Origin of the sequence: Methylocystis rosea SV97 (assembly GCF_000372845.1) — a bacterium.
GTDB classification, from domain to species: domain Bacteria; phylum Pseudomonadota; class Alphaproteobacteria; order Rhizobiales; family Beijerinckiaceae; genus Methylocystis; species Methylocystis rosea.
Genome location: NZ_KB889963.1, coordinates 3,501,958 through 3,545,962, shown reverse-complemented (window position 1 = coordinate 3,545,962; position 44,005 = coordinate 3,501,958). Strand labels below are relative to the sequence as shown.

The window sequence follows — 44,005 nt, the reverse complement described above, 5'->3', positions numbered from 1 at the left end:
CATGGCGCCACCTTTAGAATTAGTCGGCTCTGGAGCGTGCCGCTCTCGCCCTGCACCTTTGCAGCGAGCGATATCCGCCACGTTCCCGCATCGGTTAGATCGACCTTGAAGCGATAAAATCCGGGATCGGGGCTTGGCGCCGGTTCGATCATGCTGGTCATCGACTCCATGCCATCTGGAGCCATGTCGAGACGCATCGCGAAGATCACCGCGTTTGGCGCCGGCTTGTCGTCGGGCTTATGGACGAGACTCACCGATACGATCGCTTGCCCCGTCTTGAATTGCGCTTCGACGAGTCGGAATTCGTAGTCGTTGATGTTGGCGCGGGCGAACGGCGCTGGGCCCAGGATGGCAAGCGCGACCAGCGCGAATAAGCGCGCCTTGCCCGAGGTCACGAGCATCATCAGATTCTCTCCGTATCCCATTAATGCGCATGATCGTCGGGCGGATTGCAGCCGCGCTCAATCCCGACGAGGGACGTCATCGCGCCTCACGCGTCGATGCGACAACGGCGCTGGTTCTTGCGGGAAGGGGAGCCTGGAAACGATCCCCCGTCGGGCTAGCCGGCGACCGCTTGAAGTCGCGCAAATCTGCTCCCGGCGCTACCGTGAGCGAGATTGGTCTTTCGGCTTTAGACGATTGGAGGTCGGAGAGCTGGCGGGCTTCGTAATCCGCCGCGCTCAATGTCGTCGGAGGGAATTAGCGACGGCGCACACACCCAAAGCACGGCATCAACGAATGGTTGAAACTGCGGAAGCGCTGCTTGACTTGGTCCGCACAGGATCTCAGCGCACATGGGGAGTGCTGTGCCGTCATCGCCGCTGTGGCCGGGACAATCGTCCATGCCCATTTCAATGCAGGCATGGTTCATCTTCGCGGCAAAAGCTCCGCCCCCAGCTAAAGCTGTAGTGAGAACAACCGCAGAGATCAAAAGGCGAAGGCAGCGGAGCATTTCGCTACTCTGTCAGCCGCAAACTACCATGGCAAGCCCCAACTCATTATATGATCGCGGCCAAGGTTACCCGGCCGTAGAGTAATTGCCGCGCCGCGCGGCCGGATCAGTAATAACGAGTTCCTCGCTGGTGACGGCGCGGCGTAAGCCCTCCCCCACCAGCTTTTTACCTTCGCCGCTTGTCTGAGCAGGGCGGCCACGAATGTTGCCCTAAATCGTGTTTCGTAAATTGTAACGGAAAGTACTAAATTGAAATTTCTGCACTGCCTGCCATGGGGTTATGTGCTCATGGCGGCGGCTATCAATCAGATCAAAGTCAGGCGCTAAGAGCGCGCTAAGGCTTTCAGCGCTGTGCCGCGCAACCGGAAGGCTGCTGCATTTCTCAGGGCCGTCGAGCGCAAACGTCCCGATAATCAAGTGACCGCCGCGCTTGAGCGCCTGCTTGAGCCGTTGGATGTAGGCCTGCTGTTCCTTCTCGCTGGTCAGGAAGTGGAAGGCGGCGCGATCATGCCAGACGTCATATGTATCTGTCGGTGCCAACATCTATGATGGCCGATGACGGCTGCGCGCCGACAAGTTGGAGCAATCGGAGGGATTCAGTGGGGGTTTCCTCGAACCAGCTAACTTCGGCCTCGCCCTTAGTCGTGTAAATGCTTTCCCAGTGCTTGCCGGTGACTCGTTGTCATCGCGATTCCCCGACGACGCTGTGCGTCTTCATGGGCGCGATGTCCGCGCGGAAGTTGATACGAGCTTGTGCGCTCGTAAGCAAATAAGCGTGGGCCGTCGATCGCGACTGTTTTTGGACTGCCTTCAGCCGCCCCAAAAGTAAGTTTTTACTTGAGGGGACAATTGCTGGAGCGCGAGGGTGATGAAGCGTCTGGGTCTTGTGGACAGGAGGAGCGATCGCTTTGGCGGCGACGCGTCGGCCGCCGGACTGCATGCGCAAACATGGACCAAGATCGCCGCTCACGACGATATTGCGAATTTGGCCCTTCAGCGGCTCGTCTCCTGGACCAGAGCCTAGGCGAGATGTCTGTGGAGTCATCATCACCCAATTCGCTGCTGATCGAGATTCGGCTATCTGGTGTTCGACTGCACCTGCGACGACAGATTGCCGCCGATCCTTGCCGAGCCAGAGGACCAGGAAGAAGCGCTCTGCTCGGTGCTGACAGCTTTTTTATATCGGCTTCGTCCGCCGCGCCCATTGACGCTCGAGCTCGGGGAGCCAGATGACGCCTATCCACAACTCTGGTGAGCGAGAAGCGCCTCGCAGGAGAGGTTAGGCGCAACTCGCCGAAATGAGGAGGAGCGACCATGAGCAATGAAAGGCCATCTCGCGAAAAGGAACCAGCTAGCGAAAAGGAATGGGAGATCACCCAGAACACTTATATTTTCGCAGGCGCAGGCGCAGTCGTCTTGGGCGTTCTGGCATATTACAGCCTTGGCGGGGTTCCAAACACGATCGCTGCAGCCGTCGTGGGAGGGTTGGCGGGCGGCGCCTTGGGTCTTTTCTTCTAGTCGATGATCGGGTCGATGCGGGACAAGTTCGACTTCCGCATCGGCGAGATCAACGGTTGAGAAGAGCTTTGAATGGCCTACGCACCTTCTCCCGAGGTCAGCGTATGGGACTGCGTATGCGCTCGATCAAAAGTGGGTCAAGGCAAGAACGATTTCTTTCTTTTGACGGTAACCGGGTTCGGGGAGATATAGAAATGTTAACCGGACCTAACGGCGAGAAGCGGTGCCGACGATGCCATAGCCCGCGTGGTGCGCTCGACGACACAGCGGCGCGGCAGGACTTCGAAGCCTCAAGGCGGCGCCGGATCGATCGAACGTGTTCTGTGATGGCTTTAAGCGGAAGCTGAAGCTCGAAGACTAAACCCGCTGGGTCGAAATCGATCGTAGCTTGTCCACCGAACGGCTTGCCGGCCTCGAATAGCACGGAGCTGCCGAATCCCTTATTAGATGTCGGAGGCGATGGGATCGGCGGCCCATTCTCCGCTGACTTTGCATCAGCTTTTTGTCCCGCTCAACGCAACCCCCTGGACGACATCCGTCCGCTGATAAAAAAGTGTTTGTTCAACACGGATCAACCCCTTGGTTTCCTATCACGATAAACTGAAAGCCGTCGCTTCGGCTTGCCTCCACGTCAATCCGGAGCTCGTCAAAAGGATTGAAACGCGGTCACATTGTAATAAAAGCGCGAGCGACCTAATCCGTGCTGTCGACGTTAAGCTGTTATTTATGAAAGATGTCTCGGATCGTAGATGCATGTCAAATATTGCTGCGCTGTCTTGTTGGTGGAACCTAAAAAGTGACGCGCTGAGCGCTCAGTCGGACGAATGCATCGGCTTTTTATATGATGCGCTATCTGACCTGAGACGCTAAGATCAAACCCATCATTTTTGACCGTTCCAGCGACGTGAACGATGTCCGAGCGCGCCATACGGGGATCGCCTGCTTAGAGCAGGCCTGCGATTCTGTCGAAGGGCTTCTAAAGGACTGTAGCGCACTTTTGCTGGTCTGAGCGGAGCATGCGCCCGGCTCACTCAAGTGGCTCGATGCTATGCGCTCTCCGCGAGCATTGCACCACCCGCCGGCGAGTCTAAGACGTAGTTGCGCTTCGAAAACGCCTAGCCGTAGAGGAGTATGGCCTTTCCCTCAAGTGGTTGTTACATTCGGCTGTAATGCGCGCGTTCGTTCTGCGCTGGCGTCAATGTCGCTTGAAGCCGTGACGGACAAACAATGCAACGATCCAATTCAGAGTGGCTGAAGGCTCTTCAGGACGGCGGCAGAGACCAACTGTCGGCGCTGGCGGACCTTCGAGCGCGACTACTGGGAGCAATTCGAGGCTATTTGGCAAGAAATCATGTCTCGCAAGATTTCTTAGCCTCGGACGAAGCGCGGCATTTGGCCGAAGATTGCACGCAGGAGTCCATTCTCGTCATTCAATCAAAACTCGAAGGCTTTCGCGGCGAAAGTCAGTTTATGACCTGGGCCTATTCGATCGCCATTAGGGTCGTGCTCGGCGAGTTGCGGCGTCGACGCTGGCGGCAGAAGACCATCGAGCGCGCTCAGCTCGGGCAGGCGGTGCCGATTTGGCCGATTGAAGAACGGGGGCCAGAAAACAGTCTGCAACAGCAGGAAGCGTGGACTCTACTAACGCGCCTCATCAATACCAAGCTCACGCCCTTGCAGCGAACCGCGCTCATCGCTCACGCTTTTCAGGGAATGCCCTTGGACGAGGTCGCTGAATGGCTGGGCTCCAATCGCAACAGTCTTTACAAACTCATCCACGATGCGCGCAAACGGCTGAAGCAGGCTCTCCTCGAAGAAGGCATCACACACAAAGATCTTATTGCCGTGTTTGACCAGCAAAAATCAGCGTCCCATCTTCAAGCAGAGGGTAAGACATCCTCCGTTCAACGCATCCTATAATTGGGCGCGCCGAGAACCGACATGAAACAAAAAGACTTTACTCGTCTGATCGACACCATCTTCGCCGCAAAGAGCGGAGAGGAGCTGCTGTGCACGCAATATTTTGATGAACTGCCCCGTTACGTCGACATCGAGATCTCCGGCCAGGACGCGGGGGCCATGTTGCCTGAGGTTAAGCATCATATGCATCAGTGCCCCGAGTGCGAGGAGGTTTATTTGGCCCTTCTGAGCCTCCTGGACAAAGAAAAATCTTCTGATCCCTCGAGGTAAGACCTCGGTTTCCCATCGCATCTAAGTCGTGTCGGATTGAATCCGCTGGCGCGCGACCGCAGGGATCGCAGCGATTTCGTGCGGTTTTCGGCCCGAAAGGAGGATGTGCGATGAGAAGAACCCGCCCGCAGTGTGGGCTTTCACTTTTTTTGGCCTTATCGCTCACGTGGCCGGGCGCGCTTCTGGCGGCGAGCGCAGCTTCTGCCGGCGACCAGCATTTGATCACTCTGAAGGCAAGCGCAATGCCGTCGGGTCAGCTGGCCTATGAAATGGTTAGTCACAAGGTCAAATCCTCTACCGGAAAAGAAAGCGACCTTACCGAGAGATACGCGAGCGGCCCCACTATCCCTGGACCCACTCTGGTTATGAAAGAGGGAGACGCCGCCGAAGTGACGCTTCAACATGGCATTGATGATGCGCAGCTGCCCGTCAGCATTCATGTCCACGGCGTGCACTACAAGATCGACAGCGACGGCACGATGAAGCTCTTGAATGGCGTCGCCGACGAAGCCGCGTTCCCTGGCAGGCCTTACACATACAAATGGACAGCCGCGCCCGGAACGGCGGGCACCTGGGCTTATCACGATCACGCCTTCGGCAATCCGATGCTCGGCGCCGAGGACAAAGGTCTCTTTGGGACGCTCATCGTTAACCCGGCGAGCGGCAAGGTTCCCGCCCTGATCGATGGCAAGGTCGTTGACGTCGATCTCGCCGACATCAAGCGTGAGTTCATCCTGTGGATGCACGAAACCACCTTCTGGGGACAGGAGCTCAATCACATCATCGAAGGTGGCAAGGAAATCCCGCTGTGGACCAACCCAACCGTAGGAGCAAGGCTCGGGGAGAAGGTCCGCTTTCACGTCATCGGCATCGGCACCGCCTTCCATACCTTTCACCTCCATGCACACCGCTGGATAGAGGCTGGAACGGTCGGGGGAGCGGTCGATACGGTCAACGTCGGGCCCATCAGCCGCACCTCCTTCGTCGTGAAGGCCGGAGAGGGCGTTGGCCCTGGCGATTGGCACTACCACTGCCATGTCATTCAGCACATGCAGTCCGGAATGATGGGCGACTTCAAGGTCGTCGAATAAGAAGAACAGGGAGAAACAGACATGAACCACACATCTTTTCTTGCGCTCGCTCTCGTCGCCTTCCCGCTGACGAACGCTGCGAACGCCGTCGAGCGCGCCAAGTCGGAAGACGTGATTATTAGCCGTCCTGGCGTTCTCCCATCGGCCGTCCTCGAAATGACGGACGAGCCGGGCAAATGGTTCAAGGACCCGAAGTCAGGTGGTTCTCTCGTGGTTATAAAGCCCGGTCAAGCGGTGCTCATCAAGATGACCGACACCAACACCGATCACACGATTACAAGCCTCCTATGGCAGCCAGGCGCCGCAAATTTCCCTGTCGATCAAGAGAAGCCCTCGAACGCGAGCGTGACGCAGACATTCGACAAACCCGGGCTCTATGTTTTCACCTGCAAGGTGCATCCTTACATGCTCGGCGCCGTTGTCGTCGACGATCCCAAGACAGAAGGGCTGGACATCGGCTCGGAAATTCAGCTGGTCACGGGAGCCAAGGTGCCGACCACCAGCGACATCGCCAAGAAACTGCTCCGAACCTTCTTTGTCGGAACGACCCCGGCGTTGTGGCGCGATTACCGCACGCCGAATTGGGAGGTCAAACTTCCCGATCTGCCGATCAATCTCGCCGGATCCGTTCTCAAGCTGAGCGTCCTCAATTTTTCTGAGCCAAACGCGCTCCTGCAGCCTCAGACTCCGGGCGTCGGCGAGGTCTGGGTCGACACCCAGTTCGAAGGGGTGAGCGGAAAGACGAAGCACGGGACGGCGACGCAGATAGACGCCTCCAATTGGACGATCAAGCAAAAGGTGAAGGGCGTCGAGCAGAATATGAACAACCCCCACAACATGTGGACCGACGCCACATACAAATACATCTACCAGACCGAATGGTTCGATAAGCGGCTCACCACCTTCGACCGCACGAGTGGCAAGGTCTACAACACGCAGGTCGTCGGGCAGAACCCATCCCACGCGATGTCTAATCCACTCAACGGCATGCTCTATGTGGCGATCAACGGCGAGGATCGGGTGCTCAAACTTTCGCCTGGCGAGTTTCCGACGGCTCTCGGAAATATCAACACGGGGCCGCATACGGGACCGCATGGTCATCATATAACTGATGACGGGAAGTATATGATTACGCCCAACGCATTGGCGTCTAGCGTTACAATCGTCGATCTGGCGAGTGAGCAGGCGACCGAAATTCCTACCGGAGGCGTCATTCCGATCGCGGCATGGAGCGATATGGATCATAAGGCCTATGTCGCGAATTTACTCGGCACGCCGCCAAAGATGCTGTCCTCGCTCACGGTCATCGACATCGACGGCAAGAAGAAGATCAAAGACATCGATCTTGCTGAGAACTATGACCCTATCAGCGGCGAACATAAAGGTGAGGCCTACGGGCTTGGGCCAATTCAGACCCCGGTGAGTCCAGACGGCAAATATGTGGTCAGCGCGAACTTTCTCAGCACGACCATCACAATCCTCGACACCAAGACCGACAAGGTCGTGAAGAGCCTGCCCTGCGAACCTGGCTGTCACGGGGTCAACTTCGGACTGAAGAAAGGCGGCGGCTACTATGCCTATGTCGCAAGCAAATTCGCAAACGACCTCCTCGTGTTCGACATGGACAAGCTCGACATAGCCGGCCGTATTCTTCTGGTCGATCCAAAGGATGGACAGATCACGGGCAATTATGGCATGGGCGGCCAGGGCGTTCTGCCGCTGCCTCTGGCCGACGCTGGCATGTTGGCCCCGACTCTCAAACTCGTTGGTACGGGCAAGTTGAGCCCTGAAGTTGAAGGTTGGCTTACGCTCGTCACCCAGCAACAGCGCGGTAACTGAAGCATAGCAATTCGGCTCCGATGGACAGTCCGAGCAGGGCTTCCATCGGGGTGATCAGTTGTCACCGCAACAGACGCAGCCCTCGCCGAATAATGCTAGGAGAAGCGCCCGATGATCGAGCGTCCGGCCAAGAAGACAGCACATCTGACTTCGCCCCATGCAGATCGATTCGGTTGCGCGTCGGGCCGTTTAATGGGCTTGGCGAAAGCCTCCGCAGGAATCCCAAGGTCGAAACCTACCCAGGCTGAAGCTGAAGCAGCCGTGCGGGTTCTCATCGAATGGGCGGGAGACGATCCTAATCGCGAGGGGCTGATCGACACGCCGGAGCGGGTGGCGCGTTCGTACCGCGAACTCTTCTCCGGCTATGACGTCGATCCGCGCGACTATCTCAAGCGCACCTTCGAAGAGATCGGCGGCTATGACGAACTCGTGGTCCTCAAGGACATTCGCGTCGTCAGCTTCTGCGAACATCACATGCTGCCGGTGACCGGCCGCGCGCATGTCGGCTATCTGCCGAGCAACTGCGTGGTCGGCATTTCAAAGCTCGCGCGCGTCGTGCACGCCTTCGCCCGCCGTCTGCAGATTCAGGAAAGGCTCACCGCCGAGATCGCCGAAGCCATCCAGGATATTCTGGAGCCGCAGGGCGTCGGCGTCGTCATCGAGGCGGAGCACAGCTGCATGACGCTGCGCGGGGTCAATACGACAGGCTCGCTGCTGACGACGAGCCGCCTGCTCGGCGTCATCCGCGACGACCCGCGCACTCGCGAGGAGTTCCTCGGCATGGTGCGGGCGAGGTGAGCACTGCCCTCCTGGAATGTGGAGGTCAGCGCCGCGCTCGGGCAGCGCTGCGAGACGCCCCAAGATGATTGTCATGGTTTGATGGCAAGGCCGCACGGCGTAGTCATCGTTCACCGATTGGATTGTGGCGCCGAAGAACAGGCGCGTTTTGCCAGGATGGGGTCTTCGTGGATCGCGCCGTCCCGATCCAGGACGAAGCGCCAGAGCAACATTCCGCGCCGGAAGGTGAGGCGGGTCTTGCCATGATCCTCGCCATCTCCTTGTTCGCAGATTACCACGATGGCTCCCCGCTGCAGTTCCGTGCGAAAGGCTTCGACGGGGAGTCCGAATTTGGGCGCGACGAAAGTCGCGTCGACAATGAAGTCTTCGCCCTCGCGGACAATTTGCGCACAGCTGGTGTTGCTCATCCTGTCCTCCCCTCACCGGGTCAAGGCCGGCGCGCCCAAAATTGGTGGCCGTTACTTATAGCCGAAGAGGCAGGGTCGTGTCGCGGTCCGCTGCTCAGGCTGATTCTGAGCCGGTGATGCAGTTCGTCTCGACGCTCACCTGCCCGTCCTGCGGCCATAGGTCGACCGAAACTATGCCGGCGGACGCCTGTCAATTTTATTATGAGTGCAAGGCTTGCGGCGCGTTGCTCAGGCCCAAGGCCGGGGCCCCTGCCGCCGATACAGGAGGCGAGACCACGGGACCGAACGAACCATTCGATAAATTGAAATTGAGAGATGTTCGCGTTCGACTAAATATAGCGCCGTTGGCATATTTGCGGCAATTGCAGTCTTGCCTTCCCGACCCCGGATCGCGACGTCGAACCGCTCGGGATCATGACGCCATGCTCCTGGCGCCGCCGGAAGCGCAAAAGGCGCTGCGCTCCGCGACCATGCCATTGGCTGCGCTATGTTGGGAGGTTGAGTTCGTCACAGATCGAGCAACTGTGCGAGGGAAGGAAAGCCCCATTCTTGAAGTGGGTTGGGCGACCTCTTGAAGGAACAAGAAAAGCAGCTTTGGGTTGGCGAGGCAGCGAATGTGGTCTGAACTACGCGGGCTGAAAGACGAGATCGATTTTGGCACCCCGCCACGAGATGGATCGCCCGTAACGCTTGATATCGACGACGTGACCGTCACGGTTCCCGCCGGCAGTTCGGTCATGCTTGCCGCCGCGAAAGCGGGCCGCGCAATCCCAAAGCTCTGCGCCACCGATATGCTCGAGTCCTTTGGCAGCTGTCGCATCTGTCTCGTAGAGATCGAAGGCCGCGGCGGGTTCCCGGCTAGCTGCACGACGCCGGTCGTCGAGGGCATGAAGGTCAAGACCCAGACCGAGACGCTGCAGCGCCTGCGTAAGGGCGTTCTGGAGCTTTACCTCTCCGACTTCCCCGAAAGCGAGATGGCCGACGGGTGGAGCGAGTTCCACGAAACGCTGAAGGCCGAAGGGATCACATCCCATCCGTACGGCAAGGGCGGCGCCAATCACTTCGACGCGCCCGTCGACGCCTCCAACCCCTACTTCCTGTTCGATCCGGCGAAATGCATCGTCTGCAGTCGCTGCGTGCGCGCCTGCGCCGAGGTGCAGGGGACCTTCGCGATCACCATCGCCGGCAGAAGCTTCGAATCCAAAGTCGTCGCAAGCCAGGAGCAGTCGTTCTTCGAATCGGAATGCGTGAGTTGCGGCGCCTGCGTGCAGGCCTGCCCGAGCCATGCGCTGGTCGAGAAGAGCCTCTTCGAGGGAGAGTACAAACATGCCGAACCCGCTGAAGCCTGAGAAATCGGTCGTCACGACATGCGCCTATTGCGGCGTCGGCTGCGGCTTCAAGGCCGAGACGCGCGCGGGCAAGATCGTGCGCATGACGCCATGGAAAGAAGGCAAGGCGAACCATGGCCACAGCTGCATCAAGGGCCGATTCGCCTACGACTATTACATTGCGCCGGACCGCGTCCGCACGCCGCTGATCCGCGCCTCGATCGACGACCCGTGGAAGCCCGTGAGCTGGCAGGAGGCGTTTGACTACGCGGCGAGCGCGTTCAAGCGCATCCAAGCCAAATACGGCATTAAGTCGGTCGGCGCCGTCTCCAGCTCGCGCTGCACGAATGAGGAAATCTTTCTCGTTCAGAAATTCGCGCGCGCTGTGCTCGGCAACAACAATATCGACAACTGCGCCCGCATCTGCCACTCGCCGACGCAGTTCGGCCTGACCAACACGATCGGCGCGGGCGCGGCGAGCCAGCACTTCGATTCTATCCTTCAGGCCGACGTCATCATGGTTGTCGGCGCCAATCCGACTGAGGGCCATCCAGTCTTCGGCTCGTTGATGAAGCGGCGCATTCGCCAGGGCGCGAAGCTCATCGTCATCGACCCGCGCAAGACCGAGACCGTGGAATCCGCCCATTGCAAGGCCGACGTCCATCTTGCCATCCGTCCCGGCACGAATGTCGCGATCCTCGACAGCATCGCGCATGTCGTCGTGCGCGAGAGACTCTACAACGAAGAATTCGTGCGCGCCCGCTGCGAGGTGAACGAGTTCGAGAACTGGACGGCGCTTGTCGGCTCCGACAAATATGCGCCGGAAGTCATCGGGCCGCTCGCCGGCGTCGATCCGGCGGACATCCGCAAGGCGGCGCGGATGTATGCCGGCGGTCCCAACAGCGCCATCTATTACGGCCTCGGCGTCACCGAACATTCGCAGGGCTCGACCGGCGTGATGTGCCTTGGCAATCTCGGCCTCTCCTGCGGCATGCTGGGGCGCGAGGGCGTTGGCGTTAATCCACTGCGTGGTCAGGGCAATGTGCAGGGCGGTAGTTGCCTTGGCAGCTGGCCGCATGTCTTCAGCGGTTACCGCTTCGTCACGGACGATGAGACCCGTTTGAGCTTCGAGGCCGAATGGGGCGTGCCGCTCGATTCGGAGCCGGGACTGCGCCTGCCCAACATGCTCGACGCCGCCGTCGCGGGGTCCTTCAAGGGCATGTACATCATGGGCGAGGATCCGGTGCAGAGCGATCCGAACCAGCACCATGTCATCGCCGCGATGAAGAACATGGAGTGCGTCGTGCTCCACGATCTCTTCCTCAACGAGACGTCGAAATACGCCCATGTCTTCTTCCCCGGCTCCTCGTCGCTGGAGAAGGACGGCACCTTCACCAACGCCGAGCGCCGCGTCTCACGCGTGCGCAAGGTTGTGGAGCCGCTCGCCGGCTATCAGGACTGGGAGATCACCGTAAAGTTCATGAACGCCATGGGCTACAACGTCACCTACAACAATCCCGGCGAGGTGCTGGATGAGATCGCGCGGCTCTCGCCCGCCTATCGCGGCATGAGCTTCGCGCTGATCGACCGCGTCGGCTCGGCGCAATGGCCCTGCGACGAGAACGCGCCGGAAGGCACGGAGGTGCTGCACCGCGTCAAGTTCCCGCGAGCCAACGGGCTCGGCGCCTTCATGCTCACGGAATATGTGCCCACCTCCGAGCGGACAAACGACAAATATCCGCTGCTGCTCACGACGGGCCGCATCCTCTCGCAATACAATGTCGGCACGCAGACGCGGCGCACGCCAAACTCCATGTGGCATCCGGAAGACGTGCTCGAGATCAACGAGCAGGACGCGATGTCGCGCGGCGTGAGCGACGGCGAGTGGGTGAAGTTGTCGAGCCGCTTCGGAGAGATCGAGCTGCGCGCGAAGATTTCCGAGCGGGTGAACCCGGGCGTCGTCTACACAACGTTCCACCACGCGAAGTCGAAGGCCAACGCCGTCACCTCGGACCTCTCCGATTGGGCGACGAACTGTCCCGAATACAAGGTCACGGCGGTGGATGTCGTGCGCGTCACGACGCCGACCTTGACCCGCGTCGGCGACGGCGAGAAGCCCGCGATCGAGGAACTGGAGCCGGCGGAATGAGCATGACGCAGTCGCCTTCGCAGGGCGCCGACATTCCGGTCATGGCGCTGGATCGTATCGTTCTGATGGCCAATCAGATCGGCGATTTCTTCGCGCCCTATCCGCCGGAAAGGCGCGCGGAAGGCATCAGGAATCATCTGCGCACCTATTGGGATCCGCGGATGCGCGCCGAGTTGCTGGCGCTGATCGAGGCGGGGGGCGCGGGCCTCGCGCCGCATGTCATCGCGGGTGCTAAGCTTTTGCGCGACGACTCGCATGCGAAACCGGGCTATTACGGCCCGCCGAAGGCGTGATCTATTTGAAATAGCAGGAGCATAGCAATAAATGAAAAGGGCGGACGCACATTATGGAGTCACGCTTCGAAGACGACAATGCGTCGTTGCGGCATTGTCACATTGTCAGCTTGCCGGGCCTGACCTCTGGCTCTATGTCAGATTCACTTTAAGCTTCCGCGACGTCGAGGATTTGCTAGCGGAACGCGGGATCGCGGTCTCTTATGAAACCGTGAGACGATGGGTCAATTATTTTGGGCCCAAGATCGCAGCCGATCTGCGCAAACGCCGGCCGAAGCCGCACACCACATGGCATCTCGACGAAGTCTATCTCAAGATCGATGGACGCTTGGTTTATCTGTGGCGCGCCGTCGATAGTGAAGGAGAGGTTCTGGATGTCTTGGTCCAGACCAGGCGGAATAAGACCGCAGCGCTGAAATTAATGCGCAAGCTTCTGAAGAAATATGGCTTCGCGCCGGAGAATTTGGTGACCGACGATCTGCGGTCTTACCATGCCGCCGCGCGTGATCTTGGGATCGAACATCGGCATCTCACCGGCCGATGGCGAAACAACAGAGCGGAGAATTCTCACCAACCAACCCGACGACGAGAACGCAAGATGCAAGGTTTCAAGGGCGTTGGTTCAGCACAAAGATTTCTCTCCTTTCACGCAGCAGCCCACAACACCTTCAACGTTCAACGCCATCTCATTTCAGCAAGGACGCACCGAGCTTTTCGAGGCTCGGCCATGGACACATGGCGTTCGGCCACTGCTGCAGCATAAACAAGATCGTCAACGAGATCATTCGCGTCTTTCGTTCGACAACGTGACAAAGCCATCTCAAATCCTCCTCATAGGCTCAAAGCCATACTTCACGGAGGATCACTTTTCAGGGGGCAGACCAGTGCAGAGGCAGAGGCCTAGCCTAATCTTTTTCTGCTGCCTGCAATTCCTGTCGAGCAATCACGGCATGGGTTACACCTTTTGAGAGTCGGCCGGCGTGTCCGGTTCCCCTCGCAAGGCTCATCGCCTTTTTTAGTTCGTTGATGGCGGCTACTTTGTGATGGTTGAACTTTTCCTTGTTCGCCGCTTCTGCGTGCTCGAGAGCGCTTTGGAGGTGGTCTGCGAATGACGACGCCATCCCCTTCCTACCTTCGGTAATGCCCTCTTCGAGTTCCTTAGTAGCTTCGGAGATATGCGAACTTTGTGCAAGAGATAAGCCCGGCACCATCATAAGGCCGAGACTAATGAGACCAGCCATAAGGTTGCGATTGAGCATTTCACATCTCCCTTGTTTTTATTCAATAGCTGGCCCCTGGCCCAAAACGCGAGGCAACCAGTCGTAGCTTCATTGATCTACTTTTCGATGTCCCATTTGAACAGGCTCGCGGACCGCTGCAAATTGACGCATTATCCGGCTTCATTGCATAAGCGCAGAAGCCGAGACGTTTCTGAAAAACTCAAAAGATGATGCAAATATCAATGTTGCTCCTCATGCCTCCCCAGTTGCGGGGCCGTGGGCAAAAACGTCGTGATCGGCTGTTATGCTAATTAGCCGACATTCACCGGATACCGGCGGTCTTGAGCCAGAGATTGCCGCCTTCGACGGCTGCTGGCAAGGCTGAATCTTCGACGCAGACGCCAGCGAGCCCCAATTTGATGATAACGGCGCGCCCAGCGCTGAAAGTTCGGATTTTCCTGTCATCGAGGCGCATGTCTCCCGTGGTTTGCAGCGAACGCGTGAACGTTGAACGCCTTACGCTGTCGACGTCACCGGCGGCGGTCGNAACCCTGCGATGAGCCGCAAAATGTCGGCGAAGAGATTTCGAGGAATGGCCACCTCCGCCATCTGGAACGAGACATAGCGCGCGTGACCGACGACCTTCGCGCCGATCTTGATCAGCCTTTCGCGCAGCGTGGTCATAGACCAGTGCTTTATCGGCTAAGGCATCGCCAGCGTGCGCAGGAAGTTGCCGAGATTGTAGGCCAGCGCGTGAAGCTAAAGGTGCACAGCGTTGGCGGCGAAGGAGCGACCTGACAGTCGCGTCCATTTTGATCGCGCCCTTGCCTTCCTTGATGTACTGCTCGCATGCGCCGCGCTTGCTGTAGAAGGCCACCTCCCTTCATTTTTGCGTCATTGTCGGCGACGGTCAGACGGCCATCACCGATCCGAAGCGGACCTCGCCGATTCGCCGCCGATTTTGCAAGAATTGGTGGAACCAGCACTGGCGACAGCTCCAGGAAGCCTTCGCAGTTTGGCTGGCGGATGGTGCAACAGCGTGCTCGATTCCACTGGACGGGTCTCAGAACCTGGTGCTGGCTGGCAGGCTCCTCCAGCTGACCGCCGAGCGCCACATCGTCGGCGATCTCCTTTGTCCGGGAGTTTCAGGGCTTCGACCGGCAGGCATGGAAGCGCCTCGAAATTCTGGACGCCGCGACGAGCCTCGACGACCTGCGGGCTTTGCCGAGCAACCGTCTTGAGGCTCTGCGCGGCGACAGGCGCGGCTAGTGCAGCATCCGCATCAACGCGCAGTGGCGGATTTGCTTCGAGTGGCCGCAAGGTGCGGCTGGCCCGTCAAGCGTGGAAATTGTGGACTATCACTAGAAGGCCGAAAACTATGGCACGGCCACCCATTCACCCCGGCGAGGTTCTCGCCGACGAATTGCAGGAAGTCGGCGTTACCCCGACCGAACTGGCGCGCCAGATCCAGGTGCCGGTCAATCGCGTCACGCAGATCATTCACGGCCGCCCGGGCGTGACCGGCGACACGGCGCTGGCCTTGGTCACTGGTTCGGGACGTCAACGCAATTCTGGCTCAACCTGCAGAGCGCCTATGGCGCGGGCGCATGTTTCGGAGGATAGGCAGACCGCTCTGACAAAGCCGGAGATCGCGATCGAGGAGATCGATCGCGTCATCGCCTCTGGCGCGCGTTTCGGTTGCGTCCTTGCCGATTCAGGTTACGGCTCCAGCGGGCCTTTCCGTCAGGCTCTGAGCGCCCGCGGTCTGCTGTGTGCGGTGGGGCTATCGCGACGCCAGAACGTCTACCCGGCCGACGTCGCTCTAGTTTTTCCTGTCGCAAAAGCGGGAAAGCCCCTCAAATACCACATCCCTGAACAGCCCGCGGTCTCCGCTGAAGCTGCGCTGGCCAGCGCGAAATGGCAGAAGATCAATTGGCGGCGCGGCACGAAAGGTCGACTGACATGTTTCTTCACGGCCCGCCGCGTCCGTGTTGCGGATGGTCATAAGCACCGCATGCGCGATAATCGTATGCGGGGCATGCCGGGCGACGAGGTCTGGCTCGTCGGTGAATCGACTGGCGAGCAAAAATACTATGTGTCGCACTTACCAGCCGATGCGAGCCTCAAGACGCTCGCCGCTACGATCAAAGCCAGATGGGTCGGCGAACAGGCGCATCAGCAGCTCAAGGAGGAGCTCGGCCTCGACCACTTCGAAGGTCGCTCCTGGACCGGATTACACCGACACGCCTTGATGACCATGATCGCCTACGCCTTCCTCCAATCCCGCCGCCTCAAAGCAGCGGGACGGAAAAAAGAGTCAGGGGACCGCCGCCACAACCGAGCATGCCGGCCATCAAGCAGGGCATTCTCGACCTCTTCGCACGGCCTCCGCCCAGACGGTGTCCTCATTGGGAAAAACTCCTCGCCGACGCCGTCGAGCTTAAACTGCCAAAGTAGTGCTAGCACACTGAACCCTCCCACTTGCGGGCTAGCCCACGTTTTTCAGACTGAGCGTGGTGCAACCGGCTTGAGACAGGCCGACCGAAAGGACACAAGGCGAGGATGCCAGGTTACGACTACACGGCAAGCTGCGTAATTAATCCCTTCAGGTCGCGCAAATTATTCGCCTAGTGATGACTGCGGCTGCGATCAGCACCAGATCGAAGCGTCGGGGGCCGATGATGTTTGCGAGTGGTGGAAGCGATCTAACAGTCGAACGGCAGCTTGGACGCCTGGGCCAGTTAATGGCCCTTTGAGGTCGATTAAATTATGAGGACTGCTGCGCGAATCTCCATCTTGGCTCGGAGCCTTGCTCCAAAGCCGAATACGTTGAAGCAGACTGAAGAAGGAGGAACGCAAAAACTCTCGCAGAGGGGGCGGGCCATACGTTAACTGGGGTGGGTCTCAAGGGAGCTTGCCAAGAGACGAGAAACGGTCGAGGCTCGCCCTTCGATGGACTATTCGTAATTTTGTCACGCGGCCGTCGGACAAGCTTTTCAAAATATGGCGGCGCCGATATTCTTGCCCCGCCGGAGGCCCAAACATGTTCGCTGATTTTCGTGCCGTCGCACTTGGCTCGGCAATCCTTCTCGCCCCAACCGCTACCTATGCAGATTCGCTATCGGAACGCCGTGCTGCCAAGGAGAAAGTGGAAGCGGTCGAAGTGGAGGTGGGGTGCGGAAAGCTCGATAAGGAAAACTGTGCGATTGTGGTTCCCGAGATCAACTCGAAAACCGTCTCGCAGGGAGTTCGACTAAAGCCCCTCCAATCGAAGGGCAGCGTCGAATCGGTAAACGGCCTGTGCGACGGTGACATTCAGGTGGCTGTGGTGCAGGCGGATGTTCTTGCCGCGCGCGCTGGAAAGCCGGATTGTGCGGGAAAGCTCGTTGTGCTCGGCGCGCCGCTCTATCCCTACGAAGGGTTTATGGTCGTGCGCTCTGAAGCGCGCGAGGACAAGTTCGGCGAAATGGTCCACGATCTTAAGCCCGGCGACGTTCTTCGGGTTGCGGCGGGGGGGGCGGGGTCAGGCGGTGAATTAACATTGCGAAACATTCTCGCGGCCGCACCTGAATGGAAGCAACTGATCGACATCCAGCCGGATAGTTCGGCCACGGCGCTCAACAAATTACGCGATCAACAGCTCGACGCCTTTTTCGTGATGGATGGACCGCAATCCCCTCTTTTGCAAGAGGTGCGAGAAACGGTCGATCCCAAAACCAAAAAGAGGGTGTTCAAATTTGTCGACGTCCGTCCGACCGCCAAGCTGCTCGAAACGCAGTTCAACGGCCGCGGTCTCTATGCGACGGCGACAGTTGAAGCGGGGTGGTTCAGCGCCATAAAATCCATTTCGACGCCGGCAGTGGTCGCCATACGCGACGACTTTTACAAAAGCCAGCCCGAGGTGGCGGCCAAGATAAGACAGTCCTCGGAAGACGCTTTGCCTTCGATCGCTGCCCGGGCAGGGGCGCGTCCAGATTGGAGGCAGGAATTCGAGCGCCGCTGAGCAAACTTCTGTCGTCGAGGCCTGCTTGCGAGCGATATAGAACCTCCTGGGCCGATATCCGCTCAGAGACGCGGGTTGAAAGCCGGCGGAGCGGCATTGACACATTAACGGGCGGCGGAGAATTCGCATCAGCCTGTTCGACGACGGGAGCGCAAAATGGGGGGCTTCAAATCGCCCCTGTCAGCTCAACGCTTCGCTTCCTTCCACGCCGCCGTCTACAACACCTTCAATATTCAACGACACCCAATCTGCCGACCAACGCATCGGCAGTTTCGGGCCGAGGCGCATAACGTTTGGAGCGACGCGACGGCTGCTGCGGCCTGAGTCGAGCACATTGCGGATGCTAGATCATCGATGCGGACCAGATCGCAATTCGATCCCGGCCAGCAACCTTCGCGGCGCGTAAGGCCTTATCGGCGCGTTCGATCTATTGCTCGACCGGAACGGCGGAGTCGAGCAGCGTAAGGCCGAAGGAGCCGGTCACCTTAGGGGCAAATAGCCTTTGACGGCAAACTCCCTTCTTGCCAAGCCTTCGCGCAACTCCTCCGCAATCGCCCGTCCTTGTTCAAGGTCGGCGTTGGGAGCGCAGTAAAGAAATTTTCTCCCCCAAAACGAAAAAACTCGTCGTGTGGCCGTAGCTGAGACATCACATACTCCGCGAATAGAACTAAAAACTCGTCGTCCAGTGTGTGGCCGTAACTGTCATTGACTTCCTTAAAGTGACCTGAGGCGCCAGGAGCGAATATGTTGAACCAATCCGAACATTGCCAACATTCCCGACAGCGCCGCTTGACGCTGACTCCGCAGCAAACTGAACCTCATGCACATATTGGAGCGCCCCCGCAACGCAGTCAGAAGCGCCGATGCAGCTGATTATCGAATTGAATCGGATCGGAAGAATTGTGCGCGAGATCGAGCGCGCGCTTTCGGATGGCTTCAGCATCCATAAAGATGTGAGTGGCTCAGGCTGCACGGGAGCGCTGTCGCCAAAAGAGAAACGGCATTAGCCTCATAGAGTGCACCAAGCTCTCGGAGCTTTCCCCGCGCGGCCGGGCTTTTTCGTGTGTGCGGGGCGCAATCTATCTCGACGGCCCGACCTTGCCGGGCAGGCTCAGATTGCCCGAGGTCACCTTGAATACATTGGCGACGCAGAGCAGCGGCGCCGAAAGGTCCGCGTTGACCCGCAGCCCAGCCGTGACGCCGTCGAAAGACGCGGACTTCAAAGCGCCGATCCTATCGAGCGGAACTCTCACCTTGACCGCGTCGCCGGAGATCTCGGTTAGGTAATCTGGGCTGTCGATCAGGATTGCCGCGCCGGGCCAGGTCTCTGGCAATTTGGGATGCGCGTCGTTCGGGATGTCGCGCACTTTCAGACCGCCACCGCAAAACTTGTCTTCGGTCAGCACGACCCAGTGTGGATGCCAATGGTCATGATTCTTGGCGCCCTTGGCCGCATCGTCGAAGTCTGGATGAAAGGTGAGCGCTAGCGCGACAATCCCTTGATCCTTGTCGAAGCCAACGTCCGCGCTGTTGAGTGACGTCGGCCAGACGTAGGCGTAGACGCCGGAGCCCTGGAACCTGCCCGTCGCATCGGGCCGCGACTTGCCGGCGTCACCACGCACTTTCGTCTCGAAAATGGCGTAGCCGTCCTTCGTCGTCACCGTCGTTTCGACGATGTCGAAAGGCGCGAGGACCTTGTCGTCGCGTTGCGCCTTGATCTCATTCGCATGTGCGCCGGCGGCGAAACAAAGGGAGAGTCCGGCAAGAAAGCCGAGGCCGATCAGTCCTTTCCTATTCATTAGCTTAAGCTCCTTGATAACCGGTCATTTCCGGTTCCATAGAGACCGGCTCGGAAACATTCTCGAAGTCCTGAAGGCTCAGCTCCCCTTTCACCGGTAGGGTCGCCGGGAGCCTCGCAACAGCTCTTTGCCCGCTCGGGGTCTGTTCCTGCGCCAGTGCGCCATGAATCGGAACGATGCTTGCCGAAAGCACCGCGGCGAGAACACTATTAACTCGATCGTCGACGACGGTCATAAACTACCTCGCTCGAAGCTCTCGTTATAGGGTGGCCGACGGGCATGGCGTGAAGTTGAAAAAAAGGCTCGCGGCCGCGAAGCCGCGGGCGAGTTGACAGAACCATGTCGCTACGAGAGGCGACGCCGCTCAATTAGCGCTGAAGCACACCGAGGCAAGCGTGGCGGGCCAAGCGCCGAGCTGAAACATTGCGCGCGATGAGAGACTTACGCTCTTCCTCTGGCGCCTTCGCCAGCGCGTCTAGCTCGACGCCCTTATCGATACTTGTGCCGACGATGTCGCCATCCGCCGCGAGCGCTCGCTAGTGCGCTTCGCGCCCGCGCGCCAATTAAGGGACTGCGTCAGCACGGGTTGCGTTACAAATACCGTTGCGCCATCGCTCACCGACTGGGCTTCGGCCGTGAAGAGGGGCCAGCTTTCGCCAGGATCGGGTCTTCGTGGATCACGCCGTCTTGGCCTATGATGAAGCGCCAGAGCAAGGCGCCGCGCCGGAAGGTGAGGCGGGTCCGGCCGTGATCTTCGCCTTCCCCATGCTCGCAGATCGTGACGATGGCGCTTCGCTGCAGTTCCGCGCGAAAGGCCTCGACGGAGAGCCCGAATTTGCCCGCGACGAGGGCCGCGTCCACAATGAAGTCATCGCCATCGCGGGCAATATTATCGTCGCGCATACTTCATGCCTTATCGCGAAACATCCTGCTCGATGGCGCGCACAAGCCGCTTAACCAGGATCATTTCGACAAGCAGCTCAAGCGAAAGCGCCATTTCGTCCGGCGCAATGTCCTCGCGAAACGGGATGTCTAGCGCGGCTGTAGGGATTTCGGCGAACATCGCGTCTATTTCATCATCGTTCTGGGGCGGCCGCGACGCTACGCGCTGCGTAGCTGTCCATCCGACATTGGCTTGATCCAGCAAATCTGCACGCTCCTGTCGTGCGCGCATGATGCGCAAGCGATAGCCCCACGCGCCACATAGGGTCGACATCCGCATTGCCAAGTGAGGCCCTTATTCGGCGCCAAATAACGCGCGTCGGAGACGATTTTCGCTCCGCCTCGGGACAGATAGCTGGCGACGACGATCCGACGCTGATCGCGCCGGCGTAACCCAATGACGGTTGCACTTGGTTTCCGACGCGTCGCGAGCTCGCGCTCGAATGTCTCGTCAGGGATGGCCTCGAAGCTTCCGCCAGTTCGAGGATTGCACTTTGCCGGCGCACAGAGATGCACTCGCCCTCGCTTCGCCAACGCTAATCCTTGCCGCTCTGTGTCCCCTTCTTACCTTCAACGCCCGGGGCGCCTGCAGAGGTTCCACTCGGACCAGGAGGAACGCTGGGGTCAACGTCTGTATTCTCCTTTTGAACCGCGCCAGAGGATTCCACCGGCTTCCCTGTTGCAGGACACGAGGCGACTCCTTTGTCTTCATGGCGATCCTCAGCCGACGCTACAGGTGAAGCGACCGCAACTAATAGGACCACGACCACAGCAAACCGTTTCTCAGGTCTTACACCTCCAATAGGGGACTCATTGAAAATCATCAAGGCGTAAGGCTCTCAAGCTATCCTGTCGCCCCACGGGCGCGTCATAGCGCGAAACGCCCTTGGCCTATGTCTATTCCAAGGACGAGTCGCCGCGCTGACGTTTGCGCGGCGACGACGTAAAGAGTTGCCGCAAACCAAGGCGCTGAGAAAGCTAGGCCGCGTCGCGCCGCTGCTTGATAAGCTCGTGATTTTCGCGCACGCCCTCGTATTGCCTCTTAACAATCGTCGCAACGTCAGGCGGTAAATCCTCACTCAGGGCTTTCTCATATGCCGCTTTAGCGACGTCTTCGCCACGCTCGCACTCCGATAGGACGGCCGCTTCGTCACCACCCGTGATGGCCGCCTTCAAGTTCGTCCACGCGCGATGCATCGCGCCGGAAACGGACCCCGCTTCACTTGGCATGCCCCCGAGCTTAACGATTTCGTCGTCCAGTTCGCGCGCCCCCGTAGCGCAACGCGCAGCAGCCCGTTGAAATGTGCTTTTCAAACTTTCGTCTTTGACGCCCTCAGCGGCGGCGACAAAACCCCTCTCGCCATCGCGACTCACCTCAGCCAAGTTCTTGAGCGTAGCCAGTGCTTGCGAGCCCATTCTTTCCTCCGTGATATGATTGAGAATGTAACTCAACTCGCCGGCCGGCGAAATGTTCCGAGCTGGTTTGATACGACTCGCGCTTGCGCAAAGCGAACTATTCCTCCTGGTGGAAAGCCGAGGAGATTTAGCGCTCGACTGTTTCGGCTGAAGAATGAAATCATGCCAATGGCAACCGCCACCACCACCCGCGCCAAACTGCTTGGTCGCGATAGCCATTAATGTCTGTGCGACGGCCTTCTCGCGATCACACTCGGCGATATTGTCCCCATCGAATTCAAGCATGCCAGTTCCGCACTCGTCCGATCGCCAAGCCTTCTCCTGATTGATAACGCCGGTCGCGCCGAGTTCCTGTTCTGGGTCGAAGCCCTCTTCGAGGTCCGGCTCTTCCTCAAGATCGCGTCGTCACCCATTTCGTCGAGCAGCGCTATCAGGGAATCGACGGCGTCCAAAATGCGCCGGCGCATGCCGGGGTGGCAATCGGGCGATTAGTTCTCAATCAAAGAGATGGCGGAGTCGATCTGCCGCTATGGAGAGGTAATAGCGCGCTGCCGGCGCCGTGCTGAAGGGAAGCGCCGAAAGAGCAGTAACGGGGAAAGGCAGCGCCCGCGCAGGCTCTCCCAGGGCGCGACGCGCCAGTAGAGTGCCAAGCGCTGTGCCTGCGGCAATGCCTCGACCATTATAACCGAGAGCCGCGACGAGGCCGGGCTGAGGCTCGTAGAGGTGGGGCAGCAGGTCGGCGGTCACCGCCCCACGACCGTACCAGTGATAATCGAACGGTATATCTGCGATTTGCGGAAACATGCGCCGCGCAGAGCGTTCAAGTATCCGAAAGCTCAAAGCACGGGCGCTGCGTGGAGGCGTCAACCACCCCGGACCGCCGATGACTAAACGGTTATCCGGCTCGACTCGGAAGTAGCGCACACGCAGTATGTGATTGTCGGCGCAGGACTGGCCCTCTGGTAAAATGGCCGCGCGTACGCTGTCAGGCAGCGGCGCAGTGGCGATTTGCACGCCATGAACGCGCAAAATGGATCGCTGCAGTCTGGGGACAAGGTCGTCCGTGAAGGCATTGGTCGCGATCAAGACCACCGAGCCAATCAGGTGGCCAGCATTGGTAGTCACCCGCCATCGCCCATCTTCCCTTGTCAGCTTTTGAACGCGGACATTGCCATGAATCTTCGCGCCTGCCTCGATCGCGGCTTTGGCAAGTCCTCGCGTATAGGCAAGAGGCTGAACCGTCCCATTTCGTCGATCGAGCCAGCCGCCGGCATAGACTTGAGTTCCAACGAGCCGGGCTGTTTGCGCGCGATCCAGCATCTCGACCGGAGCTCCGCGTTTCGCCCACATCGATGCGTCGCGTTGCAAGGCCCGAGCGCCCCGAACCGACCGATTCGCCTGGATCCAACCCTTCCGGACTGGATTGCAGTCAATGCGATAGCGCTCGATCAACTTGAACACGAGATCAGGCGCCTTTCCGACGAAGGACAGCATCCGCTCGCCCATCTCATCGCCAAAGGTCGCAATCAGATCGTCAGGCGCAGCGTGGAGTCCCGCAATGACCTGTCCGCCTGCCTGACCGGAGGTGCCCCACCCTGGCGTTTCGGCCTCAAGGACGGATACGCTTAGGCCGCCTTGCTCCGCAATATGCAATGCTGCGGAGAGCCCCGTGATGCCGCCGCCGACCACGATTACGTCTGCAGACGATCCCGGCTCGAATGGGTGAAGCTCGGGACCAATCGGCGCTGTCGACCAGAGCGAGTAGAGGGAGTTCATTGGTCTCACCGGCCTGGATCACGGAACATCAGCCCACGCAACCTTATCCTGAGCAGACGTGGCACGCCACTCGCCATCGCGATAAATGCGCGGCTCAGCAAACAGCTGCTGCGCGGGATCGAAGGTGTGCGCCATGACCTTAATTGGACCAGCGCTAAGCGCGGTTCCTCGTGGCGAAGTTATTAGCTCGTTGGAGATCAGGATACGAGAGAAGAAGAGGACCATCACCCATCTCCGCGCTGCAGGAGTCTCAGCATCGCGAGTTTGATGCGCGTGGCTGCGCTGCGAGCTTCACGCCAAGATCGCGTCTGACGCCATGCGCGGCGCCGGAAACGCGCTTCATCGCGCTCCCGCGTTTGTGTGGCAATTCGTCTGTTCGACGTACTATGCGGTCAGCACTTGGCTCCGCCGTGCGCTGGATGCGCGCGGTAACCCTCTCCCGATAGGCGGGAGAGGGAAAGTCCGAACGATTAAAGTGCTACAGGACTGGTTCGTTCTTGAACTTGTCGGGGAATTGCTTGGCGATCCCGTCGGTGAGCATGTCGGCGAATTTCAGCATGAGACGTGACCGTCATCATATGCCTTGATGTCAGCCGTCCAATCCTTGTTGAGTCGGCCGACCGCCTCGGCCGCCGTCAAGTCTAGATGCTTTTGCAGCATCTCTTCCAAATCTCTTTTAGACCAGTCTGGGTTTGCGCCGCTCAAGAATGCTGCGATGTCCTTACCGTTGTCCGTCCACTTCTGCTGAGCTTCCTTTAGCCCCGACTTATCGCCGTTCTTGGCGGCATTGACGACTTCCGTCGCAATAAGAATGTGGTCTCGCAAGAGAGCAGACAATTTCTCTCCTGCATTCTCTCCATAGTATGGCTTGATGGCGTTGCCGATGTCATCCTGATTCTTGAGGAGTCGCGTAGCGACGGCACTGGTGTCTGGAAGATCGGCCAGGGCGCTGACAATGTAACCGCGGGTATAAGTGATGTGATCTTCCCACAGCTTCCGCATTGCCATCCTCACAGCGGTGGCCCTATCTGCTTTCGCGTCATGCATGCCGGCGGCCATTGTGCTGGGATGAGTCATAGGCGCTTGTTGCGCCAGCGCGGTCGAACCGACAATCGCCATCGTTGCCGCCGTTATAGGGGCTGTATATATTTTCATGATAAACCTCCGTGAAGTCTTTTTGCTTCTACAGTCCAATGTGAGACCGAATGTCGGGAACCATCTTGGCTTGAGAATATCCGAATCCGAATCGGAAAAGCCGTCAAAAGTGAGAATATGGCGGCCGATGTTCTCACATTTGATGGCTTTCCTTCACGCCTTGAGCTTCGAGACGGGCTGTCTCGCACAGGCGCTTGAATGCCCTTCTTCCGCGTAGGATCGTGTCATCCCGAACAGCCTTGAGGATGGCGGGATTGGCGATCGCTCGCGAAACGCCCGCCAAGAGCGCCGGACTGAATGAGATAGGATGCTGATTCCGATTGATGGCGCCCCCTAAAACGAGATGAAGGCGCCCACCCATTACGGAATGATGGCGCCCCCGATTCCGAGATGATCCCGCCCCCCTGCAACGGAATGATCCCGCCCGGGTGATTTCGTGCAGTGGCGGTCGCCGCCGTTGGCCTGGTGAGGTCGCCAGGAGGTTCGAGAAGTCGCGCGTGCGCGTCTTCCAAAGAAAGCCCGCAAGGCCAATGCCGGAGATCAGCTCAAGCGGAATCTCGGTCCAAAGGATCGACATCCAATACGTCTGGAACTCCGGAGCGAACGAATCAAGGCCGGCGCGCCAGCCAAAAACCTGCTCGTAAATCCGGACGACCAGATAGAACCCGTTCAGAACGGCCAAGCCGATCCACATCCCTCTCAAATCTACGATTGGTTCGGCGCGCTCTATGGCGCCTACCGCCGATTGCGTAGTTTCGCTCATTTTTCTCTCCTTCAGTTCGACCGAAAAACGACGATAATTTTTCGGCGGCCTTCAGGATTGCGAGCAAAGCAGCGCTTTGCAGCGCGCCGGACTAGACATTAGTCGGGCAATATCGGACAGCGACAACGCTGTTGCACATGAGGCAACGACCTGGGAAGAAAGGCTGGAGCTTTGTCGCGATGGCGCCCCAGCGCTTACGTGAGCCGCCAACTATTTTTGCGCGCGTGGGCCCATCTCCGGTAAGCGCCAGGCGTCATTCCGGAATATCGCGAGAACGCGCGGCGAAAACTTGCTTCGTCAGCGTAGCCAGCGCTCGCCGCCAGTCTCTTTACGGAGTGCGTCGTCGTTTCGAGCAGGGTTCTTGCGGCTTCAAAGCGAACGCGTTCGATGAATCGCTTTGGCGTCTCGCCTGACGCGTGCTGGAGATGGCGGTGCAATGTTCGAACCGAAGTGCCGAGCCCACGCGCGAGGCCTAGCACGGTCAACGGAGCGTCTCCCGCCTGCCGAATAATGTGTTCAGCCTTCAGTAGAAACGGGTCCGACGCGGCCAGATGACCGAGTGGAACATAGTTAGATTGCGTTGACGGAACAGTGTCGACGACCGTGAAGTCGGCGGCGATCTTGGCGGCGGAGGCGCCGTACAGCGCTCGTATCACATGTAGACAAAGATCTATCCACGACAGAGGGCCGCCAGCCGTGACGACGCGTCTGTCCTCAAGCAGCGCAGCGCCCCATTGGGCGTCCGCGCGTGGATAGCGGTCCCTCAGCTCGTCGTGTCGCCACCAAGTCGTCGTGCAGCGTCGGCCATCGAGCAGGCCCGCTTCGCCAAGCAAAAAAACGCCGCTGCATGAGCCGCATATCAATGCGCCGAGCGCATGTTGGCGCCGCAACCAAGCAGCCGCCGCCGCGATCGACGCTTCGCCGAGAAAGCGATCGCCGTCGTCACAAAGGTAGCCTGGAACAATGACGGCGCTCGCAGTACCGGCGGTGATGCTCCCGTCTACGATGAGCAGACGACCGCTGCTGTCCTGAATTGGCTGTCCATCGAAACTCACCGTGGAGACGCTGATCGGCTCGCGATTTTCGTCCTTGGAAATCGTTAGCCAAGCTAGCTTCAGCATGTCCACGGCGCCGATCAAACCGGCGCCAAGGCAACCGTCATAACCGAGGACGATAACTTCCATGGTCGAGCCCGTTGCAGCCCGAAGCTGAGCCAGCGGCCCGTCCCTCCTCAGCGGCAGTCACCCGCGGACGAGTTCAGGGGCGGCCGGGATTTTATCGGCGAGAACGTCTATCTTCTCGATCGACGGCGGTTTGGCAAGAAGTTCCGGCGCTTTCGCCATCAGCGATTTCGCGACTTCGCCGGAAAGATGCGCCGCGCGGCCCTTTTCGTCGGGAAAAACGTCAAAAATGGCGAAGGTCGAGGGCCCCGTGCGAACCGCAAACCATGCGGTCGTGTCGGGCTCGGCCTCGACCAATTCTAAAGCGCTGATGAGAAACTGCGCGAGCTGCATTTCTTTTCCGGGTTGCGCCTCGAGCGTCACAAACAATCCAACCTTGGTCATCGCCTTACTCCCGCCGGTTGCGCGCCTCGTTGGCGCCCAAGCGCTTGTAGGCGACAAAAAACTCTCTGAGGGAAAAAGCTGTAATCAATCCCGCCGTCGCGAGACTGGAAGCGAGGAGAAAGCTGTTGCCGCCTGCGCCCGCCGATTCATCGGCGATCGCATCGCTTGCGACGTAATAGGCGCATGCCCAGACGACCCCGCCGCATACAAGGCGTCGACATTGATCCACTGGCTTCTGGCGTGTTGTTGTGACGCTTTGACCATCGCAGCCTCCGCAGATGAAAGATGGGAACTGGGGTGACGCGATCCTGTGTTTCAACGACTTTCGGCGCAGCACGCCAGTTCTGCCAAAAACGGTGCAGAACGCGCCATCGCGAACTCAGGTCTGGAGTTTGAGCCTGCGCCTTTAAGATCTTTCGAGATGTTGCAGCCCGAGAGGAGGCCAACGAAGGATGGGAGCCTGTTCTATGGCGTCACCGCAATTCAGCGCAGTGTAAATTCCTTAATCTAGCGTCCTGTCTCTTAAATATCGACTATTATTGGTTTGCAATTGATTGCATGATGGAGGGCTGCGATGTCGTGGCCGATCAAGCGGCTTGAGACGGAGCCAGCGGTAGCGGAAGAGTTGCGACGTCGGTCGCGTTCGAGAACCTCCGCATTTACGACGCTGGCGGACGCTGGCAGCTTTTTTGTTTTAGTGTGGCGCCTATCGACGGGGAGTATCGCGGCGATCAAAGTCTCAGGCAGTGGCCGCCGCTCTCTCTGCATCCGGCACGGTAACAGAAGCGCCATGTTGTCGGCGCGCCTGCGCTCGTTACTGCTGTCACGCGCATGCCTGTAGAAAGGGCGAACCGAGGCTTTCGAGAACACCGTGGTTTGCACCACCGCTTCGTCCAGGCGGCAACGAAGCGTTTCGTTGGCGCCTGTCGTGAAGCAGCAATATCGCATCCGTGGTTTGCACCACGTTGAAAGGCCAGTGAAGCTCGTCGCGCGGAGCGCCGCAACCAAGCAGATCATTATGTCCGGACTAATTACCCACCTCGGTGAATTTCCCCAGAAAACGTCGCTGCCGCACGCTCGTCGCCCGCTTGCCGACAGGCGCTCTCTCGATTGGTGTCTTATCCGGATGCATGGCTGTTCTGACGCGGAGCATCGATCTCCGCGTCAGTCCACTAGAAGAAGAGCCCCAAGGAGCCACCCGCCAATCCACCAACTACGGCTGCCGCGATGGTGTTCGGAATGCCGCCGAGAGCTGCATAGGCGAGGCCACCCAAAATGACTGCGCCGACGCCGGCGAAGATGTAAGTGTTGGGCGTGACTTCCCAATCTTTTTCGCCAGAGGGCCTTTGACCAGAAGGCCTTTGATCAGTCATAGCCGCTCCTCCATCTTTTACGAGCGCCTTCGCCCATCTCAAGCCGCTTGCTGCGCTCGCCCAGTTTCAGATAAGCCTCATCTGGCTCCAGGAGATGAAAGGTCAATGGTCGCAGCGGAAAAACGGCTTCATGAAGCTGCTCTCCTCAGCTCCGCTCGGCGCACGAGGAGCCGATTGACGAGCCCGCGCCGAGGACCGCGACCATTGACGTAACGGTTCAGTTGGCTTTGTCACGTTGTCGAACGATAGACGCGAATGATCTCGTTGATAATCGTGCTCATGCTGTTGCAGTGGCCGCACGCCATGTGTCCATGGCCGAGGCTCGAAAAGCTCGGTGCGTCCTTGCTGAAATGAGATGGCGTTGAACGTTGAACGTGTTGTGGGCTGCTGCGTGAAAGGAGAGAAATCTTTGCGCTGAACCGACGCTCCTGAAACCTTGCATCTTGCGTTCTCGTCGTCGGGTTGGTTGATGCGAATTCTCCGCCCGATTGTTTCGCCATCGGCCGGTGCGATGCCGATGCCCGATCCCAAGATCACGCGCCGCGGCGTGGTAAGATCGCAGATCGTCGGTCACCAGATTCTCCGGCAGGAAGCCATATTTCTTCAGGAGCTTGCGCATTAATTTAAGCGCTGCGGCCTTATTCCGCCTGGTCTGGACCAAGACATCCAGAACCTCTCCTTCGCTATCGACGGCCCGCCATAGATAGACCAGCCGGCCATCGATCTTCAGATAGACTTCATCCAGATGCCATGTCGTGTGCGGCTTCGGTCGGCGTTTGCGAAGATCGGCCGCGATTTTGGGTCCAAAGTGAATGACCCATCGTCTCACGGTCTCATAGGACACCATGACGCCACGTTCCGCCAACAGATCTTCCACGTCGCGGAAGCTCAGGGAGAACCGAAGATACAGCCAAATCGCCTGTTGGATGATCTCGGGAGGAAAGCGGTAGCCGCTGTAATTTATCTTCGCCATGGTCAATGGCTATCGGTAGGACCAAGAGATCGCAAGCCCCGAACAATGTGACAAAGCCTTCAAGAGCGTTGGTTCAGCACAAAGTTTTCTCTCCTTTCACGCAGCAGCCCACAACACGTTCAACGTTCAACGCCATCTCATTTCAGCAAGGACGCACCGAGCTTTTCGAGCCTCGGCCATGGACACATGGCGTTCGGCCACTGCTGCAGCATAAACAAGATCGTCAACGAGATCATTCGCGTCTTTCGTTCGACAACGTGACAAAGCCTCCACTCTTGCTAACCTGCGCGCGGCGTCACGGATACGTCAATCCTGAAGCTGCGACTTCGCCCCATACCGATCCGCCAAACGTTACCCCGACGGCGTGAACGCATCCGATCTGATGTTTTTCATGCTGACTCCGCGCATGAAGAAATCACGCTTCAACCGTTTCACCAGATTTTCGCCGCCACACAGAAAAATTGCGCTGTCCTTGACGTCTTGCTCACCGTGCAGGGCTGTCGCCGCAACGTCTCCTCCAGCCGGAGCATCTGGATCAAGCAGGCATGGTCGGTAGTCGACATGCGCCCGCGTCCGGCTCAGCGCTTTCAGCTCTTCATCAAGATAGAGACCATCACGGCTGCGTGCGCCATGGTAAAGACGGATTGGACCGAGATGGCCCCGCTTCAGAGCGTCTCGCAACACGCCATAGAGTGGCGCGAGACCCGTCCCGGCGCCGATCAGCAGCAGGCGCTGATCCTGATGAACACCTTCGTAAAAGCATGTCCCGGACGGACCCGCGACATGCAAGCGGTCGCCCGGCTTGAATTCTCCAAGCCGTCGGCTCATTCGGCCATTTTCATGCAGTCGGATATGCATCTCGAGAAATGGATCGTCCTCGGGATGGCTCGCGAGCGAGTAATGACGTCTTAAATCGCCATCCGCGACAAGTTCGAGGAACTGACCTGGCCGATACGCAAAATCATCTGCATCGACACGCAGTCGGATCACATCCGGCGCGAGCGGATCAATCGCTCGAATAACCGCATCCCGACGCGCTCCGACGTCATCCGGCCGCGTAATCCTCAGCGGCGACGTCGGCAAACAGACACAGGGCAGAAAAAAGCCGAGCGCCTTCTGACCCTTTGTCAATCCAACTTGAGACTCTGGCGGAGGAACGCCTTCGACCACGCGATGCAGACAAGTCTGACAATTGCCGGACCGGCACGACGAAGGCGCGTCGATGCCGGCGCGCTCCAGCGCTTCAAGCACTGTTTCACCTAGCCTGAGTTCGACCGAACGATCCTCGAACTGCAGCATCGGATCAACGGTTCAATACGTCATCACGAACGGAATTTGCAATCGCCGCGACTTCCTTAACCTCTTTTTCTGGCACGCCAAGGTCACGGAGCGTGTAGTTCAGATTTTCGATTACCGCGTCAACATGGGAATCGTTGAGGCCCTTGGCAACGAGACGCTTGTGCGCGTTGCGCATGTCGGCTCCCGTGTAATTATTTGGACCCCCAAACGCCATGGTCAAGAATGATTTCTGTTTGGCGATTTGCTGATCGATGTCGACGCCATCAAAAAACTGCGCGATGCGACCGTCCGCGAGAACCTTGCGATAAAAAAGCTCAACTGCGGCATTAACGGCGTTCTCGCCCCCGAGGCGCTCGTAGAGATTTGGCATGCCTTGCGTTCTCCCTGTTGCCGACCTTAGCGAGCCAACTTTTTCGGCTCGGACGTCTGTTAGACGCCGCGGCGTGGAGAATCTTACCTCGACCGGCGAGATTTTTTTGCTCGGAGAAATGCCTCCCGCAGGAAATTCAATCATATAAGAAAAGCGTGACGAAATTCGTTCTGTTGCCGCTGACTCGATCGATAAGCCCGGGGACGAGCGCGCCTGCTCACCCGCGATCGGCCGCCTTTTCGGCGCGCACAAGCGCCAGCAATCCGAGATACACCTCTTCGCATTCGGGACATTGATGCATGTGGTGACGAACCTCGGGGAGGGTGGCGGCGGCGTCCAAGCCGGAGGCTTCCAACTCGGCGTAGCGCGGTAGACTATCGAAATAATCCGTACACGACATCTCTTCCCCGCTTTTGGCGGCGAAGATCGTATCGAGCAGGCGGGCAAATTCCTTTTGTTTCATTCCTAGCTTCCGGACTCAACCGTATTTGAGACGCTCTGAAACGGCAAAATCTTACCATCATCACTGAGATAAGTTTTGCGCTGGGGCGAGTCGAACGTAGCTATGATATCCTGATGCGTGACGCCTTCGGAAAGTAGCGCGGCCTTGAGGCGTTTTCGTGCATCATGAATAAGCTTGTATATGCTATTGCGATTGCCGCCGAGCCACTCGGCGACAAGATCAAGCGGCATGCCCTGAAAAGCGTGAGCAACAAGCGCTTTTCGCTGGAGTGGCGTCAAAGAGTTCTCGATAAGGCGGACCAACAAAGCCCACGCTTGTCGCCGTTCCAGACTACGCTCGGGTTCTGCAGCATCAGTCGGCCAGACCGGCATATCTTCGCCAAGACGCGCACGATTCACGACCGCCTTCCGCCAGCGCCGTCGTCGAAGCTCCCCAAGAGTGACGCGAACAGCGATCGAATAGGCCCATGTCGTAAATTTGCTCTCGCCACGAAATTGTTCGACTTTCGACTGGATGAGGATAATGGCCTCCTGGGCGCAGTCCTCAGCCGTTTGATGCAAATCGTGGCCGAGCGATGAACCTCCGGGCGTTTCATTTCGCGAGAGAAATTTGATGATCGCACCGAGCACGAGCTCACGCAGCTCAGCCAGCGCAACGGCCTGATTCTGATCGCCTGCTCGTAGGGCCAATAACCACTCGGAGTTTGATCGTTCTCTCATTTCGCGGTACGGGTGTCAGACGGAAAACGGCTTGCACGCTAAGGTTAGCATTAACATCGAAGCGAAGCTATCCATCGGGCCTCCGATGTTTGGAGGGCCTCTTCGGTCGGAAGAGATTTGGATCGGCGCTCGACAAAAAAGAACAACGGCAGCACGCCGAGGGATGAGCCCCGTCTGACTCACGATCAGATCGGCGAGGCCTTCCCCGGACCTACCCGGGGGCGCGTTAAAAGCGAATGGAACAGTGTGAGCAAGGCGAGCGCCGCGGTCCATGCGGCGCCGGCAGCAAATTGCAGAGCTGGTTCTTGAACTCCGGCGACCGACGAAAATAGGCGCAGTATCGCTGCGAGAGTTATCAGGACGCAGATCGCCGTCGTTCGAGGGCCTGCGGTAAGCGCGGCCAGTATGGCCCAGCGACGCCCGCGTCATCACCGCGAGCGTCATCGTTCCGATTGCGCCAACAGTCAGCGTGTGCAGCGCGGCTTTTTCCGGCAGTAATTGAAAAAAGCCGTTAAAGCCCTCGATAGCGACAACCATGCATAGCCGACATGCAAATGGCCATAGGAACGGCTCGCGCACGGTCTGCCGCTTGCTTCTGTCACCGACATCGCGGGTGTAGACAGTGTGTAGCTTATGCGAGGAGACGAGCGCACCGCGCGCTTTCTAGAGCACACGCAGCCCGCTAAGCTCCGGTATGTAAGGCGAGCTACTCTCTGAGCGCCGGACGTAAACTCCCCCGCTTCAGAGGCGCCTCTGCAGGCTTGTGCAGGCTTGCTGAGCCGATCCAAGCAAGGCGCATGCAGTTGGCGTGCGATGCCGTCCACCTTATCTATACGCACTTGGGCTGCTCCGACGTAAGCAGGCGAATTTGAGCCATGGCGACCATGCACGAGCGCTCCATTGTCGTGTTCGGCGGAACCGGGTTTCTCGGTCGCCGTGTCGTTTGGCGCCTCCGCAAGGCTGGGTTTTTTGTTCGGGTTGCGTCGAGGAATCCGGATCGGGCTCATAGGCTGTTTGGTTTTGATGATCCGCAACTTCGCTCGGTCGAGGCCAACATTCACGATGAGCAGTCAATCGCCGATGCACTTGCTGGCGCTTACGGCGTTGTGAATGCGGTAAGCCTATACGTCGAGCATGGCCGCGAGACTTTTCATTCCGTGCACGTTGAGGCAGCTCAACGATTAGCAGATCAAGCACGTCGAGCCCAAGTTGAGCAGCTCGCGCACGTCTCAGGAATCGGCTCCGATGCCGGCTCATCATCGCTCTACATCCGCAAGCGTGGCGAAGGCGAATTGGCGGTTCGCGCCGCGTTCGCAGATACAATTCTCATTCGCCCGGCGGTGATGTTCGGACCTGACGATTCATTTCTCACCTCCATCCTCAAACTCCTCGGCCGGCTTCCAATCTATCCGATGTTCGGGCGCGGTCTCACGAGACTGCAGCCCGCCTATGTGGAAGATGTGGCGGAAGCAATCGCTAGGGCGCTGGATCGGAAGGACGTGCATGCGATCACCTTCGAGTTTGGCGGACCTCGCGTCTACTCTTATGAAGAATTGCTCAGGGTCATTGCCCACGAAGCCAGCCTTAAGCCTATGTTAGTTCCTGTCCCGTTTGCCGTTTGGCACACGCTGGCGTGGTTCGCGGAAATGCTCCCGAGCCCGCCCATCACTCGCAATCAAGTAGAGCTGATGCAGGTCGACACTGTGTGGTCGCCAGAGATACCAGGATTTGAAGATCTCGGAATTTCGCCGCGCTCGGTCGAGGAAATACTCCAGGAGATATTACGGGATCAGTGATCAAGGAGGTTCTTCGGCAGATCCGCCTTCGAAAATGGTCGCCGGCATCGCGAGCCATCTTGGCAGACGGAGAAGTTCTCGAAGTCTTGATCCAGACGAAGAAGCGGAATACGGCGTCGGCACGACCGGACGAAGCCCCGAGGCGGATGGCCGATTGGCCTCTGAATTAGCGAATGATCGCCTGGGATATGCAAACGGGCTACTCGGCGAATATAACGATGCGCATTATCAGCTATGGAATGCTCGGAGTGCCTGATGACGGTAGTTGTGAAAGACAGCAATGGCGCAGAACTCAAGGACGGCGATTCCGTGACCTTGATAAAGGACTTGAAGGTTAAGGGCTCGTCCGTCGTGCTGAAACGCGGCGCCTTGATCAAAAATATCCGGCTCACGGATGATCCGGCCGAGATCGATTGCCGCTCTGAGAAAGTAAAAGGGCTCGTGCTGCGGACGGAGTTCGTCAGGAAAGCCTAGTTGCCATCGAATGGCGCGCAGGACGAGCGGACCCAGCGAAACTCTGGACCTGCGCGCCAAGCGATTTAGCAAGAAGTTCGGTTCATCAAGAAACTTTGGTCGCCGGCAGTGGAACGGCTCTTCCAGGCATGAACGTCCTCGCCCGGTTCGGAGCAAAAGCCATATTCTTGTGTGTATCGCAATAAATGGCCTCCGGTGCGCACGCGCAGCCACAGAACCGGAACGAGTCGAAATGGTGCGGATCGCCGATCGGCCAGCGGCACCTTCCATTTCGAATCTGCATGAACCGAATAGGAACCGACGGGAGCAATGGCTTCAAATTCCCGCTTTGCCTTTGATTGCAAATATGTTGGCTGTCGGAGTCTTGCTTTTCGATCAAATTGGCGGGCGCGGGCTGGTCAGTCTCCTTCTTCAGCTTGGTCATTTCGGTTTCGTAGCGCTTTCGCTGGTTGGAGATTAATATCGATGCGGCGCGCGAGTGCGGCGCGGCCGGCAAATGATCATGAATAGTGCGCTGCCCCCGCGCAACGTCTCATCCCAATTTTCGCCGATGATGCGAAAGTCGATGGCGCCGCCGATCATCGGATCGAGTGGTCCATAGGATGAACGAGCGTCGGAGACATAGAGGCGGCGATCGGCAAGATCACGAATGCGCGGCGCAAATCTAAATCCCGTGAGATGACAGAGACCGAACACATGATCGACGGCGCCCGCCGTGTCCGTATAGTGTTCGCGGATATCCAGCGAGCATTCCTCGACCGCCGTGGACGCCCGGTATTCCTGAAGGAAGCTGAGGAGCGAACTGCCCAGGACGATCGCCAGGATGATGGCGGCGTCCACCCAATTGCTGAAGCGCCAGCGAGATTGCGGCGGCGAACGCCAGGATGAGGACGAGCGGGCTTTGGAACTGGCGCAGAAGGAGGCGAAGCGCGCTCAGGCGCGGCGCATCCTCGACGCTGTTGGGACCGACGCTTAAAAGGCGCGCAGCGGCACGATCGGACGATAGCCCGTCTGGACCCGACTCCAAAGCTGCGGCCAGCTCGGAAGAATCCAGGCTCCAGTAGGGAGTTTCATTGGCGCCCCAGGTCACTTAGGGTTCCTGTCTACAATCTCGTGTGTCGGCGAACGTCGCTAGTCTGCTCCTCGTCCTCGCTTCACGCGAAGCCAGACGGCGTCCATCAAAATGACATGAGAAAAACGATCACATAAGAGTTCACAGCCAGACAGCGATAGTCTCACATGAAGGCGCCGATCGCGCCAAGATGCAGGGCCATCTATGCCGCCTTGCCGGTCATCCCAAGTTGAGCTTAAAGAACGAATATGACTAACGTCATTGTTCCAACCGCGGTCGATGCGCGGCTCCTGCGCCACTTTGCAAACCTCTCCTTCGGTTTCTGGACCGGCCCGACGCGCCGCAAAGCGACCTTGTTCGTGGTCGGGCTCTTTGCCTGTCTGCTGCTCAATCTCGCCCCGGCCATCGCGGTCAACCGATGGAACAAGTTTTTCTTCGACGCCCTGCAAAACAAGGACCAGCGGCTGATCATTCTCAGCATCGGCCTGATGCTGGCGCTGGCCTTCGCCTCTGCGTTGACGAGCGTCGCGCTTCTGCAGACGCGCATGCGCTTTCAGTTGCGCTGGCGGGAATGGCTGACGCAGACGCTCGTGCGGCGCTGGATGGAGCGCCGCCGCTTTTATCAGCTCAGCGTCCTTCGGCTCGTCGATAATCCGGAAGCGCGCATCGCCGAGGACGGGCGAATCGCTATCGAGCTCTTCGTCGACTTTGCGACGGGCGTCACGAATGCTCTGCTCATGGCGGTCTCGTTCGTCAGCGTGCTGTGGTTCATCGGCGGCTCGCTGACGATTGGGGGCGTGACGATCCCGGGCTATCTCGTAATCGCGGTCGTCATATATTCCGCCTCGACGTCCTTCGGCATGCTGCTTTTGGGCCGTCCGCTCGTAGCGCGCGTCGAAGCGAAGGCGGCCGCAGAGGCGGACTTTCGCTTTGAACTTTCGCACACTCGCGAAAACGCCGAAACAATCGCGCTTATCGGCGCCGACGACGCCGAGCGGGAGCGGCACTATGCGAGATTCAGTCAGGTCGCGCTGCGCTGGGTTGCGGTGATTGGACGGCAGGCGCGCATGCTCTTCCTATCAAGCGGCAACAACGTGCTCGCGCCCGCCATCCCTCTCATGCTAGGCGCACCGAAATAACTCGCCGGCGAAATGTCGCTCGGCGATCTCATGCAGGCGGCGGCCGCCTTCGTACAGGTGCAATTGGCGCTCAACTGGCTCGCCGACAATTCGCTGCGTCTTGCGGACTGGTTCGCCTCGGCGCGGCGCGTCGCCGCCCTTGACCTCTTCTTCGATGACCTCGACGAGCTCGCGATCGGAGCTGAGGAGAAGATGATCGATCTCGCCTTCAGCGACGACAGCGCATTGCATCTTTGCGGGCTCTCCATCGCCCAGCATGACGGCACGTTGATGCTCGCGGACACCGATGCGACGATCGGACGCGGCGAGAAGGTTCTCGTCAAGGGAGATTCCGGCGCCGGCAAAAGCACGCTGATCCGCGCCATGGCCGGGTTGTGGCCGTGGGGCAGCGGCCGCATTCTGCGTCCGAAGGATGCGCGCATGGCTTTCATGCCGCAGCAGCCGTATATGCCGCGGGGCACGTTGCGCGACGCGCTCGACTATCCCCGCGGCGACGAGCCGCCCGACCCCGCGCGCACCGAAAGGATCCTTGTTGCCTGTGGCTTGGCTCATCTCGTATCGCGCCTGGACGAGGAGCAGAGCTGGTCCGATGTGCTATCAGGCGGCGAACAGCAACAGCTCGGCTTCGCGCGCGTGCTGCTAAGGCCGCCAGACATCATCATCATGGACGAACCCACCTCGGCGCTCGACGACCTCAGCCAGACGCGGTTGATGGAACTACTCTGCGAGGAAGCGCCGGGCTCGACCATCATCCACGCGGCACGCCGCAATGTAGACAAGCGCTTCTATGACCGCGAGATCCAGCTCAGCGCGAGATCCCCATCATGAACCCGACGAGTCGCTGACTTTCGAGCGGCGTTATTATTCGACGCGTTGCCGCCTTTCACGAAACGCCGGGCGGCTAAAAGGGAAGGCGAAGAGGAATGATCGAATCCCTTCCGCTTACCACCGCACGTCTCTACACATTCGAACAGCAGCGGATGCTGACGAATGCGAGTAGCTTTTTCTTCGAGCGTGATGAGCGCTTGTTTCTGGTGACGAGCCGGCATGTGATGTTCGACGAACCGAGCAAACACTTCCCGGGGCTTTGTCACGTTGTCGAACGATAGACGCGAATGATCTCATTGATAATCGTGCTCATGCTGCAGCAGTGGCCGCACGCCATGTGTCCATGGCCGAGGCTCGAAAAGCTCGGTGCGTCCTTGCTGAAATGAGATGGCGTTGAACGTTGAACGTGTTGTGGGCTGCTGCGTGAGAGAAATCTTTGGGCTGAACCGACGCTCTTGAAGCCTTGCATCTTGCGTTCTCGTCGTCGGGTTGGTTGATGCGAATTCTCCGCCCGATTGTTTCGCCATCGGCCGGTGCGATGCCGATGCCCGATCCCAAGATCACGCGCCTCGGCGTGGTAAGATCGCAGATCGTCGGTCACCAGATTCTCCGGCAGGAAGCCATATTTCTTCAGGAGCTTGCGCATTAATTTAAGCGCTGCGGCCTTATTCCGCTTGGTCTGGACCAAGACATCCAGAACCTCTCCTTCGCTATCGACGGCCCGCCATAGATAGACCAGCCGGCCATCGATCTTCAGATAGACTTCATCCAGATGCCACGTTGTGTGCGGCTTCGGCCGGCGTTTGCGAAGATCGGCCGCGATTTTGGGTCCAAAGTGAATGACCCATCGTCTCACCGTCTCATAGGACACCATGACGCCACGTTCCGCCAACAGATCTTCCACGTCGCGGAAGCTCAGCGAGAACCGAAGATACAGCCAAATCGCCTGTTGGATGATCTCGGGAGGAAAGCGGTAGCCGCTGTAATTTATCTTCGCCATGGTCAATGGCTATCGGTAGGACCAAGAGATCGCAAGCCCCGAACAATATGACAAAGCCGATCGACAAGTTGAGCGTTTTTCTGGTTGTTGTATTTGACGTCGCGTTCATTGGGACCGGAGCAGTGCTTGCTGCTGACAAGGGCGAGCCGGCGAACTCGACAAACACTAGAAAGTGGCCCAAGGCCTAAGTCAGTTCTTCAACACGGGGATAATAATGGAAAGCGCAACATTTCGAAAGTGGCTAGCGGAGCGAGGGTGTCGCTTTGACCATCATGAGCATCAGGAGCGCGGCGAGGGGCAGGTCATGGTAACGGTGCATCGAGAAGAGCGGACATCGCAGGCTCCCCTTGGCGGTTCGCACAAGGACCTCGATCCGCGTGGCGCACGCCGGGTCTGCGAGGAACTCGGCCTCGATTGGTCCGAGCTGCCTGGACCAACGGGCCGGGTGTGAGGCGCGCGTCACAAACGACAGGTCAAGTCACTGTCGCGGGGATCCGCCAAATAATTGGCGGCCGTCGCGCAGGCAATCGCGCGGGCGTTGACGGAGGCCGCGAAGCCCGGCGCTCGAAGAAAAAAAGCCCGGCCATCTCTGACCGAGCTACTCAGTACTGACTAACGCTTAGCCGGTGAGAGCACCGGCGCATCAACCTTAGTTGGGCGTCGCCTCGGCAAATGCAAGCGTGGCCGCAAATGCAAGACGGCCGACGTGTATTCATCCGAGTTCTTTGCACCTATGCGCTTTGGCCTCATCTCAGGCGGGCAACCAGCTTTTATTTTTGCGTCGCAATAGGAACGTTGTGCAGCGCACCCCATGTAGACCAGGCATGGCGACCGGGATTCACCCGGGCGCACAGGAACAAAAAGTGGGACACAAAATGTCTACGGCCTTCAACGAGATGCCGACACTGTCCAATCCATTCGAGACCATTACCGCGGCGAACGAGTCAACGGCCAAAGCGCTACAGGCCATCGCGACGGAAACGACGGACTATTCCAAGCAGGCCTTCGAGAAATGCAGCGTGCACTTCGAAAAGCTGATGGGCGTGAAAAAGTTCGACGAAGCGATCCAGTTGCATTCGGATTTCGCCAAAGCCGCCTATGAAGATTTCGTTGCGCAAGCCACCAAGGTCGGCGAAATGTATTCCAACCTCGCTAAGGAAGCCTTCAAGCCGCTCAAAGCCGCATCGCCTGTAATGCCGTGGGCTTCCGCTCCCCCGTCGAATGCGCCGGTTGCGGCGAGGCAGAGCTGATCTTAGGCATCGACGAGATGCATGATCGCATAATGACAGAACGCGCCGAGGCCGAAGCAAAGGCAGCGCGGCTGTTCTACGGGAACCAAGGCGAGCCGATATTTCTTATTGATCACGCTGACGAACTTGCCCGCATGAGAGCGCTCGCCTACGGGCTAGCGCTTGCAATCGACGGGCTTGAACTAACCGAAGGGCCGACGCGGGATGGGATCATACGCCTCGCGCAGGACCTCGCCGATGGCTTTCAACGCCTACAGACTTTGTTCGACGTCGAGCGCGGGCTGTGGCGCGCTGCCGAGAAGGAGGAGGCGCAGCAATGACCCCGCGAGGGGCGGCCGCACACTGGGGCGACTCCAAGCCGCGTGCGGCGTCAGACGCCGCTCCCCCTCAAACGGGAGGGGTTTTGGTTTGGCGCCCCTCCTGAAGGCTGGGTATTTCCTCTCGATTGGCTCCCGCGCAATGCATAAAGCCCGGCCATTTCTGAAAGGTGCGCGTCGCCTTTGCGCTCGATTGCTGTGACCGCGAGGCCGTGGCCATGTCGCGACGACTGAGGGCGTCAACGGAGAAGATGTCCGCGACCTCATGGTCGCGGCCGTCGAACAACGCTTCGGGCCAATCAACCGACTGCCGGCGACGATCGAATGGCTGACCGACAACGGTTCCTGTTACGTCGCTGGCGAAACACGCAGGTTCGCACGCGAGATCGGCTTCGAGCCGCTGACGACTCCCGTGGAAAGCCCACAATCGAATGGAATGGCCGAGGCTTTCGTGCGTACGATCAAACGCGACTATGTCCGCGTCAATCCGACACCCGATGCGCAAACCGTCATGCAATCGCTGCCGAAATGGTTCGACCACTATAATCAGCTTCACCCTCATCGCGCGCTGGGTTATCGTTCGCCGCGTGAGTTCATCGCCGATAGGTCAACTTAAAAGGCCGTGGAGACCTTGTCCGGAAATTAAGGGGCGACAACACGTTGCGCCGCCCCCTATGCTGGCCGAAGACGAACACGCTGATTTAGGTGTTGATTGGGCCGAACGCGCGACCAGAGGCAACTTCGTAATCAGCCAACAACTGATAGCCTGTGGGCATCGGAGGCGAGCCATTGATGTATGTGATCTCCTTGGACCATTATCTGGACTCCAAGGGCGCAATCGCTATTAAGCGAGGCCCTGGCCGCAAGATTGCGGACTTCGCGACGGCTGCGGTCGCTTACGCTTCCAACCAACATCGCCCGGGCGATGCACTTCCGCCACCGTGCTTCAAGTGTCGCAATCGTAAGCATAGCGGCGTCGTCATCGGCTACGGAGACGGGCCTTATAGCCTGGGGCTGTCACGCGCAGGTTTGCTTCTTGAAAAGCTGCAGGGACGTTCATAGATCCCAAAGGGACATTGGCACTCGATATAGGTGAGTGCCAATTATTTTTTGTTTATCCCCTTTCCCGGGATGATCGTTTTCGACATCCACGGCCCAGAAAAGGAAGAACACGGCATGACATTTCGTCCGCTGCACGACCGGATTGTGGTCAAACGCCTCGAGGGCGAGGAAAAGACCAAAGGCGGCATCATCATCCCTGACACCGCCAAGGAAAAGCCCCAGGAAGGCAAGGTTGTCGCGGTGGGTCCTGGCGCTCGCGACGAGAACGGCAAACTGAATCCGCTCGACGTTAAGGCCGGCGACCGCGTGCTATTCGGCAAATGGTCCGGCACCGAAGTCAAGGTCGACGGCGACGATCTGCTGATCATGAAGGAAAGCGACATCATGGGCATCGTCGACTAACTCGACCCCGCCTTCTCTCGCTTCCCAGGTTCTCTAGGAGTTTTAAATGGCTGCCAAAGACGTCCGTTTTTCCACCGACGCGCGCGACCGCATTCTGCGCGGCGTCGAAATCCTCAATAACGCCGTGAAGGTGACGCTCGGCCCCAAGGGCCGCAACGTCGTGATTGAGAAATCCTACGGCGCGCCGCGCATCACCAAGGACGGCGTCACCGTCGCCAAGGAGATCGAACTTTCCGACAGGTTCGAGAATCTTGGCGCCCAGCTCGTGCGCGAAGTCGCCTCCAAGCAGCATGACGCGGCCGGCGACGGAACCACCACCGCCACCGTGATCGCGGCGGCGATCGCCCGCGAAGGCGCCAAGGCTGTGGCCGCGGGGCTCAACCCGATGGACTTGAAGCGCGGCGTCGACCTCGCCGTCGAGGCGATTGTCGCCGACCTCGCAAAGAACTCCCGGAAAGTCATGTCGAACGACGAAATCGCCCAGGTCGGCACGATCTCGGCCAATGGCGATCAGTTCATCGGCAACGAAATCGCCAAGGCGATGGCCAAGGTCGGCAATGAAGGGGTGATCACGGTCGAAGAGGCCAAGAGCCTGGAGACCGAGACCGACATTGTCGAGGGCATGCAGTTCGATCGCGGTTATCTCTCGCCCTACTTTATCACCAACGCCGAGAAGATGATCGCCGAGCTCGATGATCCTTACATCCTGATCCACGAAAAGAAGCTGTCGTCACTGCAGGCTCTGCTGCCGATTCTTGAAGCCGTGGTGCAGACCGGCAAGCCGTTGCTGATCGTCGCCGAGGACATTGAGGGCGAGGCGCTCGCCACGCTCGTCGTCAACAAGCTGCGCGGCGGCCTCAAGATCGCGGCCGTCAAGGCGCCGGGCTTCGGCGACCGCCGGAAGGCCATGCTCGAGGACATCGCCATCCTGACGGGCGGCCAACTGATCGCCGAAGACCTTGGCATCAAGCTCGAGAACGTGACGCTCCCCATGCTCGGCCGCGCCAAGCGCGTTCGGGTCGACAAGGACAACACCACGATCATCGACGGCTCGGGCGAGAAGAAGGACATCGAGGCCCGCATCAGCCAGATCAAGGGCCAGATCGAAGAGACCACCTCGGACTACGATCGTGAGAAGCTGCAGGAGCGCCTCGCCAAGCTGGCGGGTGGCGTCGCGGTAATCCGCGTCGGCGGCGCGACCGAGGTCGAAGTCAAGGAGAGAAAGGACCGCGTCGACGACGCGCTCAACGCGACCCGTGCCGCCGTGGAAGAAGGCGTTTCACCGGGCGGCGGCGTCGCGCTCTTGCGAGCCATCGCGGTGCTCGACGCGGTGAAGGTCGCCAATCCCGACCAGAAGACGGGCGTCGACATCGTGCGCAAAGCCATCCAGGCTCCGGCGCGCCAGATCGTTGACAACGCCGGCGGTGACGGCGCGGTGGTGGTAGGCAAGCTGCTCGAGTCTAAGGAATACGCCTTTGGCTATGACGCCCAGACCGGCGAATTCGGGGATCTCGTGAAACTTGGAATTATTGATCCTACCAAGGTCGTTCGAACGGCATTGCAGGATGCGGCGTCGATCGCTGGCCTGATCGTCACTACGGAAGCGACGATTACGGAACATCCGAAGAAGGAAACAGCTCCCGCAATGCCGGGTGGCGGCATGGGGGGAATGGACTTCTGAGGGTAAGAAAGTCTTGCGAGTGTGAAGGCATTGTGGCCCTGGGGTATCCTCAGGGTCTTTTTCTTTTTGTCACGTGGGAATGGAACGCGTTCGCTACGTAATGTCTTGGTCACTTCAAATCCGACCTGAGTTGGCAGGCTGCATATTCGAGGGAATCGATGTCCGATAAAGCCGACCACATCGCCTGGGCCGCTGAGGTTATCTCGGCGTTCCAGCGTCGGTGCCGCACGAGCGACGAGCATGTCATCGCAGATCTGATTTGCGATCTCGGACATCTGGCCGATGAGCGTGGCCTCGACTTCCTCAGCGAAGTCGCGCGAGGGATCGCTGTCGCATCGTCTGCCAAGCATGTGGCGCAACCGCATGCGACGATTGCGACAAGAAGGAATATCCATGAAATTGGCGGTTTACACGTCATGCTGTAAATCGGCGCGGGGTCCGGATGCCGATCGGCGCGATAAGTGGTTGAACTTGTTCGCTTGGGAGCGGTCACAACGTCGCGCCGATTCACACCCACGGGCGCGCAGGGACGCTGCAACTTCGAGTCCGATGAAGCTCGCACCGAGCACGACCGCTCGTCGCG

The 44,005-nt window shown here is 58.8% G+C and carries 45 protein-coding genes and 13 pseudogenes (1 of these 58 cut by a window edge); 29 read left to right on the top strand and 29 right to left on the bottom strand.

The genetic code is table 11. The annotated features are described in order from the left end of the window. Together A3OO_RS22105 and A3OO_RS22100 are read right to left on the bottom strand one after the other, a co-directional pair. The coding region (locus tag A3OO_RS22105) for a FixH family protein (protein ID WP_018409396.1) at nucleotides 1–425 on the bottom strand (425 nt) is incomplete at its 3' end. A gap of 737 nt (nucleotides 426–1,162) precedes the next feature. After that, nucleotides 1,163–1,604: pseudogene (locus tag A3OO_RS22100) on the bottom strand (class I SAM-dependent methyltransferase). Between the two features lie 213 nt (nucleotides 1,605–1,817). On the opposite strand from A3OO_RS22100, the gene A3OO_RS23740 reads away from it, so the two are divergent. The 7 genes from A3OO_RS23740 (at nucleotide 1,818) to folE (ending at nucleotide 8,388) form a co-directional block, all read left to right on the top strand. Then, on the top strand, nucleotides 1,818–1,976 hold the full coding sequence (locus A3OO_RS23740; protein ID WP_156824878.1) for a hypothetical protein: 159 nt from the start codon (nucleotides 1,818–1,820) through the stop codon (nucleotides 1,974–1,976). Nucleotides 1,977–2,266: 290 nt separating this feature from the next. Then, the gene (locus A3OO_RS22095; RefSeq protein WP_018409392.1) at nucleotides 2,267–2,470 is read left to right on the top strand and encodes a hypothetical protein; all 204 of its coding nucleotides are present in this window, start codon (nucleotides 2,267–2,269) and stop codon (nucleotides 2,468–2,470) included. Between the two features lie 1,227 nt (nucleotides 2,471–3,697). Beyond that, nucleotides 3,698–4,390 (top strand): RNA polymerase sigma factor, encoded by a 693-nt coding sequence (locus tag A3OO_RS0118725; RefSeq protein WP_083909791.1) that lies wholly within the window; start codon nucleotides 3,698–3,700, stop codon nucleotides 4,388–4,390. Between the two features lie 21 nt (nucleotides 4,391–4,411). After that, complete coding sequence (locus tag A3OO_RS0118720; RefSeq protein ID WP_018409390.1) at nucleotides 4,412–4,660, top strand: hypothetical protein; 249 nt, start codon at nucleotides 4,412–4,414, stop codon at nucleotides 4,658–4,660. A gap of 242 nt (nucleotides 4,661–4,902) precedes the next feature. Next, nucleotides 4,903–5,751, top strand: coding sequence for a multicopper oxidase domain-containing protein (locus A3OO_RS22090; protein WP_198008844.1), 849 nt, complete (start codon nucleotides 4,903–4,905; stop codon nucleotides 5,749–5,751). A 21-nt stretch (nucleotides 5,752–5,772) separates the two neighbouring features. Continuing rightward, nucleotides 5,773–7,590, top strand: coding sequence for a hypothetical protein (locus A3OO_RS0118710; RefSeq protein WP_018409388.1), 1,818 nt, complete (start codon nucleotides 5,773–5,775; stop codon nucleotides 7,588–7,590). Nucleotides 7,591–7,782: 192 nt separating this feature from the next. Beyond that, the gene (gene folE, locus A3OO_RS0118705; RefSeq protein ID WP_051080364.1) at nucleotides 7,783–8,388 is read left to right on the top strand and encodes a GTP cyclohydrolase I FolE; all 606 of its coding nucleotides are present in this window, start codon (nucleotides 7,783–7,785) and stop codon (nucleotides 8,386–8,388) included. Between the two features lie 110 nt (nucleotides 8,389–8,498). On the opposite strand, the gene A3OO_RS22085 is transcribed toward folE, so the two are convergent. Continuing rightward, on the bottom strand, nucleotides 8,499–8,795 hold the full coding sequence (locus A3OO_RS22085; protein WP_018409386.1) for a DUF6522 family protein: 297 nt from the start codon (nucleotides 8,793–8,795) through the stop codon (nucleotides 8,499–8,501). Nucleotides 8,796–8,911: 116 nt separating this feature from the next. On the opposite strand from A3OO_RS22085, the gene A3OO_RS24845 reads away from it, so the two are divergent. The 4 genes and pseudogenes from A3OO_RS24845 (at nucleotide 8,912) to A3OO_RS0118680 (ending at nucleotide 13,328) form a co-directional block, all read left to right on the top strand. Then, nucleotides 8,912–9,370: a GDCCVxC domain-containing (seleno)protein gene (locus A3OO_RS24845; RefSeq protein WP_425338976.1), complete on the top strand. Its 459-nt coding sequence runs from the start codon at nucleotides 8,912–8,914 to the stop codon at nucleotides 9,368–9,370. A gap of 39 nt (nucleotides 9,371–9,409) precedes the next feature. Next, a pseudogene (gene fdhF / locus A3OO_RS0118690) lies at nucleotides 9,410–12,272 on the top strand (formate dehydrogenase subunit alpha). Beyond that, nucleotides 12,269–12,565, top strand: coding sequence for a formate dehydrogenase subunit delta (locus tag A3OO_RS0118685; RefSeq protein WP_018409383.1), 297 nt, complete (start codon nucleotides 12,269–12,271; stop codon nucleotides 12,563–12,565). Before fdhF ends, A3OO_RS0118685 begins: the two are co-directional and overlap by 4 nt. Nucleotides 12,566–12,659: 94 nt before the next feature. Beyond that, nucleotides 12,660–13,328, top strand: a complete 669-nt coding sequence (locus A3OO_RS0118680) for an IS6 family transposase (protein ID WP_018409382.1) — start codon at nucleotides 12,660–12,662, stop codon at nucleotides 13,326–13,328. 142 nt (nucleotides 13,329–13,470) lie between these two features. On the opposite strand, the gene smbP is transcribed toward A3OO_RS0118680, so the two are convergent. Beyond that, the gene (gene smbP / locus A3OO_RS22080) at nucleotides 13,471–13,824 is read right to left on the bottom strand and encodes a small metal-binding protein SmbP (RefSeq protein WP_156824863.1); all 354 of its coding nucleotides are present in this window, start codon (nucleotides 13,822–13,824) and stop codon (nucleotides 13,471–13,473) included. A gap of 477 nt (nucleotides 13,825–14,301) precedes the next feature. Further along, nucleotides 14,302–14,668 (bottom strand): annotated as a pseudogene (locus A3OO_RS23735) (transposase); the annotation flags it as partial. 242 nt (nucleotides 14,669–14,910) lie between these two features. On the opposite strand from A3OO_RS23735, the pseudogene A3OO_RS24360 reads away from it, so the two are divergent. From A3OO_RS24360 to A3OO_RS23730, 5 genes and pseudogenes are all read left to right on the top strand, one after another. Beyond that, nucleotides 14,911–15,150, top strand: a pseudogene (locus tag A3OO_RS24360) (type II toxin-antitoxin system RelE/ParE family toxin). Between the two features lie 13 nt (nucleotides 15,151–15,163). Continuing rightward, a pseudogene (locus A3OO_RS24840) lies at nucleotides 15,164–15,381 on the top strand (HigA family addiction module antitoxin); the annotation flags it as partial. Further along, a pseudogene (locus A3OO_RS22075) lies at nucleotides 15,380–16,229 on the top strand (IS701 family transposase); the annotation flags it as partial. The pseudogenes A3OO_RS24840 and A3OO_RS22075, both read left to right, overlap by 2 nt. A 599-nt stretch (nucleotides 16,230–16,828) precedes the next feature. Then, nucleotides 16,829–17,788 carry a TAXI family TRAP transporter solute-binding subunit gene (locus A3OO_RS0118655; RefSeq protein WP_018409379.1) on the top strand — a complete coding sequence of 320 codons (960 nt, stop codon included), beginning with the start codon at nucleotides 16,829–16,831 and terminating at the stop codon, nucleotides 17,786–17,788. A 114-nt stretch (nucleotides 17,789–17,902) separates the two neighbouring features. Beyond that, nucleotides 17,903–18,112 (top strand): annotated as a pseudogene (locus tag A3OO_RS23730) (IS6 family transposase); the annotation flags it as partial. A 161-nt stretch (nucleotides 18,113–18,273) separates the two neighbouring features. Here the strand turns inward: A3OO_RS23730 and A3OO_RS24355 are convergent. Further along, nucleotides 18,274–18,474: a hypothetical protein gene (locus A3OO_RS24355; RefSeq protein ID WP_245257221.1), complete on the bottom strand. Its 201-nt coding sequence runs from the start codon at nucleotides 18,472–18,474 to the stop codon at nucleotides 18,274–18,276. A gap of 177 nt (nucleotides 18,475–18,651) precedes the next feature. Between A3OO_RS24355 and A3OO_RS23725 the strand changes: the two genes are divergently transcribed. After that, the gene (locus A3OO_RS23725; RefSeq protein WP_156824876.1) at nucleotides 18,652–18,795 is read left to right on the top strand and encodes a hypothetical protein; all 144 of its coding nucleotides are present in this window, start codon (nucleotides 18,652–18,654) and stop codon (nucleotides 18,793–18,795) included. 72 nt (nucleotides 18,796–18,867) lie between these two features. Here the strand turns inward: A3OO_RS23725 and A3OO_RS0118645 are convergent, their stop codons facing one another. The 13 genes from A3OO_RS0118645 to A3OO_RS0118570 form a co-directional block, all read right to left on the bottom strand. Continuing rightward, nucleotides 18,868–19,587 (bottom strand): hypothetical protein, encoded by a 720-nt coding sequence (locus A3OO_RS0118645; RefSeq protein WP_018409377.1) that lies wholly within the window; start codon nucleotides 19,585–19,587, stop codon nucleotides 18,868–18,870. Between the two features lie 4 nt (nucleotides 19,588–19,591). Next, a complete protein-coding gene (locus tag A3OO_RS22070) occupies nucleotides 19,592–19,822 on the bottom strand; it encodes a hypothetical protein (protein ID WP_018409376.1) in 231 nt (76 codons plus the stop codon). Nucleotides 19,823–20,202: 380 nt separating this feature from the next. Beyond that, nucleotides 20,203–20,490, bottom strand: a complete 288-nt coding sequence (locus A3OO_RS22065; protein WP_018409375.1) for a DUF6522 family protein — start codon at nucleotides 20,488–20,490, stop codon at nucleotides 20,203–20,205. A gap of 10 nt (nucleotides 20,491–20,500) precedes the next feature. After that, the gene (locus A3OO_RS0118630; protein WP_156824875.1) at nucleotides 20,501–20,803 is read right to left on the bottom strand and encodes a hypothetical protein; all 303 of its coding nucleotides are present in this window, start codon (nucleotides 20,801–20,803) and stop codon (nucleotides 20,501–20,503) included. A gap of 704 nt (nucleotides 20,804–21,507) precedes the next feature. Next, entirely contained in the window at nucleotides 21,508–22,230 is a 723-nt protein-coding gene (locus A3OO_RS24350) for a PA2169 family four-helix-bundle protein (RefSeq protein WP_018409372.1), read from the bottom strand. Nucleotides 22,231–22,440: 210 nt separating this feature from the next. Beyond that, nucleotides 22,441–23,721, bottom strand: coding sequence for an NAD(P)/FAD-dependent oxidoreductase (locus tag A3OO_RS0118615; protein ID WP_425338968.1), 1,281 nt, complete (start codon nucleotides 23,719–23,721; stop codon nucleotides 22,441–22,443). Between the two features lie 552 nt (nucleotides 23,722–24,273). Further along, nucleotides 24,274–24,876, bottom strand: a complete 603-nt coding sequence (locus A3OO_RS22060) for an acetylglutamate kinase (protein ID WP_198008843.1) — start codon at nucleotides 24,874–24,876, stop codon at nucleotides 24,274–24,276. Between the two features lie 133 nt (nucleotides 24,877–25,009). Further along, nucleotides 25,010–25,639 (bottom strand): methane monooxygenase/ammonia monooxygenase subunit C, encoded by a 630-nt coding sequence (locus A3OO_RS24345; protein WP_280642656.1) that lies wholly within the window; start codon nucleotides 25,637–25,639, stop codon nucleotides 25,010–25,012. A 194-nt stretch (nucleotides 25,640–25,833) separates the two neighbouring features. Further along, on the bottom strand, nucleotides 25,834–26,823 hold the full coding sequence (locus A3OO_RS0118590; RefSeq protein ID WP_018409366.1) for a GlxA family transcriptional regulator: 990 nt from the start codon (nucleotides 26,821–26,823) through the stop codon (nucleotides 25,834–25,836). Nucleotides 26,824–26,880: 57 nt separating this feature from the next. Further along, nucleotides 26,881–27,204 (bottom strand): putative quinol monooxygenase, encoded by a 324-nt coding sequence (locus tag A3OO_RS0118585; protein ID WP_018409365.1) that lies wholly within the window; start codon nucleotides 27,202–27,204, stop codon nucleotides 26,881–26,883. Between the two features lie 4 nt (nucleotides 27,205–27,208). After that, nucleotides 27,209–27,541 (bottom strand): hypothetical protein, encoded by a 333-nt coding sequence (locus tag A3OO_RS0118580; protein ID WP_156824874.1) that lies wholly within the window; start codon nucleotides 27,539–27,541, stop codon nucleotides 27,209–27,211. Between the two features lie 835 nt (nucleotides 27,542–28,376). Beyond that, entirely contained in the window at nucleotides 28,377–28,577 is a 201-nt protein-coding gene (locus tag A3OO_RS22050; RefSeq protein ID WP_018409363.1) for a hypothetical protein, read from the bottom strand. 277 nt (nucleotides 28,578–28,854) lie between these two features. Further along, complete coding sequence (locus A3OO_RS0118570; protein ID WP_018409362.1) at nucleotides 28,855–29,550, bottom strand: IS6 family transposase; 696 nt, start codon at nucleotides 29,548–29,550, stop codon at nucleotides 28,855–28,857. Nucleotides 29,551–29,602: 52 nt separating this feature from the next. On the opposite strand from A3OO_RS0118570, the pseudogene A3OO_RS23720 reads away from it, so the two are divergent. After that, nucleotides 29,603–29,764 (top strand): annotated as a pseudogene (locus tag A3OO_RS23720) (IS6 family transposase); the annotation flags it as partial. A gap of 137 nt (nucleotides 29,765–29,901) precedes the next feature. Here the strand turns inward: A3OO_RS23720 and A3OO_RS0118560 are convergent. From A3OO_RS0118560 to A3OO_RS23120, 5 genes are all read right to left on the bottom strand, one after another. Then, nucleotides 29,902–30,849, bottom strand: a complete 948-nt coding sequence (locus tag A3OO_RS0118560; RefSeq protein WP_026223135.1) for a 2Fe-2S iron-sulfur cluster-binding protein — start codon at nucleotides 30,847–30,849, stop codon at nucleotides 29,902–29,904. 4 nt (nucleotides 30,850–30,853) lie between these two features. After that, nucleotides 30,854–31,219 (bottom strand): group I truncated hemoglobin, encoded by a 366-nt coding sequence (locus A3OO_RS0118555; RefSeq protein WP_018409359.1) that lies wholly within the window; start codon nucleotides 31,217–31,219, stop codon nucleotides 30,854–30,856. Nucleotides 31,220–31,436: 217 nt separating this feature from the next. Next, nucleotides 31,437–31,682, bottom strand: a complete 246-nt coding sequence (locus A3OO_RS0118550) for a hypothetical protein (protein WP_018409358.1) — start codon at nucleotides 31,680–31,682, stop codon at nucleotides 31,437–31,439. Between the two features lie 2 nt (nucleotides 31,683–31,684). Then, nucleotides 31,685–32,371, bottom strand: coding sequence for an RNA polymerase sigma factor (locus tag A3OO_RS0118545; protein WP_018409357.1), 687 nt, complete (start codon nucleotides 32,369–32,371; stop codon nucleotides 31,685–31,687). Nucleotides 32,372–32,416: 45 nt separating this feature from the next. After that, the gene (locus A3OO_RS23120) at nucleotides 32,417–32,980 is read right to left on the bottom strand and encodes an NnrS family protein (protein WP_083909789.1); all 564 of its coding nucleotides are present in this window, start codon (nucleotides 32,978–32,980) and stop codon (nucleotides 32,417–32,419) included. Nucleotides 32,981–33,276: 296 nt separating this feature from the next. On the opposite strand from A3OO_RS23120, the gene A3OO_RS0118540 reads away from it, so the two are divergent. After that, entirely contained in the window at nucleotides 33,277–34,197 is a 921-nt protein-coding gene (locus tag A3OO_RS0118540; RefSeq protein WP_018409356.1) for a complex I NDUFA9 subunit family protein, read from the top strand. Between the two features lie 255 nt (nucleotides 34,198–34,452). Further along, nucleotides 34,453–34,671 (top strand): alkylphosphonate utilization protein, encoded by a 219-nt coding sequence (locus A3OO_RS0118535; RefSeq protein ID WP_018409354.1) that lies wholly within the window; start codon nucleotides 34,453–34,455, stop codon nucleotides 34,669–34,671. A gap of 85 nt (nucleotides 34,672–34,756) precedes the next feature. On the opposite strand, the gene A3OO_RS23115 is transcribed toward A3OO_RS0118535, so the two are convergent. From A3OO_RS23115 to A3OO_RS24830, 3 genes and pseudogenes are all read right to left on the bottom strand, one after another. Further along, the gene (locus A3OO_RS23115; RefSeq protein ID WP_083909788.1) at nucleotides 34,757–35,095 is read right to left on the bottom strand and encodes a GcrA family cell cycle regulator; all 339 of its coding nucleotides are present in this window, start codon (nucleotides 35,093–35,095) and stop codon (nucleotides 34,757–34,759) included. 98 nt (nucleotides 35,096–35,193) lie between these two features. After that, nucleotides 35,194–35,424, bottom strand: a pseudogene (locus A3OO_RS24835) (Tn3 family transposase); the annotation flags it as partial. Beyond that, nucleotides 35,336–35,761, bottom strand: coding sequence for a cation-transporting P-type ATPase (locus tag A3OO_RS24830; RefSeq protein WP_083909787.1), 426 nt, complete (start codon nucleotides 35,759–35,761; stop codon nucleotides 35,336–35,338). The pseudogene A3OO_RS24835 and the gene A3OO_RS24830, both read right to left, overlap by 89 nt. Before the next feature lie 230 nt (nucleotides 35,762–35,991). On the opposite strand from A3OO_RS24830, the gene A3OO_RS24330 reads away from it, so the two are divergent. The 3 genes and pseudogenes from A3OO_RS24330 to A3OO_RS0118510 all read left to right on the top strand — a co-directional run. Then, on the top strand, nucleotides 35,992–36,882 hold the full coding sequence (locus A3OO_RS24330; protein WP_018409350.1) for an SbmA/BacA-like family transporter: 891 nt from the start codon (nucleotides 35,992–35,994) through the stop codon (nucleotides 36,880–36,882). 12 nt (nucleotides 36,883–36,894) lie between these two features. Continuing rightward, entirely contained in the window at nucleotides 36,895–37,710 is an 816-nt protein-coding gene (locus A3OO_RS24325; protein WP_018409349.1) for an ATP-binding cassette domain-containing protein, read from the top strand. Between the two features lie 95 nt (nucleotides 37,711–37,805). Continuing rightward, nucleotides 37,806–37,964: pseudogene (locus A3OO_RS0118510) on the top strand (serine protease); the annotation flags it as partial. 55 nt (nucleotides 37,965–38,019) lie between these two features. On the opposite strand, the pseudogene A3OO_RS22040 reads toward A3OO_RS0118510, so the two are convergent. Beyond that, nucleotides 38,020–38,710: pseudogene (locus A3OO_RS22040) on the bottom strand (IS6 family transposase). A gap of 875 nt (nucleotides 38,711–39,585) precedes the next feature. Here A3OO_RS22040 and A3OO_RS0118490 point away from each other — a divergent pair. The 6 genes and pseudogenes from A3OO_RS0118490 to A3OO_RS0118460 all read left to right on the top strand — a co-directional run bounded on the left by A3OO_RS0118490 (nucleotide 39,586) and on the right by A3OO_RS0118460 (nucleotide 43,847). Beyond that, entirely contained in the window at nucleotides 39,586–39,960 is a 375-nt protein-coding gene (locus A3OO_RS0118490; protein ID WP_018409345.1) for a phasin family protein, read from the top strand. 32 nt (nucleotides 39,961–39,992) lie between these two features. Further along, complete coding sequence (locus A3OO_RS22035; RefSeq protein WP_156824873.1) at nucleotides 39,993–40,280, top strand: hypothetical protein; 288 nt, start codon at nucleotides 39,993–39,995, stop codon at nucleotides 40,278–40,280. Between the two features lie 167 nt (nucleotides 40,281–40,447). Further along, nucleotides 40,448–40,893 (top strand): annotated as a pseudogene (locus A3OO_RS22030) (integrase core domain-containing protein); the annotation flags it as partial. A 560-nt stretch (nucleotides 40,894–41,453) separates the two neighbouring features. Next, nucleotides 41,454–41,741 carry a co-chaperone GroES gene (gene groES / locus A3OO_RS0118470; protein ID WP_026223134.1) on the top strand — a complete coding sequence of 96 codons (288 nt, stop codon included), beginning with the start codon at nucleotides 41,454–41,456 and terminating at the stop codon, nucleotides 41,739–41,741. A 46-nt stretch (nucleotides 41,742–41,787) separates the two neighbouring features. Then, complete coding sequence (groL, locus tag A3OO_RS0118465; RefSeq protein WP_018409339.1) at nucleotides 41,788–43,422, top strand: chaperonin GroEL; 1,635 nt, start codon at nucleotides 41,788–41,790, stop codon at nucleotides 43,420–43,422. A gap of 158 nt (nucleotides 43,423–43,580) precedes the next feature. Next, nucleotides 43,581–43,847 (top strand): hypothetical protein, encoded by a 267-nt coding sequence (locus tag A3OO_RS0118460; RefSeq protein ID WP_018409338.1) that lies wholly within the window; start codon nucleotides 43,581–43,583, stop codon nucleotides 43,845–43,847. A gap of 81 nt (nucleotides 43,848–43,928) precedes the next feature. On the opposite strand, the pseudogene A3OO_RS23715 reads toward A3OO_RS0118460, so the two are convergent. Beyond that, nucleotides 43,929–44,005, bottom strand: a pseudogene (locus A3OO_RS23715) (FAD-dependent oxidoreductase); its annotated part runs 194 nt beyond the window's last position; the annotation flags it as partial.

Coding starts and splice junctions, on each gene's coding strand:
- A3OO_RS0118460 (WP_018409338.1), top strand. CDS start 43,581: ATGTCCGATAAAGCCGACCACATCGCCTGGGCCGCTGAGGTTATCTCG.
- A3OO_RS22085 (WP_018409386.1), bottom strand. CDS start 8,795: ATGAGCAACACCAGCTGTGCGCAAATTGTCCGCGAGGGCGAAGACTTC.
- A3OO_RS0118630 (WP_156824875.1), bottom strand. CDS start 20,803: ATGTCGACCCTATGTGGCGCGTGGGGCTATCGCTTGCGCATCATGCGC.
- A3OO_RS22070 (WP_018409376.1), bottom strand. CDS start 19,822: ATGACCGTCGTCGACGATCGAGTTAATAGTGTTCTCGCCGCGGTGCTT.
- A3OO_RS23115 (WP_083909788.1), bottom strand. CDS start 35,095: ATGACCAAGCTGAAGAAGGAGACTGACCAGCCCGCGCCCGCCAATTTG.
- A3OO_RS0118555 (WP_018409359.1), bottom strand. CDS start 31,219: ATGCCAAATCTCTACGAGCGCCTCGGGGGCGAGAACGCCGTTAATGCC.
- A3OO_RS0118490 (WP_018409345.1), top strand. CDS start 39,586: ATGTCTACGGCCTTCAACGAGATGCCGACACTGTCCAATCCATTCGAG.
- A3OO_RS24330 (WP_018409350.1), top strand. CDS start 35,992: ATGACTAACGTCATTGTTCCAACCGCGGTCGATGCGCGGCTCCTGCGC.
- A3OO_RS22050 (WP_018409363.1), bottom strand. CDS start 28,577: ATGACTGATCAAAGGCCTTCTGGTCAAAGGCCCTCTGGCGAAAAAGAT.
- A3OO_RS22035 (WP_156824873.1), top strand. CDS start 39,993: ATGACAGAACGCGCCGAGGCCGAAGCAAAGGCAGCGCGGCTGTTCTAC.
- A3OO_RS0118655 (WP_018409379.1), top strand. CDS start 16,829: ATGTTCGCTGATTTTCGTGCCGTCGCACTTGGCTCGGCAATCCTTCTC.
- A3OO_RS0118720 (WP_018409390.1), top strand. CDS start 4,412: ATGAAACAAAAAGACTTTACTCGTCTGATCGACACCATCTTCGCCGCA.
- groES (WP_026223134.1), top strand. CDS start 41,454: ATGACATTTCGTCCGCTGCACGACCGGATTGTGGTCAAACGCCTCGAG.
- A3OO_RS22090 (WP_198008844.1), top strand. CDS start 4,903: ATGCCGTCGGGTCAGCTGGCCTATGAAATGGTTAGTCACAAGGTCAAA.
- A3OO_RS23725 (WP_156824876.1), top strand. CDS start 18,652: ATGCAGCTGATTATCGAATTGAATCGGATCGGAAGAATTGTGCGCGAG.
- A3OO_RS22095 (WP_018409392.1), top strand. CDS start 2,267: ATGAGCAATGAAAGGCCATCTCGCGAAAAGGAACCAGCTAGCGAAAAG.
- A3OO_RS0118725 (WP_083909791.1), top strand. CDS start 3,698: ATGCAACGATCCAATTCAGAGTGGCTGAAGGCTCTTCAGGACGGCGGC.
- A3OO_RS0118710 (WP_018409388.1), top strand. CDS start 5,773: ATGAACCACACATCTTTTCTTGCGCTCGCTCTCGTCGCCTTCCCGCTG.
- groL (WP_018409339.1), top strand. CDS start 41,788: ATGGCTGCCAAAGACGTCCGTTTTTCCACCGACGCGCGCGACCGCATT.
- A3OO_RS22065 (WP_018409375.1), bottom strand. CDS start 20,490: ATGCGCGACGATAATATTGCCCGCGATGGCGATGACTTCATTGTGGAC.
- A3OO_RS0118570 (WP_018409362.1), bottom strand. CDS start 29,550: ATGGCGAAGATAAATTACAGCGGCTACCGCTTTCCTCCCGAGATCATC.
- A3OO_RS24325 (WP_018409349.1), top strand. CDS start 36,895: ATGTCGCTCGGCGATCTCATGCAGGCGGCGGCCGCCTTCGTACAGGTG.
- A3OO_RS24350 (WP_018409372.1), bottom strand. CDS start 22,230: ATGCTTGAATTCGATGGGGACAATATCGCCGAGTGTGATCGCGAGAAG.
- A3OO_RS0118615 (WP_425338968.1), bottom strand. CDS start 23,721: ATGAACTCCCTCTACTCGCTCTGGTCGACAGCGCCGATTGGTCCCGAG.
- A3OO_RS0118685 (WP_018409383.1), top strand. CDS start 12,269: ATGAGCATGACGCAGTCGCCTTCGCAGGGCGCCGACATTCCGGTCATG.
- smbP (WP_156824863.1), bottom strand. CDS start 13,824: ATGCTCAATCGCAACCTTATGGCTGGTCTCATTAGTCTCGGCCTTATG.
- A3OO_RS24345 (WP_280642656.1), bottom strand. CDS start 25,639: ATGAGCGAAACTACGCAATCGGCGGTAGGCGCCATAGAGCGCGCCGAA.
- folE (WP_051080364.1), top strand. CDS start 7,783: ATGGGCTTGGCGAAAGCCTCCGCAGGAATCCCAAGGTCGAAACCTACC.
- A3OO_RS0118540 (WP_018409356.1), top strand. CDS start 33,277: ATGGCGACCATGCACGAGCGCTCCATTGTCGTGTTCGGCGGAACCGGG.
- A3OO_RS0118550 (WP_018409358.1), bottom strand. CDS start 31,682: ATGAAACAAAAGGAATTTGCCCGCCTGCTCGATACGATCTTCGCCGCC.
- A3OO_RS0118535 (WP_018409354.1), top strand. CDS start 34,453: ATGACGGTAGTTGTGAAAGACAGCAATGGCGCAGAACTCAAGGACGGC.
- A3OO_RS0118590 (WP_018409366.1), bottom strand. CDS start 26,823: ATGGAAGTTATCGTCCTCGGTTATGACGGTTGCCTTGGCGCCGGTTTG.
- A3OO_RS0118585 (WP_018409365.1), bottom strand. CDS start 27,204: ATGACCAAGGTTGGATTGTTTGTGACGCTCGAGGCGCAACCCGGAAAA.
- A3OO_RS24845 (WP_425338976.1), top strand. CDS start 8,912: ATGCAGTTCGTCTCGACGCTCACCTGCCCGTCCTGCGGCCATAGGTCG.
- A3OO_RS0118560 (WP_026223135.1), bottom strand. CDS start 30,849: ATGCTGCAGTTCGAGGATCGTTCGGTCGAACTCAGGCTAGGTGAAACA.
- A3OO_RS22060 (WP_198008843.1), bottom strand. CDS start 24,876: ATGAAAATATATACAGCCCCTATAACGGCGGCAACGATGGCGATTGTC.
- A3OO_RS0118645 (WP_018409377.1), bottom strand. CDS start 19,587: ATGAATAGGAAAGGACTGATCGGCCTCGGCTTTCTTGCCGGACTCTCC.